This is a genomic window from Aquimarina longa SW024, assembly GCF_001401755.1.
Taxonomy (GTDB): domain Bacteria; phylum Bacteroidota; class Bacteroidia; order Flavobacteriales; family Flavobacteriaceae; genus Aquimarina; species Aquimarina longa.
Genome location: NZ_AVQK01000023.1, coordinates 57,672 through 115,342, shown reverse-complemented (window position 1 = coordinate 115,342; position 57,671 = coordinate 57,672). Strand labels below are relative to the sequence as shown.

General features: G+C 32.1%; 58 protein-coding genes, 1 tRNA gene and 1 pseudogene (2 of these 60 cut by a window edge). 36 read left to right on the top strand and 24 right to left on the bottom strand.

Annotated elements, in window-relative coordinates; translation table 11 throughout:
• The 13 genes in view from N456_RS05270 to N456_RS05210 are tightly spaced (at most 33 nt apart) and all read left to right on the top strand, a layout consistent with a single transcriptional unit that may run on beyond the window.
• Window positions 1–21, top strand: partial view of a hypothetical protein gene (locus N456_RS05270; protein WP_062054660.1) — the end only. Its footprint begins 798 nt before the window's first position; only the last 21 of its 819 coding nucleotides appear in the window; the start codon falls outside the window, past its left edge; its stop codon occupies window positions 19–21.
• Window positions 18–578 (top strand): hypothetical protein, encoded by a 561-nt coding sequence (locus N456_RS05265; protein WP_062054658.1) that lies wholly within the window; start codon window positions 18–20, stop codon window positions 576–578. Before N456_RS05270 ends, N456_RS05265 begins: the two co-directional genes overlap by 4 nt.
• A gap of 13 nt (window positions 579–591) precedes the next feature.
• Window positions 592–1,128, top strand: coding sequence for a hypothetical protein (locus N456_RS05260; protein ID WP_062054656.1), 537 nt, complete (start codon window positions 592–594; stop codon window positions 1,126–1,128).
• Window position 1,129: 1 nt separating this feature from the next.
• A complete protein-coding gene (locus N456_RS05255) occupies window positions 1,130–1,828 on the top strand; it encodes a DKNYY domain-containing protein (RefSeq protein WP_062054654.1) in 699 nt (232 codons plus the stop codon).
• 6 nt (window positions 1,829–1,834) lie between these two features.
• A complete protein-coding gene (locus N456_RS05250; protein WP_062054652.1) occupies window positions 1,835–3,013 on the top strand; it encodes a LysM domain-containing protein in 1,179 nt (392 codons plus the stop codon).
• Between the two features lie 12 nt (window positions 3,014–3,025).
• On the top strand, window positions 3,026–3,520 hold the full coding sequence (locus tag N456_RS05245) for a DUF4280 domain-containing protein (protein ID WP_062054650.1): 495 nt from the start codon (window positions 3,026–3,028) through the stop codon (window positions 3,518–3,520).
• A gap of 6 nt (window positions 3,521–3,526) precedes the next feature.
• Window positions 3,527–6,151, top strand: coding sequence for an OmpA family protein (locus tag N456_RS05240; RefSeq protein WP_062054647.1), 2,625 nt, complete (start codon window positions 3,527–3,529; stop codon window positions 6,149–6,151).
• A 5-nt stretch (window positions 6,152–6,156) separates the two neighbouring features.
• Entirely contained in the window at window positions 6,157–6,981 is an 825-nt protein-coding gene (locus tag N456_RS05235; RefSeq protein WP_062054728.1) for a hypothetical protein, read from the top strand.
• A 33-nt stretch (window positions 6,982–7,014) separates the two neighbouring features.
• The gene (locus tag N456_RS05230) at window positions 7,015–7,500 is read left to right on the top strand and encodes a hypothetical protein (protein WP_062054638.1); all 486 of its coding nucleotides are present in this window, start codon (window positions 7,015–7,017) and stop codon (window positions 7,498–7,500) included.
• Window positions 7,501–7,523: 23 nt separating this feature from the next.
• On the top strand, window positions 7,524–8,633 hold the full coding sequence (locus N456_RS05225) for a hypothetical protein (RefSeq protein ID WP_062054645.1): 1,110 nt from the start codon (window positions 7,524–7,526) through the stop codon (window positions 8,631–8,633).
• Between the two features lie 17 nt (window positions 8,634–8,650).
• Complete coding sequence (locus tag N456_RS05220; RefSeq protein WP_062054642.1) at window positions 8,651–8,866, top strand: hypothetical protein; 216 nt, start codon at window positions 8,651–8,653, stop codon at window positions 8,864–8,866.
• A 13-nt stretch (window positions 8,867–8,879) separates the two neighbouring features.
• Entirely contained in the window at window positions 8,880–9,707 is an 828-nt protein-coding gene (locus tag N456_RS05215) for a hypothetical protein (RefSeq protein ID WP_062054640.1), read from the top strand.
• Between the two features lie 33 nt (window positions 9,708–9,740).
• The gene (locus N456_RS05210; protein WP_062054638.1) at window positions 9,741–10,226 is read left to right on the top strand and encodes a hypothetical protein; all 486 of its coding nucleotides are present in this window, start codon (window positions 9,741–9,743) and stop codon (window positions 10,224–10,226) included.
• Window positions 10,227–10,256: 30 nt separating this feature from the next.
• Here the strand turns inward: N456_RS05210 and N456_RS24260 are convergent, their stop codons facing one another.
• Window positions 10,257–10,436 carry a hypothetical protein gene (locus N456_RS24260; RefSeq protein WP_158447832.1) on the bottom strand — a complete coding sequence of 60 codons (180 nt, stop codon included), beginning with the start codon at window positions 10,434–10,436 and terminating at the stop codon, window positions 10,257–10,259.
• On the opposite strand from N456_RS24260, the gene N456_RS24255 reads away from it, so the two are divergent.
• From N456_RS24255 to N456_RS05175, 7 genes are all read left to right on the top strand, one after another.
• On the top strand, window positions 10,436–10,780 hold the full coding sequence (locus N456_RS24255) for a hypothetical protein (RefSeq protein WP_158447831.1): 345 nt from the start codon (window positions 10,436–10,438) through the stop codon (window positions 10,778–10,780). The genes N456_RS24260 and N456_RS24255 overlap by 1 nt on opposite strands.
• A 16-nt stretch (window positions 10,781–10,796) precedes the next feature.
• Window positions 10,797–11,363 carry a hypothetical protein gene (locus tag N456_RS05200; RefSeq protein WP_148639197.1) on the top strand — a complete coding sequence of 189 codons (567 nt, stop codon included), beginning with the start codon at window positions 10,797–10,799 and terminating at the stop codon, window positions 11,361–11,363.
• Window positions 11,364–11,403: 40 nt separating this feature from the next.
• Complete coding sequence (locus N456_RS05195; RefSeq protein ID WP_062054632.1) at window positions 11,404–12,027, top strand: class I SAM-dependent methyltransferase; 624 nt, start codon at window positions 11,404–11,406, stop codon at window positions 12,025–12,027.
• Between the two features lie 205 nt (window positions 12,028–12,232).
• Complete coding sequence (locus N456_RS05190; RefSeq protein ID WP_062054630.1) at window positions 12,233–12,604, top strand: hypothetical protein; 372 nt, start codon at window positions 12,233–12,235, stop codon at window positions 12,602–12,604.
• Window positions 12,605–12,658: 54 nt separating this feature from the next.
• The gene (locus N456_RS05185; protein WP_062054628.1) at window positions 12,659–13,276 is read left to right on the top strand and encodes a DUF4230 domain-containing protein; all 618 of its coding nucleotides are present in this window, start codon (window positions 12,659–12,661) and stop codon (window positions 13,274–13,276) included.
• Window position 13,277: 1 nt separating this feature from the next.
• Window positions 13,278–13,634 carry an MmcQ/YjbR family DNA-binding protein gene (locus tag N456_RS05180; RefSeq protein ID WP_062054626.1) on the top strand — a complete coding sequence of 119 codons (357 nt, stop codon included), beginning with the start codon at window positions 13,278–13,280 and terminating at the stop codon, window positions 13,632–13,634.
• A 51-nt stretch (window positions 13,635–13,685) separates the two neighbouring features.
• Window positions 13,686–15,491 (top strand): MutS-related protein, encoded by a 1,806-nt coding sequence (locus tag N456_RS05175; protein WP_338021345.1) that lies wholly within the window; start codon window positions 13,686–13,688, stop codon window positions 15,489–15,491.
• Window positions 15,492–15,581: 90 nt separating this feature from the next.
• Here N456_RS05175 and N456_RS25225 read toward each other — a convergent pair whose 3' ends face one another.
• Window positions 15,582–15,806, bottom strand: coding sequence for a hypothetical protein (locus N456_RS25225; protein ID WP_062054622.1), 225 nt, complete (start codon window positions 15,804–15,806; stop codon window positions 15,582–15,584).
• A 330-nt stretch (window positions 15,807–16,136) separates the two neighbouring features.
• On the opposite strand from N456_RS25225, the gene N456_RS05165 reads away from it, so the two are divergent.
• The 4 genes from N456_RS05165 to N456_RS05150 all read left to right on the top strand — a co-directional run bounded on the left by N456_RS05165 (window position 16,137) and on the right by N456_RS05150 (window position 21,317).
• Window positions 16,137–17,192: a helix-turn-helix domain-containing protein gene (locus tag N456_RS05165; RefSeq protein WP_062054620.1), complete on the top strand. Its 1,056-nt coding sequence runs from the start codon at window positions 16,137–16,139 to the stop codon at window positions 17,190–17,192.
• Between the two features lie 263 nt (window positions 17,193–17,455).
• A complete protein-coding gene (locus N456_RS05160) occupies window positions 17,456–18,655 on the top strand; it encodes a hypothetical protein (RefSeq protein ID WP_148639196.1) in 1,200 nt (399 codons plus the stop codon).
• 69 nt (window positions 18,656–18,724) lie between these two features.
• A complete protein-coding gene (locus N456_RS05155) occupies window positions 18,725–19,888 on the top strand; it encodes an alpha/beta hydrolase fold domain-containing protein (protein ID WP_062054616.1) in 1,164 nt (387 codons plus the stop codon).
• 616 nt (window positions 19,889–20,504) lie between these two features.
• Window positions 20,505–21,317, top strand: a complete 813-nt coding sequence (locus N456_RS05150) for a DUF3050 domain-containing protein (protein ID WP_062054614.1) — start codon at window positions 20,505–20,507, stop codon at window positions 21,315–21,317.
• Window positions 21,318–21,364: 47 nt separating this feature from the next.
• Here the strand turns inward: N456_RS05150 and N456_RS05145 are convergent, their stop codons facing one another.
• The gene (locus N456_RS05145) at window positions 21,365–22,222 is read right to left on the bottom strand and encodes an AraC family transcriptional regulator (RefSeq protein WP_062054612.1); all 858 of its coding nucleotides are present in this window, start codon (window positions 22,220–22,222) and stop codon (window positions 21,365–21,367) included.
• 271 nt (window positions 22,223–22,493) lie between these two features.
• On the opposite strand from N456_RS05145, the gene N456_RS05140 reads away from it, so the two are divergent.
• The 4 genes from N456_RS05140 (at window position 22,494) to N456_RS05125 (ending at window position 27,475) form a co-directional block, all read left to right on the top strand.
• The gene (locus N456_RS05140; protein WP_062054610.1) at window positions 22,494–23,417 is read left to right on the top strand and encodes a dihydrodipicolinate synthase family protein; all 924 of its coding nucleotides are present in this window, start codon (window positions 22,494–22,496) and stop codon (window positions 23,415–23,417) included.
• A gap of 135 nt (window positions 23,418–23,552) precedes the next feature.
• Window positions 23,553–25,136: an aldehyde dehydrogenase (NADP(+)) gene (locus N456_RS05135; RefSeq protein ID WP_062054608.1), complete on the top strand. Its 1,584-nt coding sequence runs from the start codon at window positions 23,553–23,555 to the stop codon at window positions 25,134–25,136.
• Window positions 25,137–25,175: 39 nt separating this feature from the next.
• Entirely contained in the window at window positions 25,176–26,186 is a 1,011-nt protein-coding gene (locus N456_RS05130; protein ID WP_062054606.1) for a 4-hydroxyproline epimerase, read from the top strand.
• Window positions 26,187–26,227: 41 nt separating this feature from the next.
• The gene (locus N456_RS05125; protein WP_062054604.1) at window positions 26,228–27,475 is read left to right on the top strand and encodes an NAD(P)/FAD-dependent oxidoreductase; all 1,248 of its coding nucleotides are present in this window, start codon (window positions 26,228–26,230) and stop codon (window positions 27,473–27,475) included.
• 74 nt (window positions 27,476–27,549) lie between these two features.
• Here N456_RS05125 and N456_RS24250 read toward each other — a convergent pair whose 3' ends face one another.
• The 7 genes from N456_RS24250 to N456_RS05095 all read right to left on the bottom strand — a co-directional run bounded on the left by N456_RS24250 (window position 27,550) and on the right by N456_RS05095 (window position 36,916).
• Window positions 27,550–27,723: a hypothetical protein gene (locus N456_RS24250; protein ID WP_158447830.1), complete on the bottom strand. Its 174-nt coding sequence runs from the start codon at window positions 27,721–27,723 to the stop codon at window positions 27,550–27,552.
• Window positions 27,724–27,856: 133 nt separating this feature from the next.
• Complete coding sequence (locus N456_RS05120; RefSeq protein WP_158447829.1) at window positions 27,857–29,503, bottom strand: AraC family transcriptional regulator; 1,647 nt, start codon at window positions 29,501–29,503, stop codon at window positions 27,857–27,859.
• A 571-nt stretch (window positions 29,504–30,074) separates the two neighbouring features.
• The gene (locus N456_RS05115; RefSeq protein WP_062054600.1) at window positions 30,075–31,175 is read right to left on the bottom strand and encodes a DUF4407 domain-containing protein; all 1,101 of its coding nucleotides are present in this window, start codon (window positions 31,173–31,175) and stop codon (window positions 30,075–30,077) included.
• Window positions 31,176–31,325: 150 nt separating this feature from the next.
• Window positions 31,326–33,188 (bottom strand): M56 family metallopeptidase, encoded by a 1,863-nt coding sequence (locus tag N456_RS05110; protein ID WP_082422437.1) that lies wholly within the window; start codon window positions 33,186–33,188, stop codon window positions 31,326–31,328.
• Window positions 33,185–33,556, bottom strand: a complete 372-nt coding sequence (locus N456_RS05105; protein WP_062054596.1) for a BlaI/MecI/CopY family transcriptional regulator — start codon at window positions 33,554–33,556, stop codon at window positions 33,185–33,187. Before N456_RS05105 ends, N456_RS05110 begins: the two co-directional genes overlap by 4 nt.
• Window positions 33,557–33,683: 127 nt before the next feature.
• On the bottom strand, window positions 33,684–35,189 hold the full coding sequence (locus tag N456_RS05100) for a hypothetical protein (RefSeq protein ID WP_062054594.1): 1,506 nt from the start codon (window positions 35,187–35,189) through the stop codon (window positions 33,684–33,686).
• Between the two features lie 338 nt (window positions 35,190–35,527).
• The gene (locus N456_RS05095) at window positions 35,528–36,916 is read right to left on the bottom strand and encodes a dipeptidase (protein WP_062054592.1); all 1,389 of its coding nucleotides are present in this window, start codon (window positions 36,914–36,916) and stop codon (window positions 35,528–35,530) included.
• Between the two features lie 132 nt (window positions 36,917–37,048).
• Between N456_RS05095 and N456_RS05090 the strand changes: the two genes are divergently transcribed.
• Together N456_RS05090 and N456_RS24020 are read left to right on the top strand one after the other, a co-directional pair.
• Window positions 37,049–37,130, top strand: a tRNA-Leu gene (locus tag N456_RS05090).
• Between the two features lie 160 nt (window positions 37,131–37,290).
• Entirely contained in the window at window positions 37,291–37,509 is a 219-nt protein-coding gene (locus N456_RS24020) for a hypothetical protein (RefSeq protein ID WP_148639195.1), read from the top strand.
• A 31-nt stretch (window positions 37,510–37,540) separates the two neighbouring features.
• Here the strand turns inward: N456_RS24020 and N456_RS05085 are convergent, their stop codons facing one another.
• Together N456_RS05085 and N456_RS05080 are read right to left on the bottom strand one after the other, a co-directional pair.
• A complete protein-coding gene (locus N456_RS05085) occupies window positions 37,541–37,771 on the bottom strand; it encodes a helix-turn-helix domain-containing protein (protein WP_062054590.1) in 231 nt (76 codons plus the stop codon).
• Between the two features lie 179 nt (window positions 37,772–37,950).
• The gene (locus N456_RS05080) at window positions 37,951–38,199 is read right to left on the bottom strand and encodes a helix-turn-helix domain-containing protein (RefSeq protein WP_062054588.1); all 249 of its coding nucleotides are present in this window, start codon (window positions 38,197–38,199) and stop codon (window positions 37,951–37,953) included.
• A gap of 538 nt (window positions 38,200–38,737) precedes the next feature.
• Here N456_RS05080 and N456_RS23630 point away from each other — a divergent pair.
• From N456_RS23630 to N456_RS05060, 4 genes are all read left to right on the top strand, one after another.
• Complete coding sequence (locus tag N456_RS23630) at window positions 38,738–39,214, top strand: PAAR domain-containing protein (RefSeq protein WP_082422435.1); 477 nt, start codon at window positions 38,738–38,740, stop codon at window positions 39,212–39,214.
• A gap of 12 nt (window positions 39,215–39,226) precedes the next feature.
• Window positions 39,227–41,983 carry a GW dipeptide domain-containing protein gene (locus N456_RS05070; protein ID WP_062054586.1) on the top strand — a complete coding sequence of 919 codons (2,757 nt, stop codon included), beginning with the start codon at window positions 39,227–39,229 and terminating at the stop codon, window positions 41,981–41,983.
• Window positions 41,984–41,986: 3 nt separating this feature from the next.
• On the top strand, window positions 41,987–42,616 hold the full coding sequence (locus N456_RS05065; protein ID WP_062054584.1) for a hypothetical protein: 630 nt from the start codon (window positions 41,987–41,989) through the stop codon (window positions 42,614–42,616).
• Window positions 42,617–42,684: 68 nt separating this feature from the next.
• On the top strand, window positions 42,685–43,212 hold the full coding sequence (locus N456_RS05060) for a hypothetical protein (RefSeq protein ID WP_062054582.1): 528 nt from the start codon (window positions 42,685–42,687) through the stop codon (window positions 43,210–43,212).
• Between the two features lie 323 nt (window positions 43,213–43,535).
• Here the strand turns inward: N456_RS05060 and N456_RS05055 are convergent, their stop codons facing one another.
• From N456_RS05055 to N456_RS25335, 10 genes are all read right to left on the bottom strand, one after another.
• Window positions 43,536–44,738 (bottom strand): hypothetical protein, encoded by a 1,203-nt coding sequence (locus tag N456_RS05055; protein ID WP_148639194.1) that lies wholly within the window; start codon window positions 44,736–44,738, stop codon window positions 43,536–43,538.
• Between the two features lie 18 nt (window positions 44,739–44,756).
• Window positions 44,757–45,173: a hypothetical protein gene (locus tag N456_RS05050; RefSeq protein ID WP_062054578.1), complete on the bottom strand. Its 417-nt coding sequence runs from the start codon at window positions 45,171–45,173 to the stop codon at window positions 44,757–44,759.
• Window positions 45,174–46,107: 934 nt separating this feature from the next.
• Window positions 46,108–46,200: a transposase domain-containing protein gene (locus tag N456_RS25340; protein ID WP_420834722.1), complete on the bottom strand. Its 93-nt coding sequence runs from the start codon at window positions 46,198–46,200 to the stop codon at window positions 46,108–46,110.
• The gene (locus N456_RS05045; RefSeq protein WP_062054576.1) at window positions 46,175–46,426 is read right to left on the bottom strand and encodes an IS66 family transposase; all 252 of its coding nucleotides are present in this window, start codon (window positions 46,424–46,426) and stop codon (window positions 46,175–46,177) included. The genes N456_RS25340 and N456_RS05045 overlap by 26 nt, the downstream gene beginning before the upstream one ends.
• A 156-nt stretch (window positions 46,427–46,582) precedes the next feature.
• Complete coding sequence (locus tag N456_RS05040) at window positions 46,583–47,176, bottom strand: helix-turn-helix domain-containing protein (RefSeq protein ID WP_158447828.1); 594 nt, start codon at window positions 47,174–47,176, stop codon at window positions 46,583–46,585.
• Window positions 47,177–47,867: 691 nt separating this feature from the next.
• The gene (locus N456_RS05035) at window positions 47,868–49,004 is read right to left on the bottom strand and encodes a helix-turn-helix domain-containing protein (RefSeq protein ID WP_062054572.1); all 1,137 of its coding nucleotides are present in this window, start codon (window positions 49,002–49,004) and stop codon (window positions 47,868–47,870) included.
• Window positions 49,005–49,515: 511 nt separating this feature from the next.
• Window positions 49,516–49,917 (bottom strand): Fur family transcriptional regulator, encoded by a 402-nt coding sequence (locus N456_RS05030; RefSeq protein WP_062054569.1) that lies wholly within the window; start codon window positions 49,915–49,917, stop codon window positions 49,516–49,518.
• Window positions 49,918–49,924: 7 nt separating this feature from the next.
• Complete coding sequence (locus tag N456_RS05025) at window positions 49,925–51,181, bottom strand: efflux RND transporter periplasmic adaptor subunit (protein WP_205410252.1); 1,257 nt, start codon at window positions 51,179–51,181, stop codon at window positions 49,925–49,927.
• Entirely contained in the window at window positions 51,178–55,524 is a 4,347-nt protein-coding gene (locus tag N456_RS05020) for a CusA/CzcA family heavy metal efflux RND transporter (protein ID WP_062054566.1), read from the bottom strand. Before N456_RS05020 ends, N456_RS05025 begins: the two co-directional genes overlap by 4 nt.
• An 82-nt stretch (window positions 55,525–55,606) precedes the next feature.
• A complete protein-coding gene (locus tag N456_RS25335) occupies window positions 55,607–55,918 on the bottom strand; it encodes a DUF6660 family protein (protein ID WP_420834720.1) in 312 nt (103 codons plus the stop codon).
• A 613-nt stretch (window positions 55,919–56,531) separates the two neighbouring features.
• Between N456_RS25335 and N456_RS25105 the strand changes: the two are divergent.
• Window positions 56,532–56,678, top strand: a pseudogene (locus N456_RS25105) (tyrosine-type recombinase/integrase); the annotation flags it as partial.
• A 12-nt stretch (window positions 56,679–56,690) separates the two neighbouring features.
• Window positions 56,691–56,882, top strand: a complete 192-nt coding sequence (locus N456_RS24010) for a hypothetical protein (RefSeq protein ID WP_062054564.1) — start codon at window positions 56,691–56,693, stop codon at window positions 56,880–56,882.
• A 99-nt stretch (window positions 56,883–56,981) separates the two neighbouring features.
• Here N456_RS24010 and N456_RS05010 read toward each other — a convergent pair whose 3' ends face one another.
• Both N456_RS05010 and N456_RS05005 read right to left on the bottom strand, forming a co-directional pair.
• Window positions 56,982–57,446, bottom strand: a complete 465-nt coding sequence (locus N456_RS05010) for a hypothetical protein (RefSeq protein ID WP_148639193.1) — start codon at window positions 57,444–57,446, stop codon at window positions 56,982–56,984.
• 190 nt (window positions 57,447–57,636) lie between these two features.
• A protein-coding gene (locus N456_RS05005; RefSeq protein WP_148639192.1) for a hypothetical protein crosses the window boundary here: on the bottom strand, window positions 57,637–57,671 show its end. Its footprint extends 649 nt past the window's final position; the window shows 35 of its 684 coding nt (coding positions 650–684); its start codon lies beyond the right edge, outside the window — the gene reads right to left on this strand; it ends in the stop codon at window positions 57,637–57,639.

Sequence of the window (57,671 nt, the reverse complement as noted above, 5' to 3'; positions counted from 1 at the left end):
ATGAAAAAATTCCCACTATGAGAAGTACATTAATACTTAGTCTTATATTCTTTAGTTTTTTAAACTGTAAAAGTCAGAATCAAAAAAAAATAACAGAAAACCTAATAGAAAATAATAAAACCCTTCTAGACAGTATAGAACATTTTTCAATGCTACCAATACAATTCAATGAGCAATACAGAGGGAGTAAAGTAGCCGTAAAAAATAAAGATTATATGGAGAGGTGTTTGGATTTTGTAACCCTAAAACATATCCCAGATTTGGTAGAGATGTTAAAAGATACGACCACTACATCCATTACCTATGCAGGAGAAGTACCTCTAAGAAAAGGAGATATAGCCCTAAATATATTACAAGTTGTAGACAATACACTACCGATACAACAAATGATGTACACTACATTTAGAACGTCAGAAAAGGTAAGTTTTCAAGAATTTAAAAGAAAAAATATACATGGAGTAGATAATGTTTTTATATCCATGCTATTTAATAAATCAAACCATGCACATGTCAATTATCCAAACAGAGTACGGTTATATAACGCGATAAAAAAACAATATAAAATTTCTGAAAAATAGAATATAAAAACCCTTGAAACCTAAAAAAATCATACCACATCTAATCTTACTACTAGTAATAGTCGTAGAGCTTAATGGACAGCAGTCATCCACTATCGATTTTTTTAAAAATGAGGGATTTGATAAAGCAGTTATCTCTTATTATTACGTACAGGATAAAACTGCTAGTGTGCCCAATTCTTTATTATTTGACAAATTAGAAATACAACAAGAAAAAAAAACGATACATAAAAAAGTTGGAGAGTACACATTAACGAAAAACGAAATCAGTAAACTGTTTAAAAAACTTCATAAAAAAATAGATGCAACGCACGCATTAGATACCAATACTGATATAGAAATTAATTTTTATACTAATACTATAGTGGTACAGCATATTACAATTAGTATGAGTACAGGTAATCTAAAACTTAAAAAAGAAAACTGTGAGAAAAAAACAGATCAAAATGTAACAATAGACCCGTGCTTGTTTTTAGGAAAAATGACCCCAGAGTTTGAGACATATATAAAGCGATTATTAAAGAAACGAAATACTAACAGAGATTTATAATATGAGCTTATTAAAAAAAATAATATTACCCATTATACTCGTGTTAACACTATCCTTTTGTGTAGACCAAAAAAAGAGTACAATTAAGAATAAAAACTTGTTAACCATAGATGCTAATAAGAATCTTGTTTTTAAAATTCCAAACTATACGAAACTATCTAATACACAAGATGGATATTATATAAAAGAGGATTCTGTTTTTTACACACATATTAATGAATCATCATTAGATAACAGTGGTAAAAAGCTAGCAGAAGTAATAGATCAAAAAACCTTTGATGTACTTTATAATACAGAAGAAAGCAAAGCGAAGATTAAAAACGAGTATTATATCACTAATCCACTTAATAATTATTTTAGAGACAAGAATCATATATACATATATCAATACATGCATTCTTCTAAACCTAAGTTGTTTAAAGCAGGAGATATCACTGAATGTAAGATTCTAGGAGGAGCCTATATACAGGTAGGTGATACTATATATTGGAGGGGAGAAAAATTACACGATATTGATATAGCAACCTTTAGAACAACGAATGTGATAGGAGCTAAATCAGAATGGGAAACCACCATAGGAATAGATAAAAACCACCTATATAGTGGTAACACTATAATGACATATAAAAATTTTAAAAATCATTATATATGGCAAAATGAAGAAGATATTGCGAAACACTATTTTTCACCAAAATCGTAAAAACCATTGACAGGAATATATCGCACATATAAAATTAAAAGAGGAGATACCCTTCAATCCATTGCCAAAGTCAATGAATTAGATGTAGAGGAGTTACAACAGTACCATAATAAGAGAACAGAAATATACCAACATATTATAACCACCCGTATACCAGAATTTTTACAAGAGATCGTATTACCACCAGAAGGATATGGACTCCGAGACGGTAAAGAAATATGGCTCGACACCGATGAGCCAGAACCACAAACTATAAAAACTAGGTACTACGGCAAGCTTAATAGAGAAATCCCAACAGAAGATATTACCTATGGAGTACTAAAAACAATACAATCAGGAACTACAGAAACCACCATAAAATATAAAATAAGCATTCGATACTATCCAGAAAATAACAAAAAGTATAACTACCTATCCATAGACAAAATATCCCAAACCTTTATCAATGATAAAGCCCCTAATCTAGTAGCAGATGAAATGGCAGTAGCCTGTACAGAAGTACTATATCCATTAGTACTAAAAATTGATACCAATGGGCTACTATTAGATATTCAAAACCATAAAGCGATATTAAAAAGGTGGAAAACACATAAAAAAGCCCAATTAGACTATTATAAAGGTTCTGTCTCCCAAAAATACGTTGAACTCTTTGAGCAAACCCTAAGCGACAAAAACCTATTGTTTTATTATTTAAAAAACGATTGGTTTTACAGCATATACTTTAATAACATATACACCAGTTATAATGATCATTTCGAGTTAAACAATACAGTAGACTTTCCGGTGATACCCAATACTAAATCTGTAGAATATACCGTAGATAAACAAGTCCATAGATTTATAAAAAATGACCGAATAAAAATAGAAATTGATGGTAAGTGTACCGATCCCAGAAGCAAATCAGAATTAAAAAACCAGATAGACTTCCCATCTAGTATAGTAAAAAGCAGTACCCCAGTAAAAGGAATTTATAGAGCCGTATACTTCTTATCTCCGCAGGGTAATACGATACAATCCGCATATATGAGTTGTAACCTAGCATTAGACACCCCAAAAACAGCATCGATATCCATTTCAGAAATCGATGATATTGTAGAAACCAAACGTCATCCAAAACTCATTACAGGAGACGAAGAAGAAACAGAAACAAAGAAAAAATCATTTTGGAAAACATTGTTTTCATAAAAAAATAAGATTATGAGCGAAAAACACATAGTAGTACAAGGGGCGCTCTGCAAGTGCCAGCATGGGTTTGCACCAGATAAATTAAAAGTAAGCTCACATACCAATGAATATGCCAATGATAAAGACGGAAGCCAAAAACTAATCGCTACAACATTAGAGATCGGACAACCCTTCGAGGCAAAAACCTTTGGACAATGTAAGTTACAACCAATGGGAAGCAGTTATAAACCCTGCCAACCAATGATTACAGAATGGCAAGGAGCCTATGAAGATGCCATACTAAAAAACGGAGGAAATATACTCATAGAAGACAGCAAAGCCACCTGTGCTATTGCAGGATCACCCTGTGTAGAAATCACTAATCACGGGCAGATTGCAGAACCAGGACAGCAAAATATGAGCAATGCCGATGAGGATACACAAGCACAGTTAAACCCTATGGTAAATACGAATGATATGAGTACTACAGCCCCTGCTGATAGTGGTATAATAGAATCTGTTAAATAACAAACAATGGCAAAAGGCGTAAAAACAATACAAATGACCAAAGGGTTGTATTACTCCATGACAACCACTAATGTAACCATCAAACCAGATCAAGAAGTACAGTTCGAGGTATTAGAATGGCTACCCAATACTACAGAAGAAGAAAAACAAGAAAACATCTATTGGTTACGTCAGTCCAATGATAGAAAAACAATTATATATAAAGGATCAGGAGCACTATACACCTTTACACTTCCTAAAAAACTATGCGGCTCATATACCTTTTATATCGAAGCCAGTCGATCAGGGAATCGAGACTTTAAAAACCCATCAGGCATGTATCTTAATGGATACACCCCAGCTAGGATCAAATCTAGCGAGTGGAGAAGCCAACCACAAGGTAGTGATATCAGACACAGCCCCATAGCCTATGGAGATCTAGTATACCTATGGCTTAATACAGAAGGATTAAATGGAGATACCATTACCATAGAAATATATAACATGGTTTCTATGAAAGAAGACGATCTAATCGTCACCAAAAAAAATGTTAAAGTACGAGACGGAGAAGCACTATATACCATAGGAGATACCAATATGTGGATGGGTATGGTAAAACGAAGAGACCCTGTAGAAAAATTTTATATCAAAGTAAAAAATGCTAAAGGGAACTACATATTAGATCATATAGAAGATGAGGAACACGCTCGATTTTTAGAAATCAAAAATGAGTTATCTAGCAATCAGGTAAAACCCTCAGAAAACCTTACCCCTACCAAGATTTATGAGCCAGAAGTCAATGCAGAGCGATTCGAACCCTGTAAATTTGATGAAATTATCATTACCGCTCCTACCGTAAAGGATGGAAAAACAGAAACAAAACCCGTAACTGTTTTTAAAAAAGGACAAGCACTCAAAGGAAAAAAAGCAACCTCCGAAAAAATAAACCGTGTCATATACTATAAGTTTAACGACTACAGTATATCTCCCGAAGCACAAAAAACATTAAATAACATTCTCGGATTCTTATTAGAACATAAGGGGACTACAATACATATGAGCGGTTATGCCTGTGTAATAGGTAAAGAAGATTATAACAAAGAACTCTCTCAGAAACGAGGAGATGCCGTAAAAGATTTCTTTGTACAAGGAGGATTAGATGCAGATCGAATTATTAGTACAGGTCGCGGAGAGTATAACATACAGAGCCCCGATGATTACAAGAACCGTAATGAAAAAGTATATAAAAATGCTCGTAGAGTAGACATCTCTTTTACCTTTGCAGGGCATGATGCCAATGCAGTAGTATATAATACCATAGCACCAAGTAGTCCTAAACACATTACTCTAGATGTGGTAGGATTAGAAGTAGACGATTGCTATAGAGATGCAGAAAAACACACTAAAGATATTATTGTTAAATCCCCAGATGCTAAGCCGTTTAAAGGATCAGGAAAATCTATTCGTTTTCCGATACAATCCACATTATCGGCAGCTAATCCCGCACCATTACAATACATCTGGCCAAAATGGAATCTTATAGAAGGCGTAGCCAATGGGAGACTAGATGCAGCAGCAGTATATGAAGTATATGTAAATACATGTAGATACTACTCTAATAAAAAGAATCCAGTACTAAAAGTAAAAGCATATCCAGATATTAAGTGGGAATTGGCTTTTGAGTTTTTAGTTAATGTTTCTAATTATAAAGCAACAAATATGCCTTCAGGAAGTGTTTTTGCAAGACATCAGGAAAAAAGTAGAGAAGCAGGGTATAACAGATGGTTAATGAATAAGCAGGGGAAAGTTCCAATATCAATAGGAGTAGGACTAGGAGCAGAATGGGATAATGGAAATGAAAAAAGAAGCTTTACGAATGAGTTCTCAAAAAAAATGGAAGCTTTAGCAAAAATAATAGCAAGATCTATTGATGTTGTACAGAATGCTATTAATTTTGCTCAAAGTGCTGCTAAAAAAACAGCAATTCCTATTGGTTTTGATGTTAGATATCCTAAGTTCACTGTAGTAGGTTCTTGGCTTTTAGAACAAAGTAATGAAGATGTTGTTGTAGCAGGGACAGTTGGATTTGGATTTAAACCACTTATAGGAGCTGAGGTGATTATAGATATTATAGGAGCAGCAATTACAGCGGTATCTTATGGTACTACAGGAAATCCTGCCGCAGCAAGATTGATTAGTAAATTTAGAGGCGGTTTAGAAAAATTAGGAGCAACGGTTGTTTTTACAGCAACATTTTATGGAGAGTTAGAAATAATGGTAGATGCTCTAAAAATTGACAGTAAAAATGGTATTGATATGCAAGGAAAAACTACCATTTCTGGGAAAATGGGAGTTATCATAGAGTTGAGTATCAGTACAGAAATAGGGAAAACAAATAGTATGATAATTAGACCTATTTCTATATCTTTTAAAGCGAGTGCTAAGGCACATGGATATTTTGGAGGTGATTTCATAATAGACACTGACAAAAAAGGAATGTTCATTAAACCTGTTTTAAAATTTTCAGGTGTTATGTTATCAGTTGAAATAGAGGGGGAATTAGGCTGGTGGAAAAGTAGCTTTAAATTAGAAGAAAGAATAATAGAAGAGGAATCTTATACCATGCAAAAAAGATATATAACAGAAAATTAAATATGATGAGCAAATTTGAAAAACCCATTTATTCAGTCTATTCTACCATTTACAGCTCTGGAACAATTAAAGTTAATGATGTACCTGTAGTCGATTGGTATGGAGAGGATACAAATGGTACAGGAGGGTATAGTGGGGATACTATTATTAATCAGGTTTTACTTCAAAGTGGTAAGTATAAGGTAGTAGGCAAGATGTTACCTAGAAAAAATAAAAAAACAATAACAGAAGAAGAAGTAATGTCACTTGATTTTTATTTAGCTGAAGCGGATTCAGATAAATGGAAAAAATCAAGACATAAGTTTCATCCAAAAATAGAATCCCCTTGGGATGGACTAAGTGAAAATATTAATTACCCTACTTTTGAGATTAGTACAGAGATAGAAGTAGAACTACCTTTTGTATTAGATGGTTGGCAAAACTCAGAAGATCTCAGCGAGATAAAAGAAGAAGATTTATTTGCAGAAGTGTTAAGTACCTATCGGCAGATACATGCAGTAATGGCATCTCATAATGTAACAAAATTCTTAGAGTTATCTAAAGAAAAAATGGCATTGCAAGAGCAAGCCTTTTATTTCTCTGAGGAGCGCAAAAAAAGTTTTATGAATGGAGCAACAGAACTATTTAATCAAAAATTAGAAATAGTACCACTTGATGCTTCATCGTTACAGTTAGAAATAATGGGATACGGTAAGTTAGTTCGCTTAATTCGTATAGATGGTAGTGCGGCACTACAGTATAAAAGCCCTGATTCTAAAACACAAGGAAATGTAGAGTTTGATACTAAACTCCATATGCGTAGTAAAGAAAAAGGATTTAGTATTATATAAAAAAATAAGTTAGAAGTATAAACATCGACAGATATGCATCGTAGAAAATTTATAGAAACAACAATTATAGCATCTACAGGAGTTTTACTGACCACTATAGGACTAAGTTGTTCATCAGATCCTATCATAGTAGAAGAATTGATAGGTAAATCAGAAGCGATGCTAGATACATACCCTAAAGAGGGAGACAATTATTTTGCATATTACAAGCTACCACAATCAGATTTTAGACATACTACTTTTTTAGGAGAAGACCTATTTGTATTCTGCAAGCAAGGTAAAATTGTAGGATATACTATAAAATCCAAAGGGATTGATAATGTAACAAAGTATAATACCACCTTACAGGATCTATATGGAACAAATACTAAAGTCTATGAAAATGATTTTGGAGAAGAATATACATGGAAAACAAGTGATCGACAGATTACGCTAAACCATACTAAGGACTACCCTAATATTCCGCAAAACACCTTTTTTAGCGAAGCAATATTAGATCATAAGTTACTTGTTTTTTAAATATTATTTTTAAAATCTAATATATGGTAATTTATAAACAAATTAGTACAATAGGAGTACTACTACTAGTAATAGGATTATGCATATCATGTAAGGAACACAGTTTTTCTAAAGGAGCTAAAGCCCAGATAACAACAAAAGAACAATTTTGGAAAAACAGAACAGGTATACAAAATAAAGAAATACAAGAAAAAACATTTCCTATTCCTATAGATACTGCTATCACAGAAGAACGTACTAATCGTATTTATATTAATAGTGGACAATGTCAATATGAGGTTTTTGTTGATGATGTGTTGTTGTTAAAACTTATGGGACCTATAACAGCAAGAAGGGGAGGGATGACAGGAGATCATGATATCAATCAATTGTTATTGACTAGTGGAACTCACGAAATAAAAGTACGAATGTATCCTAGATATGGGGTAGAGGTTTTTCCAAAAGGAGAGGGACAGATGAAATTAACTTTTTCACATTTTAGAGATAGAAACCTAAAAACGGTAACGTATAACAACCAAATGAATGGGCACAATGGAATTGTAATCAATCAAAGTGATAAGCAATGGATAACCAAATATAGTGAAGAGCATCAAGAAGAATATGATGGTGATTATGAACCAAAAACTCCAAACAAACTCGAAGGCTTACCGATATACGAGTGGCGTAGTACTTTTGATGCCGAGGTTCCATTTTCATATACAGGGTGGCGCTCATCTATTGATCTCAGAGCAGCTTATAAGGATAAGGAAAAAGAGATACAAAAGGAAGTGTTAGAAACGTATAGGGCAATGCACAAAATTATCAAAAACAGGGATGTTAATGGATATTTAGCATTGGTGAGAGAGCGAGAAGAGCTCATAACCTCTTGTTTACTGTATAAAACTAACGAAAAAACACTACGTCAAAAAGAATTTGTAGACCTTATACAAAATAATGCGTATGAAGTACAACCGTTAGTATCAGAAACGTTTAAAATAGAGTTTCAGGGGTATGGTAAATTGGTAATGCTATTACATAAGGTAGATGGAGAAGGAGTAATTAGACTACAGAATAAAAAAGATCCTAAGGATATGATATACTTAGATTTTCGTTTACAACGTAAAACAAAAGGAGATCCCTTAACAGTAATATAATATCAATTAATTATATAATGAGACAAATAAGCAAACCTTATTATGAGTTATATCCTAGTATAAATTGTTCGGGAATAATTCTGGTTGATGATATTCCTGTTTTAAAATTTTCAGGTGTCATGATTATTGGAGAAATTAAAGGTGAAGTTGGATGGTGGAGTAGTAATTTTAAGATAGAAAAAAAGGTTATTGATGGAGAGACACTTCCTTTAAAGAAACAATACATCACTTAAAAAATTAATCAAAATGAAAAAGAATTATTTAGATAATCCATATTATCAATTAAGACATAATTCTTATTGCACAACAGAAATTTATGTAAATGATGTGCTGATAAGTACTTTTAAAGGAGAAGAAACAAGAGGAAGAGATAGATCAACAGGATTTATTCCAATCAATCAAGTTGTACTTCAGAGTGGGACGTATAAAATAGTAGGTAAGATGAAACCTAGAAAAGGTGAAGAATCATTAACAGAAGACAATGCATATTTAGGTATAGAATTTTATGTCTGTAATAGTAAAGATTGGGATAATACATTAACACAATTTCATCCAAAAATAGAATCCCCTTGGGATGGATTAAGTGAAAATATTAATTACCCTACTTTTGAGATTAGTACAGAGATAGAAGTAGAACTACCTTTTGTATTAGATGGTTGGCAAAACTCAGAAGATCTCAGCGAGATAAAAGAAGAAGATTTATTTGCAGAAGTGTTAAGTACCTATCGGCAGATACATGCAGTAATGGCATCTCATAATGTAACAAAATTCTTAGAGTTATCTAAAGAAAAAATGGCATTGCAAGAGCAAGCCTTTTATTTCTCTGAGGAGCGCAAAAAAAGTTTTATGAATGGAGCAACAGAACTATTTAATCAAAAATTAGAAATAGTACCACTTGATGCTTCATCGTTACAGTTAGAAATAATGGGATACGGTAAGTTAGTTCGCTTAATTCGTATAGATGGTAGTGCGGCACTACAGTATAAAAGCCCTGATTCTAAAACACAAGGAAATGTAGAGTTTGATACTAAACTCCATATGCGTAGTAAAGAAAAAGGATTTAGTATTATATAAAAAAATAAGTTAGAAGTATAAACATCGACAGATATGCATCGTAGAAAATTTATAGAAACAACAATTATAGCATCTACAGGAGTTTTACTGACCACTATAGGACTAAGTTGTTCATCAGATCCTATCATAGTAGAAGAATTGATAGGTAAATCAGAAGCGATGCTAGATACATACCCTAAAGAGGGAGACAATTATTTTGCATATTACAAGCTACCACAATCAGATTTTAGACATACTACTTTTTTAGGAGAAGACCTATTTGTATTCTGCAAGCAAGGTAAAATTGTAGGATATACTATAAAATCCAAAGGGATTGATAATGTAACAAAGTATAATACCACCTTACAGGATCTATATGGAACAAATACTAAAGTCTATGAAAATGATTTTGGAGAAGAATATACATGGAAAACAAGTGATCGACAGATTACGCTAAACCATACTAAGGACTACCCTAATATTCCGCAAAACACCTTTTTTAGCGAAGCAATATTAGATCATAAGTTACTTGTTTTTTAAGCATTATTTTTAAAATCTGATATATGGTAACTATGAACCAAAAACTTCAAACAAACTCGAAGGCTTACCGATATACGAATGGCGTAGTACTTTTGATGCCGAGGTTCCATTTTCATATACAGGGTGGCGCTCATCTATTGATCTCAGAGCAGCGTATAAGGATAAGAAAAAAAGAGATACAAAAGGAAGTGTTAGAAACGTATAAGGCAATGTACAAAATTATCAAAAACAGGGATATTAATGGATATTTAGCATTGGTGAGAGAGCGAGAAGAGCTCATAACCTCTTGTTTACTGTATAAAACTAACGAAAAAACACTACGTCAAAAAGAATTTGTAGGCCTTATACAAAATAATGCGTATGAAGTACAACCGTTAGTACCAGAAACGTTTAAAATAGAGTTTCAGGGGTATGGTAAATTGGTAATGTTATTACATAAGGTAGATGGAGAAGGAGTAATTAGGCTACAGAATAAAAAAGATCCTAAGGATACGATATACTTAGATTTTCGTTTACAACGTAAAACAAAAGGAGATCCCTTAACAGTGATATAAAATAAACCAAATCAATATGGCAGTAACACAACATCTTCAATATCTATCGATACTCATTATGTTCAGCACATTTTTAGGGTTTTCTCAAAATAGAATTGATATTTCTAACATCATTAATAAAGTAGATCCTGGAAAATCCTTAATAGAGATGCCCTTATTTAATGCTAAGAAAGAAACTATATATGGAGTAGATATGATCGTTTATGAATGCTTGCAAGATACATACTCAGGTAGAGAACATGTACAAAAGAACGAAATATATCTGTTTGATATCCCCGTAAAAACCATCGTGTTTTTTGTTTTAGAAGACAACCTAGATGAGATACAGTATTTAGAAATGAAAGTACTTCCATCCAGAGCCAATGAAAAAAAACTATTAGAAAAATTTCAGGAAATTCTAGGAGAAAAGTACGAGCTAGGTGATAGTTCCGTAAGTTATTCTAAAGAATATCAGTTTACAATAGAAAAAGGAACATGCGGTTTTCAATACCATCCTATTAAGACAGGAAGAGAAGAGTTAATAGTTGCTTATATGAGTGATAAACTGGTAAAATTATCAACATCAGAAAAAGAGAAGAATTAGAAACAAAATAGATAACCAAAACAATAAATATAGCAAACCTATGAAAGATACTTGGCTGACTAAATGGAATGACAGATATAGTGAAAGTGAATTTGCATATGGCGAATTACCTAATGAGTATTTAAAAGAGCAATTACAAAACCTAAAAACAGGAACGATACTATTTGCGGCAGAAGGCGAAGGGCGTAATGCAGTATTTGCAGCCAGTAAAGGTTGGGATGTCTCTGCATTTGATATTAGTATCGAAGGAAAAAATAAAGCAGTAGCGCTAGCAGATAAAAAAAACGTAACTATTGATTACAAGATAGGTGAATTAGAGAATTTAGGTTATAAGAATGAACAATTTGATGCAATAGCCTTAATCTATGCACATTTCCCTCCAGAGATCAAATCAATGTATCACCAAACACTTAATAACTATCTGCGTAAAGGAGGGATTATTATTTTTGAAGCATTTAGCAAAACACACATCGAGTACACGACTAAAAACCCAAAAGTAGGAGGACCTAAAGATATATCATCATTATTCTCTGTTGAGGAACTAAAATCAGATTTTAAGAATTATGAGATTATAGAACTAGTAGAAAAAGAAATCGAATTAAGCGAAGGACTATACCATAATGGAAAAGGCGCAGTAGTACGATTTGTTGGACGAAAAAAATAACCAGAATGCTATGATCAAATAGAGTAGAAGTATGACTGCTATAATCATATAGAAATCACTTCAGTCTATTTGATCATAAAAATCGTACTGAAATTAGGTGGTTTCGATTAAGGGAGAGAAGAGAATTTAACAAAACTATAACACTGTGTAGTTACAACCTCTAAGGTACTATCACATCTATATAATATACCAAAAATTGTAAAACATGAAAATATTATTATCTAGTTTATTTAAAGTTTTTAGCATCCTATTGTTATCAACCCTAATTTTTTTATCGTGTTCTAATGATGATGATCATAATCAAACAACCCCTAAGATTGGTTTAGCAAAGCTTAGAATAACTACAAAACAATGTAAAGAACCTTGGATAGGTGTACAAGGAAGCAATCTCGAAAACCAAGTCGCTAATTATCTAAAAAACCTAGATATAGAACTTAAGGGTTTTCAGAATGATACCCCTAGTAACATCTCTTCTTGCGAAGCCTGCGAGATCTGTGCAGGTCCTACAATCACAATCACTGTAGATAAAAAACATATCAACCGTTTACTAGATGAAGGCTTCTCAGTAGTTGATTGATTAATATCTTAGCTACAACTCCTATAAACAATATTCTTCCTTATATTTACACCCATGGAATTATTGTTTATAGGACTTTTAGGAGGTGCTATCTCAGCATACTTTATTTTTGCAAAGTTTAGCGCTGCAAAAAACAAATCCTCTGTACAAACCCAATCTACCGTACTAAAAGAAAAAATAAAGAGTGTATGTAAACTCGTCACTGTAGAAGGTGATTTTGCAGAAATCTATCATTATGAGAGTGTAAAAGAAAAATTTTTTAAACTACTCTCCGGAACCAAAAAAGCATTAATTATTATAGAAGCTAAAGCCCACATAGGCTTTGATTTATCTCAGGTAACACTAGAAAGTGATACCAAAAATAAACGGATTATTCTTACTCATTTTCCGCAACCAAAACTCCTAACCATAGAAACCGACTTTAAATACTACGATAAAAAAGACGGTTGGTTAAATCCTTTTACCTCTACAGACCTTACTGACCTTAATAAAGAAGCGAAACAATTTATCAAAGATAAAATCCCACAAAGCGGGCTAATGGAATCTGCAAAAAAAGAAGCCCTAACAGCAATTGCTCTTATGGAAACCCTTGCAGAATCTATTGGATGGACATTAGATTACACTGCATTAAAGTTTGATGACAATAATCAGGATATAAAACAGTTAGAATAAAATGAATATCGAAGCATTCAGAGAATATTGTTTATCCAAAAAAGGAGTTACAGAAGAATTTCCTTTTGATAAAACTACCCTTGTTTTTAAAGTAATGGGAAAAATGTTTGCACTCACTGGATTAGAACGAATCCCATTTAGTGTTAACCTAAAATGTGATCCTGATCGTGCTATCGAACTCCGTGAGTATCATCCAGAAATTACTCCCGGATATCATATGAGTAAAAAACACTGGAATACTGTTAACTTTTCTGGAAATTTAGCTACTAATATGATACTCGAACTAATTGATCATTCTTATAATCTAGTAGTAAGTGGCTTAACTAAAAAAGTAAAACAAGAATTAGAAAACCTTTAATCATAAAAAATAGAGAAAAGACAAAACATACGTTATAAAAAAAAAGCGTTTGTGATACACTTAGGACTCTATTTTCATCCATATAAAATGAATAACCCTATAGAATTTTATCAAGAGCAAATTTCTTTACATACAACAGCTTTAAAGCAAAAAAAGAAACAATTAGCAATATCTAGTACAATCCGTTTATTGGTTTTTCTATTAATAGTAGCAGGAGTATATTTTGGCTATCCCAATACTCAGATTATTATGGGTAGTATACTCCTTGGAATCATCCTCTTTATTTATCTAGTCACACGCCATAGCAATCTTACCTATGTAAAAAATAAATTAGAAAAACTAGTACAAATCAATCAACTAGAACTAGATGTTCCTACAGGTGATATAAGCAATCTTTCTTCTGGAAAAGAATATATAGATCCTACACATTTCTATAGCCATGATATCGACCTATTTGGTGAAAAATCTTTTTTTCAATACACTAATCGTACCGCTACACTAGCAGGAAAAAATAAATTAGCATCACTACTCAATGCCAATACTATTGATCATATCGAAGAGAAACAACAGGCTATACAAAACGTCGCCAATCTTCCAAAATGGAGACAAGAATTTAGCGCCATAGCATCCCTAGTTAACGTTACAGTTCCTATTACTACGATCCAAAACTGGTTTCAGAACTACACCTCTTTTGTACCTAAAATCATGCGGATACTTCCAGCTATAGTAACAGGAATTTCAATACTCGCATTAGGATTATTATTTCTTGATATTATTTCGTTCCCTATAGTGCTCATTTGGTTCTTTATAGGTCTTGGAATTACAGGAACGCAGCTTAAAAAAATAAATACATTATACAATCATGCCAATCAGGTAAAAGATACCTTTGAGCAATATTATAAACTCGTAGATAAAATTGAAACTATTGATCTTAATGCAACACTATTAAAAGAAAAACAACAATTAGTTAGTACCGAAAAAGAAAAAGCATCCCGTACACTAAAACAATTTGCCCGTATTCTTAATGATTTTGATCAACGTAATAATATGCTCTTTGGTGTTTTGTCAAATGGGCTTATGCTCTGGGATATTCGCCAATCCTATCGTATAGAGCAATGGATTGCCAATAATCATGATAAAGTAGCACAATGGTTTGAAGTAATTGCATTTTTTGACGCCTATAACTCTCTTGGTAATTTTGCTTTTAACAACCCCCAATATATATACCCAACAATAACATCAGACACCAGTGTGATACAAGCGCAAGAGTTAGGACACCCTATGCTTAATGCTACTAAAAGAGTAGATAATGATATTGCTATTGATAAAGAACAGTTTTTAATCATCACGGGAGCCAATATGGCGGGTAAAAGTACCTTCTTACGTACCGTAGCACTACAGATTGTAATGGCTAATATTGGACTTCCTATCTGTGCAAAATCATGTACCTATCGCCCTATTAAATTGATTAGTAGTATGAGAACATCAGATTCATTAAGTGATGATGCCTCTTATTTCTTTTCTGAATTAACACAACTCAAAAAAATTGTAACAGCACTAGAAAAAGAAGAATACTTTATCATATTAGACGAAATCCTAAAAGGCACAAATAGTAAAGACAAAGCCGCAGGATCTCGTAAGTTCGTAGAAAAATTAGTCAAAGCTAAAGCTACAGGTATTATCGCCACTCATGATCTAAGTCTATGCGAAATTGCTACAGAATTACCACAAGTAAAAAATCGTTTCTTTGACGCTCAGATTATCAATGATGAACTCTATTTTGATTATAAATTTAAAGATGGAGTATGCCAGAATATGAATGCATCTTTCTTATTAAAAAAGATGGGAATTGTATAAATCAACAACCTTTACCCCTTATCCAAGGGTATGAGGTATCCATCAGAAAAGGAACTTTGATTTCTAGACAAACCATAGAGAATTAACTTTTTAAAAAAGAAGAAAAAAACTTGTACTCAATACTTCTAGACAATAAGATGCAGTGATATCAGTAAAATCCTTATTGTATAGTACCCGTTCAGTAAACAACATCTTATGTAACTCTTGTTTAGGTTCTAATTTTTGGGTATGAAAAAAGAAAAAATCAATAAGAAACAAGGTAACCAGTTGATCAGGCTTAACAAAATCAGGAATAGTAATCCTTTGTTTTGCCAAAGTTAATATCCGTTTAGATAGGGTTTGGTAACAATTCGATGATATTTTTCATCACTACTTTAAACCCAACCTCTAATGATTGATCAAACTCGTCTAACAATCAGTGTTTTTATATGTGTTGTAGAGAAACGCTCTTGTCTTAGATGATTTACTACGCTACCAAGAGTACCAATAAGAATAGCAGGAGTATGTTTTTCTATTTTATCTTTAGAAGTGGTACGACCTCTGGATACAGCATTTACCCTTTTTTGAGTCAGAATACATAAATAAAGATTAATTATAATTGATTAATCTAAATGTTGTAATTTACTACTTCAACCACATACCGATTTGAAAACATTAAAAATATCAAAAGAGATTGAACTTTTATTAGGTAGTTTTGGAGCTATTCAAAGTGCATTTTTGACCATCTATCTGTTTTTTGGTAAAAAACACCATACTACAAACACACTTCTTTCTGTTTTCTTTTTTCTTATTACGATAAGAGTTATTAAATCTCTATTATGGGTATATTTAGATACACTTCCTGATTGGTTTATAAATATTGGTTTTATAGCCCATTATGCTACCGCTCCAACATTACTTTTATATTTCTTATATATTATTAAACCAAAAAAATGGCATGTACTAAATTACCTCCACTTTGCTCCTTCTTTGGTACTACTCCCTTTTCTTTTTAGAATAAATGGAAGTAATTTTTGGCATCTAGGAGGATACTCTTTTTTATTATACCATCAATTAACCTATACCACTTTAACTTTTGGGATGCTATTACTTTTTTTGAGGAAGATGGATAAACATACATTTACTATTAAAAAAGAAAAAAAGTACTGGTTGTTGATCTTATTTATTGGCGGTGCAAGTATACAATTAGCTTATTTTTCAAACTATATATTAGGGTTATCTCCATATCTATTAGGACCTATTATTTATGCTGTTTATATATATATAATTGCATTCTATGCATTTTTAAACCAAAGTATTTTTGAAGAGAAAGAAACTAACTCTAAATACCAAAATATAAATATTACGAATCAAGAGTTTACCCATTATCAAAATAAGATTATTCAAATTATGATATCAGAAAAACCTTACCTTAATGCTAGCTTTACTTTGGATAAATTGTCAAAACAAATCGCATTACCCACATATTTAACATCTCACATCATTAATAAAGGATTTAATACTAATTTTTCTGATTTTATTAATTCGTACCGCATTAACGAAGTCACTTCTAAGCTCACATCTTCTTCCTATAGTCATATTAAAATCTCACAAATAGCATATGATTGTGGTTTTAATACCTTATCATCTTTTAATACCTCGTTTAAAAAAATTAAAGGAACAACACCTTCGCAGTTTAGAAAAATGAATAATCTAAGCTGATGGATTTATAAATTTATCAAGCTTATTTATAAATCACACATATCATTTCATTTTAATTTATCAATATTGGATGATCCTAATAATTCGAAAACATATACATTATAAAGCTATATAAACGGATACAAGTTAAATAAGGATAGGCAATTTTGACAATTTAAAATCGAATCATGAAAGTTTGGTATCCTCCAATCAAAAAATTAGTGCTAAGATCGAAAGAGAGATTAAATGACATAAAAAGGCGATGTTCCTTTTTTTTACTACCTATGATAGGGATTATTTTAGTATCTGGTTGCCATAGGGATGAAGTTGTTCTTTTAAAAATAAAAGTTGAAGAAACTAAAGGGTTAGAAAGACCTTTAGAGTATATCGCTATTAACTTACCTAGATTAAAACTCAGCCAAAAAAACGATCAGTTATATGCATACTCTAGCACTGATAAAGTAAAAATTCCTGTCCAAATAGTAGCATCTAATCTTAATAAGAGTAATCAGATTCATGGTATATTGCCGATTGCTATTGGAGGACATGAAACAAAGGAATATTTTATTAAAGCAGAAACAGATAAGGATATAAAGACAGCTACTGATTTCATCATTAGAGGCAGTCATTTAGATTTAATTGTTGAGAATAAACACTATAGAGCTTCCCTAAAAGAATATATGGGAGATAAACAGCAGAAGTTTGGTTCTGGTCATTTAGGGAACCTTACCTTAAAAGAATTTGGCGATGTCGTATTGGCACGGAAAAATCCCAATCTAAAAATCCACTGGGCACCAAATTTTAGTAAGAAAAATTTAGATTACAAAACAATGGCTCACCTCAATTCACCAGATTCTGTTTTTATTTCAACAAAAGGACCATTTTACTTTAGTGTATTTAGGAGTGGTCGTATTGAGGGGTATGAAAATATTTTACTGAAAGGGAAGTATAGATTTTATGCTGGTCTCCCATATTTTATCTTTGAAAGTGAAATACTCTTCACAAAAAACGATTCTATAAACCTCTTGAGAAATGATGAGATGACTATGGATAGTCTATTTACTCATTTAGCCTTTCCCAGAGCTAGGAGAACCACTATTCATTTGCCTCTTTATGAAGAAAGCACGATGACCTATTTGGATGAAAATCCAATTCCAGATGACTCGCCATGGTTATTTTTTTATAATAAATATAAATCCTTTGCCTTTGGCTCAATAAGATTACATTACGATAATAAGAATATTTATGGAGATGATTCTCCCACCGATAATAAGCACACAAAAATTACTGCAAGTGCTAATAATGGGAGGTATTGGAATAGACGACTTATTCATAGTACAAACACCTTCGTGCCAAAGGGAAGTAAATACACCGAAAAGAATGCTTATATCCTATTTAAAATTGATGAAGAAGACCCAGCAAAAACAATAAAATACTTTCATGAACGTCTAAAAAATCCTGTTATGGTGAGGTATATACAGTAAGGAAAGCAGGATTCTATTACCTAGATAATAAGGTTTATAATTCCACGCTCTACTTTAGAAGAAATCGTCATGGCTACGAACTCTGATTTTAATTTTCCATCTTTTCAAGGGTTAAAAATCTATAATAAAATGAATACAAAAACGTATACTCTATTACTACTATCAATTATCCTTACGACTTATATAAGCAAAGCTCAAATACAGCAGATTGATGATGAAGGAACAATTCATGTCCCCTCATTTATGTTACCAGAATCACAATTCTTAAGTGATGAATCCAAGGCTATTTTAAAAGAACACCGTGCGTATAAAGTAAAAGCATTGAAAGCAATGCAACATGCTTGCCCTCCCCCAAAAAAAGGAGTCAGTCTTAAAGAAAGAAAACAATACAGAGAATGTCTGGCCGCTCATTTTTATACCACACCAGTATACAAAAAAACAATTGCAAGGTATCCTATAGATATTAAAATCGACACCATAAATAGAGTTTACACTGAAGTATTTACCCCTAAAGAAGGCATTGCGAAAGAAAACCAAAACAAGGTTTTGATCAATTTACATTCTGGAGCTTTTCAATTTGACTCCCAGACAGCAAGCCGGATAGAATCCATTCCTATTGCCGCCCTAAGTGGGATAAAAGTGATTAGTATTGACTATAGAATGGGACCAGAATATCAATTCCCCGCAGCCAGTGAAGATGTTGCTACCGTATACAAATCTTTATTAGAAGAATATAAACCACAAAATATTGGTATTTATGGAACAGCAGGTGGTGGACAATTGGTTTCACAGGCATTGGCATGGTTTCAGAAAGAAAACCTTCCAAATCCTGGAGCCATAGGAATGATTGGCATGGCTGCTGCTGAACCAAGACCAAAAACAGATTCGATGCACATTATTTCTGCCGTAGATGGACATGAAGGAATTGCTCCTTTCACTGTTTTTGAACCTTATTATGGAGCCGACCCAGATTTTGATGACCCGCTTTTAGTTCCTTTAAATTCTAAGGAAATACTTTCCAAATTCCCACCATCTTTGCTCATCGTTTCCACTCGTGATTTCCATATGAGTTCTGTCGTTTACACACATACTCAATTGATAAAACTTGGTGTAGAAGCTGATCTGCATGTATGGGAAGGCGTAGGTCATGTATTCACAGCAAATGTTGAATTATCTGAATCTAGAGAAGCCTTTAATGTAATCGTTAATTTCTTCAAAAAACATTTACACTAATAATACATTTAAGAATTAAGAGACTGTTGGTATGGCAGTTCTCAATAGTTCTATAATAAGATTATTTAGATACGTATTTGTAAGCAAAATACCTGCGGATATTGTTAACACACTATATTAAACACTACCTGTTTATATCGTTGTCCGCCATGTTACGAAGACCGTCCGCCTTGTTTATATCGTTGTCCGCCATGTTACGAAGACCGTCCGCCTTGTTTATATTGTTGTCCGCTATGTTACGAAGACCATCCGCCTTGTTTATATTGTTGTCCGCCATGTTACGAAGACCGTCCACCTTGTTTATATCGTTGTCCGCTATGTTACGAAGACCATCCGCCTTGTTTATATTGTTGTCCGCTATGTTACGAAGACCGTCCTTCTTAATAGAACTATTAGCGTTAAAAACAAAGATTATGTGGGATCAAAAATAAAGCTTCTATATATTTGAAAAATTAAAAAGAATACCATTTTAATCCCTCATTGGGGGGTTAATTCCCCGAGGATTGCCTCGACATCAAAATATTTTTTTCGGAAGCATACCTCGTGAGAGACTGCTCCGAGGTTATTGATTTTTGAAACCATATACTACTGATATAGCATACCCTAAAAATAGCAAATGAATACATTACAATATATAGAAAACGAATTATCAGATCTAAGAACGCAATTACGAAACCATGAATTATATGAATGCCTTACAGAGATCGAAGACATACAGATGTTTATGGAATATCATGTTTTTGCCGTTTGGGATTTTATGTCATTATTAAAAGCAATACAAGTACAATTAACTAACGTATCAGTTCCTTGGACACCTCGAAAAAACCCAACATTATCTCGGTTTATAAATGAAATAGTACATGGAGAAGAAAGTGATATTAATGAATTAGGAGAGCCAAAAAGTCATTTTGAAATGTATCTCGATGCTATGAATCAGATACACGCCAATACCTCAGAGATTGATTCACTAATTTCTCTAATCGAATCCAGAAATGATGTAAATTATACATTAAATCAGTTAACTATTGATCAACGAGTTATAAACTTTGTTCAGTTTTCATTCGAAATAATACAAACCAAAAAACCACATCTAATTGCAGCAGCATTTACATTCGGTAGAGAAGACGTTATACCAGATATGTTTATCAAAATTCTAAAAAAATCTGATGCCGAAAACAAAACATACAATAAATTAACGTATTATCTAAACAGGCATATTGAGCTAGATGGAGATGAGCATGGACCACTATCGCTACAAATGATTGAAGAACTATGTCAGAACGATTCAGAAAAATGGGAAGAAACATTACATGTTGCCAAACAATCCCTAGAGAAAAGAATTGAATTGTGGAATGGCATAACAGATCGTATTAAAGAAAGAAAATTAACCTTTAAATCGATAACCTCAGAGCAAGTTCATATAGTATAATCCCAGAAAAAAAATGTAGTCCTGATTTGCATCCCTATAGAATATATCTAAACAGTAGCTATATATAGGTCTTTTCTATACTGCGATGGCGTTACCCCTTTTAGAGATTTAAACTTACGATTAAAATTAGATACATTTTTAAATCCACTAGCATAAGATGCTTCTGATATAGAAGCATCTGGTTTTTTTGATAAAATTCTACAAGAGTTTTCTATCCTAATCTCGGTCAGAAACTGAAAAAAAGTCTTATTAGTATGTTGTTTAAAATAACGGCAAAACGCATTAGGAGTCATACTAGCAATATTAGAAGCTTCTTGTAAAGTTATATCCGTATGAAAGTTATTCATTACAAACTGAAAAACATCAGCAATTCGCTTTCCATCACTATCGGTATATTTTTTTTTAACGATAGAAGAAGATAATGTTCTAACCTCTGCAACATAGAACAATCTTAGGATTTGTAAAAAAATAATGAATCGTTCTAATCGGTTTTTTGTCTTTTGAATCTTTAGAAATTCCTTTTTTAATGCTTCTTTTTCTAAAATAACTTTAACACCATAAGATATAGCATCAAAAAAATTAGATAAATGACTAAACTCTCTAAGTTTAAAAAAATCATCTCCAAATGATTTTTTAGTGAAGAATATTGAAATCATATGAGAATCCTCAACCGATGAAGCACTTTGTAAGACATGAGGTAATTGACTCCCAAAAACTAAAATATCATCAGCCTTATAATTTGTAATCGTATCCCCAACAATCAAACTACCCTCTCCTGATAGAATAAGAGACATCTGAATCTCCTCGTGCTGATGAAAAATATTATAAAATGAAGCCCCCTTATCTTCTTGTATAATAAGTGTATCGGTATCAATTTTGGGTATTGTAAAAGGCAATATTTTCATTCAACGGCATCAAAATTTAAATAATTACTTTTTTTAACACTAGTAACAAGTAACCAAAAAAGCAAATCTCTTACAGACTATTTACCTCTTTTGTGAAAACTATATGTATTCTTTGATTACAAAACCTTACGATAAAAGATTTTTGAAACTAAATCAATAATACTCATTTATATGCCTATAAACCAAATATAAGGTAATATAGTATTACATCTAGATAATTTATAACTATTGACATTGTTGGTTTCATAATACTTTTGAATAAAAATAAAAGATGATACTAGATTGGAAAGGCGTAATGCCTGCGGTAACGACAAAGTTTACAAAAGACGATACATTAGATTTAGCAATGTTTACAATAAACATCAATACACAGCTTGAAGCAGGAGTACATGGTATCATACTTGGCGGTACTCTAGGAGAAGCCAGTACTTTATCTAATGATGAAAAAAGGATTTTAGTCAAAACCACAGTGGACATTGTTAAAGACAAAGTCCCTGTTATTATGAATATTGCCGAACAAACGACCAAAGGAGCCATAGAAGCAGCCAAAAAAGCAAAAGAAGATGGAGCCAGTGGTCTGATGATGCTCCCTCCTATGCGGTATACAGCAGGAGATCGAGAAACCGTAGTGTATTTTAAAGAAGTTGCTCAGAGTACAGATCTTCCTATAATGGTTTATAATAACCCTGTCGATTATAAGATTGAAGTTACCTTAGATATGTTCGAGGAACTACTAAAACTAGAGAACATACAAGCAGTAAAAGAATCTACCAGAGATATTTCTAACATTACCCGAATTAAAAATCGATTTGGAGATCGATTAAAAATCCTTAGTGGCGTTGATACACTAGCTCTAGAGAGCTTACTAATGGGAGCAGATGGTTGGGTTGCAGGATTGGTAGATGCCTTCCCCGAAGAAACTGTAGCAATTTATGAGCTTCAAAAAGCAGGAAAAATTAAAGAAGCCATACAGATATATCGTTGGTTTTTACCATTGCTAGAATTAGATATAAACGCTAAATTAGTACAGAATATAAAACTGGCAGAGGTAGCTACAGGTATTGGTACAGAAAATGTACGTGCTCCCAGATTACCACTGGTCGGAGATGAGCGTAAAAAGGTATTAGAAATTATAGAAAATGGAATTAAGACCAGACCTAAATTACCGGATTATAAATTATTGAGTCAATCTTAGAAGACTATAGTGATTTCATAAAAACGATATACATTACCTTACTAAAGGATATTTTTTTAAAACAAACACAATATATAGTATGGATTTATATAATCAATGAGATGATCCATTATCACACTAAATCATTTATAAACTATGATAACAGGTAAAAATTATATAGGAAATCAGCTTTCTAGTACAGGGAATGTAACTTACAAAACGATTAACCCTAAGCTCAATATAGAAAATGAACCTACTTTTTTTGAAGCCTCGCAAGAAGAAGTAGAAAAAGCGGTATACTTAGCATCAGAAGCTTTTGAGGGATTCAAAAAAATGTCAGGCTCTAAAAAGGCCAAATTCTTAAATGCTATAGCAGATGAGATTTTAGCTATGGATGACCTATTAATAGAAACCTATATATCAGAAACAGGGTTACCAGAAGGAAGAGCAAAAGGAGAGCGAGGAAGAACAATAGGGCAACTAAGAGCATTTGCCGATCTAGTCATCGAAGGCTCTTGGGTAGATGCAACTATAGATACTTCTGATTTGGATAGAAGCCCTATCCCAAAACAAGATATTCGAAAAATGCTAGTACCATTGGGGCCTGTAGTCGTATTTGGAGCTAGTAACTTCCCGTTAGCATATGCTACCGCTGGAGGTGATACCGCAGCAGCATTTGCAGCAGGATGCCCAGTGATTGTAAAGTCGCACCCTATGCATGCAGGAACAGGAGAATTAGTAGCTTCTGCAATTAATAAAGCTGCTATAAAAACAGGAATGCCAGAAGGAGTATTCTCTAACCTTAATAGTTCCGGTATTGAAATAGGGGTTCAATTAGTAAAGCACCCTAAGGTAAAAGCAGTCGGTTTTACCGGTAGTATTAAAGGAGGTAGAGCATTACTTGATCTAGCATCACAACGACCAGAACCAATCCCCGTATTTGCAGAAATGGGAAGTATTAATCCAGTCATTTTATTACCAGAAGCAATGACTGCCAGAAGCGCAGATATAGCAAAGACCTATGCAAAATCAATCACATTAGGGGCAGGACAGTTTTGTACAAATCCGGGATTGATTTTAGGAGTTAAAGGAAAAAATCTGGATCATTTTATAAAAGTACTTTCTGATGAGATTATAAAAATCAAACCTTCTTGCATGTTACACCCTAATATCATTAGTAATTACGAAAGAAACAAAACAAATGTGTTACAACAAAAAGGAATATCAGTTACAGCTAATTTAGAGAATGATATCGCTATAAACCATGCTAGGCAAACCGTAACTACAGTAGCAGGAAAAACGTTTTTAGAAAATAAAATATTACATCAAGAAGTATTTGGACCATTTTCTATAGTTGTACAATGCAAAGATATTGAGGAGTTAGAAACCATAATCAATACGCTCGATGGTCAACTAACAGGTACTATTATTGCAGAAAAAGAAGAAATATCAAGGTATAATACCGTTATTGATGCATTACAAAATCGAGTAGGAAGAATCATTTTTAATGGTGTTCCTACAGGAGTAGAAGTATGTCCTGCAATGCTACATGGTGGTCCATATCCAGCCTCTACAGATAGCCGATTTACAGCAGTAGGGGTTCAATCTATTAAACGATGGGTGCGACCATTTAGCTACCAAAGCTGGCCTAACGAGTTATTACCTGACACACTTAAAAATGAAAACCCACTAGGGATTTCTAGAATCATTGATGGAAACCGTACCAGTTCCAAAATTTGATGGTTTTACAATCAATACGCATATCCAAAAGGCAAAAAAATGGCTAAAACAATCTTTAAGTGTATCGATGCACATACTTGCGGAAATCCTGTGCGAGTAGTAACTACCGGAAGACCTAATCTTATCGGAGAAACGATGAGTGAAAAACGTCAACACTTTCTTGAAGCATATGACTGGATTAGAAAAGGATTAATGTTTGAACCCCGCGGACATGATATGATGAGTGGGAGTTTCTTATTCGAACCACACCACCCTGATAATGACTTAGCTATTTTATTTATAGAAACCTCTGGATGTCTACCCATGTGCGGTCATGGTACTATCGGAGCCATTACAATTGCTATTGAAGAAGGATTAATAGTACCTAAAACTTCAGGAAAAATTAGAATGGAGGCTCCTGCAGGACTTGTAGAGATAACATACCAACAAACTGATAAAAAGGTAGATTGGGTAAAATTTATAAATGTAAAATCATATCTAGCAGCAGAAGAACTAACCATAGAATGCCCAGAACTAGGAACACTGACTTTTGATGTGGCTTATGGAGGAAATTTTTATGCAATCATAGATCCTCAAAAAAACTTTAGTGGGGTTCATAATTTTACAGCAAGCAAACTGATTCAATACTCTCAGGTTATAAGAAAACGTATCAATACAAAGTATCCGAATACATTTATCCATCCAGAAAATGACACCATAAGAGATGTTAGTCATATCCTCTGGACAGGGAATCCTATCCATCCAGAGTCTTCAGGTAGAAATGCTGTTTTTTATGGAGATAAAGCTATTGATCGTTCTCCCTGTGGAACAGGAACTTCTGCCCGAATAGCACAGCTACATGCTAAAGGCAAATTAAAAAAAGGAGAAGAATTTATCCATGAAAGTTTTATAGGCAGTACATTCATCGGTAGAATAGTAGAAGAAACAGAACTAAAGGGCATCAAAGCAATCATACCCAGTATACAAGGTTGGGCAAAAATTTATGGATATAATACCATTAGTATTGATAAGGAAGACGATCCTTATGCGCATGGTTTTCAGGTTATTTGAGAAATGTTTTAGATCAATCTAAATAAGTAAAACATATAATTATGAATAAAGAAGTTATTATCATTGGTGGCGGAATCATTGGATTATGTTCTGCCTATTATTTACATAAAGAAGGGCATCAGGTTACTATTCTGGATCAGTCTTCTATGGATTCTGGAGCCTCGTATGTCAATGCAGGGTATCTTTCTCCCAGTCATATTATTCCTCTTGCGGCGCCGGGTATGATGAAAAAGGGACTAAAATGGATGTTTAACCCTTCTAGCCCACTATTTATAAAACCACGTCTTAACTCAGATTTTCTGCAATGGGGGTGGGCTTTTAATACATCTTGCTCTACAAAAAATGTAACTAATGGTATTGCTGCGATTAAAGATATTGCCATATTGGGTAGAGATCTATATGCTGAAATAAAATCAGAAGAGAAATTTTCTTTTCAATTAGAAAAGAAAGGGCTTTTAATGGTCTGCCAAACCGAAAAGATGTTAGAAGAAGAAACTCATATTGCTAAAATCGCCGCTAAAGAAGGATTACCTACACGAGAACTCTCACTCGATGAATTAAAAAAAATAGAGCCTAATGTGCAATTAAATGCTAAAGGAGCTGTACATTATCAATGCGATTGGCATACTACTCCACAGACATTTATGGATGAAATGAAAACATTTCTTAAAGCATCCGGAGTACAAATTCTTAAAAATGAAAAAGTAGTTGATATCATTATTAAAAACAATGAAATTACTTTAATAGCTACTAAAAACAAATCATATACAGCAGATGAATTTGTATTAGCTGCAGGATCTTGGTCTCATTTACTAAGTAAAAAACTAGGTATTCAAATACTACTAGAAGCAGGAAAAGGATATCGTATCAATTCTAAAAGAGAATTAGGGATTACGATACCCGCTATATTAGCCGAAGCTAAAGTCGCTATAACGCCAATGCAAGGGTTTACCAGATTTGCGGGTACTATGGAAATAACAGGAATCAATCATACCATTAATAAAGTACGAGTTGAAGCGATTGCAAACGCAACACAACGATACTACCCTGAAATTAAACTTTCTAGTGAAGAAAAAGAGGCTGTTGCCTGTGGACTCAGACCTGTTTCTCCGGATGGTATTCCATATATTGGTAAATCCACTAGATGTAAGAATTTAACCATAGCTACAGGACATGCTATGATGGGGTGGAGCATGGGACCATCCACAGGAAAACTGGTTTCAGAAATTATTTCTGATCAAAAACCTTCTTTGAATCTAGAGCCTTACCATCCAGATCGTAGATTTTAATCATACATGCTTCTACTAGTCAAAGTAGGTTTTTTGTTTTCTACGATAGAACCTATAAAAGATTATATTATCTATTAGCATGAATACTTCACCCCGTTTATAATACGAGAGATCAAACTACCTTCTGTACCGTGAACTTTAATGAGTTCTTTCATACGCCCTCCTTTTATGTTAGCTATATTAGAGTCGGAAAGTTTGGTTACATTAATTTTTTTTAATTCGAGCTTTACCTTTTTAGTTGTTTTCATGATGAGTTAATTTGAATTTTGTTGTAATGTAAATGTAACTAACAAACATTAATTGTTTATATAAATTCCTTTATGTTTTGGGTAAAATTTATAAATCTTTAGTGGTTTTTATCAAGCACTTCAATCACATAATTCACTTATTGTCAGATTTTTTTATGTATTCAGTAGGGTTACAACCATTTTTTTTATAAAATGCTTTTACAAAAGACTGTATATTATTAAAACCTACTTCTTTTGCCATCGACGTTATAGAATAGTGTCTAAATTTTTTATTTTTTTTTATTTGTTCTACACAATATTCTATACGTAAATCATTAATGTAATTGGCGAAATTTTTTTGTTTATTTATATTAATAATCTTGGATAAGTATGTCGAATTTGTTTTTAGCTTTTTGGCAACTTTCGACATGGTTAAATCATTTTTTAAATAAATTCTATTCTTCTCAAAATCTTCAAGTTTTTTTAGAATATCGTCTCTTAATTCTGGTGCCAGTTCAATATCTTTTGTTTTCTGTGTTTTCTTTTTAGTTAGATGTTCTGTATTTAGTAACTTTTCTTGATATGCTCTTTCATAATTTTTCTTTCTTTTTTTATAATAATAAAAATATCCTAAGCTTATCAATGTAATTGTTACTCCTCCAAAGAACCATAATTGATATATCTTTATTTTACTACGATTCTTGATGCTATGTATTAATTGTTCTTTTTCTTTGATCAGTTGTACATTGTCATACTTTTTTATAATATCTATCTGTAATTTTTTATGTTTTATAGAGAGACTACTATCTAGCTTTATCAATTTTTCCATAACCCTTAGCTGATTTTCTCTATCCTCTTTCTTTTTATAATGATCTATGAGCAAAGTAAACGCTTCTCTGGTTTCTAATATATAATTAGGAATATGTACTGCGGAGTCTATTTTTTTTAAATAACCAATAGCTTTTTCTTCCTTATTTAGTTGTAGTAATGTTTTTCCTAAATATAAATAGGTAATGAGTACGTTAGTATATGGGCTTTTTTGGGATAATGATAGGGATTTTTTTAAACTATCCTGCGCTACGGTATAGTCTTTTCTAAAATAACTATTCACTCCATAGGATGAAAGTAATTCAGAATAAGAATGCGGAATACCCCTTGATAGCGAAGATGCAATACCTTTTTTTAGATAAAAATGTGCGGTATCATATTTTTTAAATAAATTATAACTATCGGACAGTTTACAAAGAGTCGCTATATAATGGGATCTGAATTTATCAATAGTATCCTCAGTGGATAAGAGCTTTAAGTTTTTTTTATAAATCTCTAAAGATTCCTCATCTTTTCCTAAGGTGCTTTTCAGGATCGCAATATTATGGGTTATAGCAATGATATGGCTCATATTCTGATTGATCTCTGCATGTTTTTTTGAAATCAAATACGAGGTTAAAGCTTCATTATATTTTTCTAATCTTTGTAAAAGATAACCTTTTAACAAATAACCTCTCGCGGGATAGAATTCATTTTTTATTCCTTTAGTGATATTTATCATAGAATCCGTGTATGCCAACGCAACTTTTGGATTATTTACATTCATTTCAAAGAATATCTGATATCCATTTGCTATTTCAATACGATTCTTATTTTTCTTTGCTCTAATAAGGTATGTATTAGATAATTTGTTTATAAAAACCGAATCTTTATAATGTTTAATAAAAAGCGTTCGCAGTTCATCAAATGATTTATAATCTAAAGAATCAGAAACTGAATATTCTTTTTCACTACCCCCTTTTTTAGTTGGCATACTAACTCCTTTTTTAGGTAGGGAAACCAGGATTATAAAAATTAAAATAATAGGATAAATATTCTTCATTCTTATGTTTAAAATAGGGGTTATAAAAATCAATAGCAATATAAGGGATAACCTTATAAATAAAAGGTGGTTTTAGTAGCAAATCATAAAACCGTTTTTTTAGAAACAAACATATTTATAAAGAATATACTGAAATAAACAATGGTTAAAATTTATAAATATACTTATCAGAATTTATAAATACTAAGCTACTTCTCTTCTTAAAGAACAATTTTGGTTATTGTTCTGTCTTATATTTATGATTAGGATCACTAGTAAAAAAAAATCTATTAACATTTACCCAATTAAAGGTTCTATATAAAAAACGCTAGGTTATTAACGATACAGTAAAGAGTTATAGATTAAGAATAGCGTTAAAGACATATCTATCACTTAGGACATTAATGAACAGTCTTTTTTATCACATTATTAGACAATAATAGACCTTACAGAAGATTTTTATAATCTTGTAAGGTCTATTTTTTTTAGGCAGTAAAAAGTATTGAATAAATTTTAGGGTCTGTTATAAGCCCTCTATTTGTCGTTTATAAAAAGCATCTTGTTGTTTTTTCATCATTTCTCGGGCAATTTTCTTCTTATAAGCATATAGTTCTTCTTCTTTGGTAAGATCTCCATATACCTTATCATTAATGGCGTGATCTGTTTCTAATAATGCTTTTCGTTGATCCTCTTTTTGGGCTACCCAAGTTTTTATTTCATTCTCTACATCTTCTGACTTATAATCATATTCCCCTTTGGGTGAAAGTAATTTTGCAAAAATGGGAGAAGTTTCTATCGCTAGAAATAGTAAAAAGATAAAAAACGAAGGCAGCCAAGGTAATTTATTCAGAGCATTTACCCTAGCCATTAATCCATCAAAGTTATCGATAATCGGTTGTGAAGTGTTTACCTGAGTAGTATACTCAGTAGCTAATTCAGCTTTTTTTAGTTCTAATGCAGTGATTTTTTCTGCATTTGTTTTCTTTAATTCAGCGAACTCTGCCAAAGTAGCATCATGTTTTTCTCGCTTTTCTTTATATACAGGTCCTTTTCCAATAACTTCTGTTCCTTTTCTACCTTCAGCCTCGGCAATATAGGTTTCATAAAGCGTATTGACCTCTGTCTCTTTAAGAGTTATTTCTTTTTTAAGTGCACCTATTTCAGCATCGATTGTAGCAATCGCTGGATTATATTGCGTCGCTATTTGCTCTTTATTAGCTAATGTAAAATCATTCTTTTGTTCTAGTAATACTCTATCGATTTCTTTTTCAAAAATCTTTAATTCTAAAGGTTTAGCAATGACAATAGCGATGATTATAGCTAAAATAATTCTAGGAGAAGCTTGCATCAGTTCATCCATAAAATTATCTTTTTTCTTAATAGTTGATACAATAAATCTATCTAGATTAAAAATGAGTAATCCCCATAGTAATCCAAAGAAAATGGCAGCAATGTACGTATCAAATACAGTATATAAGGCATAACTAGCAGCGACAAAAGCCATCACAGCAGTAAAAAAAACAGTAGCTCCGATACCAGCATACTTATTTTGCTCTCCAGCAGAACTATCAGACAATATATCTGCATCAGCTCCTGAACATAAAATAAAAAAACGTTTTAACATAACATCTAAGGGTTTTTTGATTGATACTCCATATAACGCTGATTTACAAATAAATGTTGTGTAAAAATTTAGATCTCATAGGTTTTAAAACCTATGAGATCTAATTACAATTCATTCAGAAAACATATAATAGTATCTCGTGTTTTTGTTCTAATTTTCTCTACTATTTTTTTTTTGTTCTTTTTTAGCTTCTAGTATAGCTTTACGAACCTCTTTTCTAGCGCTCATTGCTTCTTTTCTGGCGATATCGTGTATTTTTCGAGCTTTCTCTATAGCTTTTCTTCGAGCTTTTTCTGCTTTCTTTCTTGCTTTACTTGCCGTATACTTTGCATGCTTTTGTACTCGTTTTGCATGTTCCTTAGCTTTTCTAATATGGATTTCTCTATGTTTTTCAATTTCAGCTCTTGATCTTTCGATTTCTCTCATCGCTTCTTCACGTATTTCATGAGATCTTTCCTGTACTCTATGTACTTCTTCTAATATAGCCTCTCTAACTTCTCTAACTTCTCTAGCTTCTTCCATAGCAATCATTCTAGCTTCTTCGGCTTCTTCCATGGCAATCATTCTAGCTTCTTTGGCTTTTTCCATAGCCATAGCTTTTATCTCTTCTACTTCTTCTGCCATTGTCATTGCTATTTCTTGCTCTGTTTCTATCGTTGCCAACGCTACTTCATTTTCTATATCTTCCATATCGATATCTACCGAATGCGAAAATGGTGCTAGAGGTGCAGTTGGCATTGGTGGAGATGGAATAACATTTTTTTTATCTTTTTTTACTTTTAGCGCTAGTGGAGTAGAAGTATGACTAGTCTCCTCTTTTTTCATTTTTAGAGTTTCCGGAAGTGGGGGAGGAGGAGGTATTAAATCATGACCACTAGGATTTGCTTTATATAATCTTGTTTTTCTGTATGCTTCATTAAGTTGCTGAACAAATGCATCTTCTGAATTCATAATCTGAATATCAAACTGAAATCTGCTAAGTTCATCATCATCCCATTGTTTTGTCATATCGTCTATAGTACTTACAAAATCAGAGAATTTTGTAGCAGTACCATTTACTGTAATCTGTTTATTTTTGATACGGATTTTAATCTGTTTATCAGAATCTGTTTGCGTTACGGGCTCTGTGTACTGAGGATTCTTCTGCTGTGCTATAATTTTGTTATTAAACAGTAACATGCAGCCTAGAAGGATAGGTAAGAGCAGCAGTAATCGAGCTGCTGCTCTGGTTCTAGAAAATTGTTGTGACATCATAAGGATTCGTTTTTTGGTTAATGAATAATTAATAGGACTCGTTAATACAGTTTGATGAGTACTGCTTGGATAATTAACAAGTATGTTCATATAATGAGGTATTGAAAATTGTTGTTTCAATACTTTTTGATCTGCAAGAAATTCATGGTTTAATCGAATTGATTTTTTAATTAAAAACCATAGTGGATTGAACCAAAAAAGTATTTGTAAAACCTCAACAAGTAAAATATCTAATGTATGTTTTTGTTGTACATGAGTTTTCTCATGTAATAATACTTCTTGTGGGATAACCTTTTTCTGAAATTCTTTTTTGGGAACAAATATGTATTTTAAAAAAGTGTGTGGTATGATTGTGTTACTAAGAAGGACATTAATATGCGAAGGTTCTTTTAAATTTTCATTTCTTCTTACCTTTTTAATCAAATTAGATATGTTTTTTATAAATCTAATAGCAAAAACAAGAACACCTATCCCGTAAACAGTCCATAGCAATATAAGAATATAGTTTATAGAAGCTTCTTCTGGTTGTATCCGGTCTGTTTGTGTTACATAAGTTATAGGGTGTTGGAACTCATCAGAACTAATTGTAGCATCAGTTGTATATGTTATCGTAATTAGAGGAATCGTATATGCAAAAACTAAACTAAAAAGGAGGTAAAATCTTTTAAAATGATGCATTTGTTCTCGTTCTAAAAATAGCGTATAAAAACCCCATAATAGCAACAGACAAAGAGATGATTTTAGGATGTATACAATCATTTTTTCTGTTTTTGGATTTGTTCATCAACTATTTTTTTTAGATCCTCTAATTCTGAGGTAGATAAGTTCGTTTCTGAAGTAAAAAATGATGCAAATTGTGAGGCAGAATCATTAAAAAAATTCTTAATTAACCCATTTACATGCTTAGAAAAATAATCAGTTTTTTTAACCAACGGATAATACTCTCTTGATTTACCATACAGGGTATACGTTACAAAACCTTTATCGGTCATTCTCTTAAGTAATGTAGCTACTGTTGTAGTTGCAGGTTTTGGTTCTGGGAAAGCATCTAATATATCCTTCATAAAAGCTTTCTCTAGTTTCCAAAGATATTGCATTACTTGTTCTTCGGTTTTTGATAACTGCATTGTTCTACATTATTAGAGTTTATTCTACAAATGTAGAGTATTATTTTATATTTCCAAAAAAAATCAAAAAAAATAGACTTGATAAGTAGGATGTCTTAATCAAGTCTATTTAAAAAAAAGGAAAAGATTATTGAGAAATAACAGCCTTGTTTCCTTTTCCTTCTTGTTTTATTATTGCTGATAATGCAGTTCCATTTTGTATAATTGTCAACGTATTAGTAGTTCCATTTTGTGTTGTATTGATAGTGTTAAAATCACCTTTTTGGATTGCACTAGTATTATTTAAGAATCCATCTTGGATAGAGGTTATTGTATTTTCATTTCCTTGTTGTAGTTGCGATAATAAGTGTTTTTCACCATACTGCACACCTTCTATATTATTACGTATCCCTTCTTGAGTTTGTGTAATCTTATTAATAAAAAATCCACTTTGTATTGCTATGGTTTCATTAAAGTCTCCTGTTTGATTTTGTGTCACACTAGATCTATATCCTTCATTAGTTATAGTTGCTTTATTATCGTTTCCTTTTTGAACTTGAATACCATTAATATTCAGCCCCAGACTAGTTACAGAAGCATTATTCCTTAAACCTTCTTGTTTTTGGTTAATGGTACCTCTACCCTCTAGACTTGCATAAGTCTGATTATCTTCTCCTTTTTGATATTGAGTAATATTAGAAAACATTACTCCTCCTGTTGGTTTTCCTTTTTGAATAGCAGTTGCACTATTTTTTATTCCATCCTGATTTTGGGTGATTATAGCCGGAGTCGTATTATTCTGTTCGGCATATACTTGATTAAAGTCTCCTGTTTGATTTTGTGTAATAGCATACCCATTTTTTTGGATTGCTTTTGCTATATTTTGATTACCGATCTGAGATTGATCTATTTTTAATTCTTCAAAACCAAATCTAAAAAGTGATTGACTAGCTTCCATAATGTTATCAGCCCCCTTTTGATATTGTACAATACTATTTTTAGTAAAATGCCCTTCTGATTGAGTTGCTTCTGCTCTATTATTTTCTCCATTTTGCTTCTGGTCAATTATATTATTGCTTCCAAAAAATGATTCTTGAGAAGCTTCTGCATGATTAAACTCACCTTCTTGATTTTGTACAATACTTTGTTGACCATCATTACTAGATTGATTTGCTTCTACGGTATTAAACTCTCCATTCTGTGATTGAACAATAGTATTCTTACTATTTTCGAAAAATAATTCATCTGTTCCTTGAGTAGCAATTACACGGTTATTACTTCCTATCTGTGTTTGTGTAATTTCACTTTCTAAAATATTAGAATATTGATATGCTTCTGCAGTATTAAATGATCCTAACTGATTTTGATTCACTTTATTAAGATTTCCTTGTTGTATAACATATACACTATTGTCATTTCCAGTTTGGGTTTGATCAATCATACCATTTTCTGCCAATGTACCTTCTGTACCTTGCTTTACTTCTGATTTATTAAGATCTCCATCTTGGGTGATCATTAAAGAATTCTTACTTCCTTTTTGTAAAGTTTCTATCTCATTGTTTTTACCTGTCTGGTTGGTTTCTGTAACATTAGTTTGAGCAAAAGTGAATGTTATGCTTAATAAAGCTGAAAGACCTATTGTCATTTTTTTCATTATTACATTTTTTAGGATTGAAATTGATTTTAAGAATATATTGTTAGTGTAAAAGAACATATGTGTGCAAATTGTAAAACAAGAAAAGTATAGAGGAATTATCTTTCTATGAATTTACAATGAAAAAAATGAAAAGGAATAATGTATTCTATATTTTCGATAAAAAGAGCTAGTTATTATTGTTTTAATAAGCTATTTCTGTCAAAACCAGAAAAACATCTAAATAATAGTAAAAAAGAATAGCGTTATTCTGATTAAAAATCAAGATAACGCCATTGCAGTATTTATAGATTGATACTATTAAAAAATATAATCAGTCTCGAAGTAAATTTTGAATCTTATGCATTTAATTCTGTAAAATATTTATAGAAAAGAGGAATCGTTTCAATTCCTTTTAAGTAATTCCATACCCCAAAATGCTCATTAGGTGAATGGATTGCATCACTATCTAACCCAAACCCCATTAGGATTGTTTTACTTTTTAATTCTTTTTCGAATAAAGAAACAATCGGAATACTTCCTCCACTACGTTGTGGTATTGGAGTTTTACCAAAGGTATCTTGGTAAGCTTTGCTTGCAGCTTTATACCCTATGTTATCGATTGGGGTAACATATCCTTGTCCTCCATGATGTGGAGTTACTTTTACAGTTACTGCTTCTGGTGCTATACTCTCAAAATGTTTTGTGAATAATTCTGTAATATCTTCCCAATCTTGATTAGGGACTAAGCGCATAGAAATTTTGGCATAGGCTTTACTAGCGATAACAGTTTTTGCCCCTTCTCCGGTATATCCTCCCCAGATTCCATTTACATCTAATGTAGGACGGATAGAATTACGCTCATTAGTAGTATATCCTTCTTCTCCATACACTGCATTGATATCTAATGATTTTTTATAAGCATCCAGAGAGAATGGTGCTTTTGCCATTTCTGAGCGTTCTTCTGTAGAAAGATTTTCTACAGCATCATAAAAACCAGGAATAGTAATATGATTATTTTCATCATGTAATGATGCAATCATCTTTGTTAAAACATTAATAGGGTTAGCAACAGCTCCTCCATATAAACCACTATGTAAATCTCTATTAGGACCTGTTACTTCCACTTCTACATAGCTTAATCCTCTAAGACCAGTAGTAATAGAAGGAACATCTTTAGCAATCATTCCTGTATCACTAATTAAGATGACATCATTAGCCAGTTTTTCTTGATGTTGTTCTACAAACCAACTTAAACTTTTGCTACCTACTTCTTCTTCTCCTTCGATCATAAATTTTACATTACAAGGTAGTTGGCCCGTTTTGGTCATTAACTCTAATGCTTTGACATGCATATACATTTGCCCTTTATCATCACATGATCCTCTAGCAAAAATAGCCCCTTCAGGATGAGTTTCTGTTTTTTTGATTACGGGCTCAAAAGGAGGACTATCCCATAGATTTATTGGATCTGGTGGTTGTACATCATAATGTCCATATACTAATACAGTCGGAAGGCTTTTATCTATAATTTTTTCTCCATATACAATTGGGTATCCAGGAGTCTCACATATTTCTACAGCATCACAGCCTGCTTCTTTAAGGCTTTTACTAATTTCGGCAGCTGTTTTTATTACATCATCCTTATAAGCGGCATCGGCACTAACCGATGGGATTTTAAGTAGTTCTATAAGTTCGTTTATAAAACGATCTTTATGTTCTTCAACATATGATTTTATATTTTGCATAGTATTCACTTATTTTTCGTCTAAAATACTAAAACTTTATATTTTTTAAGAAGGTTCTTTTTTATTTAAAAGTATTGTGTATATTTGCACTCACTTTTACAAAAAGTCCTAAGTATTGTAAAAGGTAATAATGCGGGCGTGGTGGAATTGGTAGACACGCTAGACTTAGGATCTAGTGCCGCGAGGTGTGAGAGTTCGAGTCTCTCCGCCCGCACAGCTTAAGAAAACCCAGATCTTATGATCTGGGTTTTTTTTATAAAAAAATTAAAAATTCTGTATTATAGGTACTTATTGTTATCGTATTTGCGATGGTATTGAGTGCTTTTAAGTCTGGTTTGCTCTACAGCGCAGAAATACACACGTACAATGCCGAAATGTCAGCGTACCGTACAGAAATATGCACATACAATGCCGAAATGTCAGCGTACCGTACAGAAATACGCACGTACAGTGCCGAAATGTCAGCGTACCGTACAGAAATACACACGTACAGTGCCGAAATGTCAGCGTACCGTACAGAAATACCCACTTACATTGCAGAAAGCAGTATTTTAGCTCTCAAAACAGGTGCCACTGTAGCTCGTATATATTAGTATAAAAAACCCAAAGGCAAGCAAAAACAGATTATGGAATATCTTTTAATAATTCAGAAACAGTAATTCCATGAATTTCAGAAATCATATAGAGGGTGTCAATTCTATAGTTTACGCCTTCTTCCCAACGCCAAACACTTTTATTTTCAAGATTATGCTCAATAGCAAAATTCGTATAACTAGTATAACCCGCATTAATTCTCAATTCTTTAATACGCTTACCAATTGTTTTATGCCTTTGTTTCTCCTCGTTAGATGCCATAGAAACAAAAATCTTGTTAAAAAATAAAAATATATGCGTCTAAAAAGCCGACAATTTGTTGCCTTTATCTTCTAAAATTGATTAAACACATCAATAAGATGTAATACAATAGTGATTATGGAGTACTTATTTTATCGTAAAGGATTTACGTAGTACACATGGAACTTGGCAAAAGCAGATTATGGAATATCTTTGAAGTGTTTTTCTTTTAGTTCACAAAAGAAATCTTCAATTGTCATTTTATGAATATTTAAAACTCGTAAGAGGGTATCTATAGTAAAGTTATGTCCTGCTTCCAATCGCCAATACGTTTTACGAGGTAATTCGTGATCATTGGCAAAAGTCTCGTAACTGGAATATTCTGCCCGAAGCCTTAAGGCTCTAATTTGTCGCCCTATTCTTTTTTTGATAACTGTATTGTCTTTCATTCTTCATTACAAAATTCATTATTTAAATGGTCAAGAATTACGCAATAAATGATTCTTTATTGAGTAATATATTGCCCAATAAAAAAAATAATCATATCTTTCGAGAAACAAAAACACATCAATAAGATGTAATACAATAGTGATTATGGAGTACTTATGTTATCGTAAAGGCATTTATGCAGTACACATAGAACTTGGTAAGAACAGGGAATAGGATGAAGTAGAACGCTACGACCTAGAGAAATGGGCTTTTGTTTCTGATTGGCGTATGATAAAGCGGATTAATAATGATATGGATTTTTAGAACGTAAGCTCAGTATGTTTTTGGAAATTTATAGAAAAATGTAAGCACAATAAATTTAGTTTTAACTAGCATTTTTTGTTCCCATGAATAATACCCCATTGCCTATGCCTAAATCACCAAATCCCTACTTATGTGTTTATGGCAAAAATGAAGAATGAAAAAATATAAAAATTAATGTACTGTAATTCATAATCTTATTAAATTGCAGTGCCAAAACTTTTAAAACCAAAAAGAATGTCAAAACTTGTTGCAACCGCAGGTGATCAACACACCTGCCCCATGTATAGTGGCACTACACCACATGTAGGCGGTACAATTATTTCAGGCTCTCCCAATGTTTTTGTAAATGATAGACCCGTAGCACGTATGGGCGATAAATGTATTTGTTCCGATGGTTCAATATCAATTATCATTCAGGGAGAAACAGGGATTTTGGTAGATGGTAAACCCATAGCCTATGTAGGCTGCATGACATCACATGGCGGGGTTATTTCTACAGGGCAACCCAATGTTATTATAGAAACGGCTATGCCTGTAAAAACCTCTCAATTGGTAACGATGCCTATAGAACTTATGCCACCAACACCCGCAAGAACTATGCTCGATAGGATTAATGCGCTTGCTAATTCTAAAAAAGCGAGAGAATCAAAATCAAAACAACAAGAATTAAAAAAGCACGGCTATCTGGTTGATGTTAGTTTTAGTATGTAAATCTGCTGTTTTATGAAAATTGACTATCCTGTATTGCCTTCTTATGGCGACAATCCTACCGAAGAAGAAAAAGAACGCACTATAGCAAGCTATTACGGACATCAAAACCGACATGGTTTTTATCCTGTAGGGAGTAGTAATACGTGGCATGGTGGTATCCATATAGAAGATTTTGGAACAAATGTTAGCGCTATTGCAGACGGTAGAATTATAGCCTATCGCATACCCGAAGAGTATCTACATGAAAAAGATAATAAAGATATTAAATACTCTAACGGTTTTATATTGATGCAACACCAATATACAACCCCAAAAGGGGTAGCACTACGATTTTACAGCCTATATATGCATCTGCAACCCAAAGCAGAAATGCTAAAAAACAAGGGGAAAAGCATACCAGATCTCTATGCAAAATATACCACAAAAGTAAAAACAGCTACTAAAGAAATAGGGTTAAAAGTTAGAGAGTATTGTAAAGATCATAAAACAAAGGATGATGCCAAAGAAAAGGTATTTGTGCCTAAAGGTAGTTTGATAAAAAAAGAAAATATTACCCCACCCAAAGGACATTGGATGGAAAATAATACAAGTTATGTATTTTGTAGTTATCAAGGAGAAATATTAATTGCGCTAAAAAGTTGGACTACCGATCATGGCAAAGACTATTACCAAATAAGCCATACTAAGGCAAAAGATAAAAATACGTTTAATGCCAATGCTCCCAAAGGCACGATGGTGTTTGATGATATCAATGGTACATATATAGGTATGGAATGTGCAGGGACAGCAATTGAAATCGAAAAGACCAAAGAAAAAGAATGGTATAAAATTAAGGACAAAACACAATATGTTATGGTTACCGATTGTGAACCTCTTACCAAACAGATCAAAGATGATGTAGTCTTTAATGATGTGCAGAATGTAGATATGTTTATTGAAGCGGGGCAAGTAATAGGAGTGCCTAGTCATTATGAAGCCAATACCTCAAAAGGCTATACCACTGCACATATAGAAGTCTTTACAGATGATAGCGGCATACACGAGTTTATCAATAATACACAGGATAATGACCGAACCTCTTATGAAGTTGCCAAGGAGCAATTATTACAGGTGGGCAAACCTTGCAATTTTTTAAAAGCCGATACCAAAGTAAAAATCTATCAGACTAAAGACGACTATACCCAAATCGGGTTTGAATCTATAAAAAATATCCAGTTACCTGTTGAAGGTAATATATACACCCCCAACAAAAACGGAAGTAACGGAGAGAAAGGGTATGCTATAGCGCCAAAAGGATATTACATCTATGATTTTGAAACGGTGAATGAGTATTTTTCTAATGCGCTACAAGAAGGTGTAAGCAATATTACACGTATGGCAAATGGAGGTTCGGGTACAGACCCTAATAGAAAAGTAGAGTATATCCACCCAAAAGCAGGCAAAAAATATTGGATAAAAACCAGTGAGGTAACAGGCGAAGCAGGCAATTGGGTGACATTATCACAAGATATAAGCGTTGTGTATGAACAGCAACCCACAGCAGACACTGCTGATAGTAAAGCTAAAAAAACCGCAAAGATTAGAAAAAAAGCCACTACAAAAGATAGTGCCAATACAGAATGGTGGCTCATAAAAACCAAAGACAATGAGCAAGGGTGGGTTAAAAAAAGTGACCTAACCAAAAAGAACCCCTATCATTGGGCAGATTATGGTTGGGAAATACTAGAAGATACAGGCAACCAGTATTTTTATATGTTTGGCGAATATGTAGAAAAAAGCGAACCCCATGATTTTATCAAAAAGATATGGGAGTTAGCCGATAGCGATGGCGATAAAGAACTCTCTAATTATGAGCTGCAACAAGCTGTAAGTACCAAAGATACCATAGACATACTAAGCAAGCTTATTTGCAAACATCAAAGCGAATGGAACACTTGGGCTAATATCAGTGATTTTGAACAAGAATTGATAGACGTGCATAAAAAAGGAATTAATGAAGCGAAAGGCACAGATGACGAGGGGAATGACCTAAAACAAAAACTAGAACAGCAACGAGATGCTAAGATTGAGATGTTTAAAGATAAAATAAAGCATCTTTGTTTTTGGCAAGACATAAAAAATGGCGAAATTGTACCGATGCAAGAGCGCAAGCAAGCCTATATAGACAGTAAATACAACCCAGCACGCAGGATATTCCCTAAAGGAACAAGTGCAACGGAAATACTGCTAGGTAAAGAGTTTGATGAGCTAGAGAAAGAACGAGATAAACGGCAGTTTCCTACAGATTCTAATGTCTATCATTTGCATGCTATTGGATTTATCGAGCAGATGAAAATGATTGTCAAAAAATATGGTATTCGTTCGGGATATAGCATAGGGGAAGCAGTTAAAAAATTACAAGAAAATGTTAAACCTAAACCTATTGGGCAATGTGGAAGGTATGTGAGATACGCTTTAGAAGCTGGTTATGGTTTAGAACGAGATGGTTTACTTGGTAAAACCCCTGGTGCAGCAAAAGATTACGATACCTATTTAACGAAGAAAAAATTTTATTTATTGGAAAATATTAGTGATTTGGAAGATTACAAACCTATAAAAGGTGATATTGCTGTGTTCGTTGCATTTCAAGGAGCAAAGAAATTCCATCAATATGGTCATATTCAAATGTACGATGGAGAAAAATGGATATCAGACTTCACACAAAGAGGATTTTGGGCAGGAGGTGACTACAGGAAATTTAAACCTAGTTTTAAAATATATAGATGGTAAGTTATGAAAATTAAAATTTTAATAATTGTTACATTCATTTTATTAGTTTGTTGTAAGGTTGATAGCCAAAAAAAGAAAGCAATAATTGAAAACAAACAAGAAGATATATCATATTCAATCACGAAAAATGATAGTTTACTTATAGAAAAACTCGTTAGAAAAGTTTACGAATGGAATGAGAAAAATACGACATATTATTTCAATATTGGTGTTGAAGATCAAAAAGGAGAAAAATATATTGGTATTGATTGGAGTATTTATGAAAAAAATAAAAAATTATTAAAAAATAGTGGTTTGTTTTCTGATATTTTTATTGATTCTTACAGAAAAACACTCGAGCAAATTGATAAAAAAGTAAAAAATAAAGAATACGAATATGATTGGTTAATAGGAGAATACCCACCTTTTGGAACTGATGCAAATGAATGGTGTCATTGTCAAGATATTCCTAATGATTATTATTGGAATAATATTGAAATAAAAGATATTGAAGTAACAGGGAACAATACAGTTAGTTTAACTTGGAATTGGGGTAAAGGTAGTAATGGTTTTAACTATCCAATAAAAGTCAAAAAGGAAGACAATACTTGGAAAATGACTTATTTAGATGGATTCGATAATAAGTATTATTAAAAAATAGATATCCCGATAGCATAGATTGTAAATCTATGCCCTGTGATTATAAACTTCATATTAAAAAGATGGAATATTCCACAGATATAGAAAAAATACTAACCCCGTTTATTAATCCTAATTTTTATATAAAACTAGATGTTACAGCCTATAAAAAGCATATCACCTCTTATGAGTGTATGTTGTTAAGTTTTATAAGTTTAAGTAGAGAATGTATAAAGCACGAATTATACAACCCTTCTATTGTGGTTTTTGATTATCAAGAAAAGATTATTTGTAATAGATATTTTAATATAGATTATGTGAAAAATAATTCTGATGATAGTACTAATTTTAGGTTAGAATTAATTGAAGATATAAGAAATGACCGTATCTACTTTATGCTACAAGAAAAATCGAAACCAGACAATGTGGTATTTCATTGGTTAACATATTCGATACCTATTACTACTTTTAGCCATGTAGATTATAGTAATATTATTAATTACATTGTTGATAAGCAGCAGCTAAAAAAAGAGCAAGAGGTTTTAAATTTTGAACTATTGCTACACCGTATTAGTTTTGAAACAGGCACTTGGCAAATTACAAAGACCTAAAATCTAGATGTTTAAAGATAAAATAAAGCATCTTTGTTTTTGGCAAGACATAAAAAATGGCGAAATTGTATCGATGCAAGAGCAAATAATTTTTTATACATTTTTATTTAGATTATTTTCTTATATAAAAATATTTGTTTTTCGATATAAAAAAAATAATGCCAGGTGAAGGTTTCCTGGCATTATAAAAGAATTAAATCGAATGATAATCAACACTTTGTTATTGAATTTTGTCGTCATCTTCTCTATCCTTAGTTTATAGTTCCATTTATAAAGTTTGTCATAGCGTTGCTTTTATCCAAATTTTAAGTGCCGATTTTTTTTTAAGCGTCGGGCAAAGTATTTATAATTCGTTTGGTGAACGAATCTTCAAAAGTTAATGCTTCAAGAAACATTTGAGGAATAAGTTTATTTCCTCGATTTTCACCTGAATAATTAGAAATGAAAGCATTCCAATCACTATTTTTGTTAAGTGACTTTAATCCAATTTCGTACCATTTAATAATATTAGATTGCCAAGCACTTAGCATAGATGGTGAACAAGAAGAGGGTATATTCCAGTTATCTCCTCTTCCTAAATGAACAGAAGTCGCTGAATTTTTCTGAGATGCCATAAATGTTGCACAAGGAAAACAAGAAGATATTTTTGTAGTATTTGAGCTACAGGCTATTTCAAAAAGAAATGAATTCTTGTCGATAGAACTTGCATATTTACTCATAGCTACAATCATTCCATGGAAGCTTTTAAACATCTTTCCTGTACTAAAATTACTTGTAACTTTAGGATTGATATCTTTGACAGAGATTTTTACACCTCCTATTGATATTCCTCCAGAAATTGAAGATTGATATTCAGTTAATAAATCGATTACTTTATTTGAATACTCTTTTGCACTATTATATGCATTTTTTACATTTTCATCATCAGCTCCTCTATATCTAGGAGTATATAATTCTAAATCTGATGCTCCTACTAGCTCTATTTTACTTGCATCTGAATATCCTCCAATATATGCACCATACAAGGGACCTAAATTCATTTTCTTTAATCTAAGATCTAATTGTTTTGCAAGCTTAGTCTCAGTGCTTCCTGTTAACATTGCTATCTCAGTATTGCTAATCCTATTATTTTTTGCAACTATTAGTGGAAATGTTGTTTTTGGTATAGACTGATTTATATCAACGGTCACATATTTCTTTAATTTTTTTTGAACCTTTTGATGCACCGCAAAATCTTTGGGCGACTCATATTGAAATATCGCATTTTTCCCTGTAGATGATAAAACATCTTTTGCATAGCCTACGACTATAATTGTGGAGAGTGCATCTGCTGCTTCTTTTGTCATCACTTTATGGAGTTTGTCTTTAGTGAGGCCTGCTTTTTCTGATTCTGCATCTTTTTTAATGGTAGTGTTTTCTTTGGAATAATTTGTTTCACTTTCAATACTTTCTTTATCACAACTCATTAAAAACATGAAGATAAGAAGAAGTGTTGTTGATCTGTAAAATTTAAAAACTGTTCTCATAATATTAATTTAAATTAGTTAAATGTTTTGCGTTTTAAGCTTGTCAAAATTTGTTTTACCAGAACAAATTTTGACAAGTAAATAAGTATTGGTATCTGTTAAAGCTGGGATTGCAACCGTTATTTCATTTCTGAATTTCCTTGGAATTGCGATAGATGTAGGAGTTCCTTTTTCCAAACTCTTTTCGGTAATTATATTCCCTAGCCACATAGCAGCTTGTCCGGTACTTAAATCTAAAAAAGAAGTTAAGTCAGTACCTGTATAATCAAAAGTTTTGGTTACGCAACTTAAATTCGCACTTGATGCTTTATGTAAATTTATAGGCTTTGATATTTCCATATCTTCAGCAATAGCATCATCTTCAATATTTTCTTTTTGACACGATAACATAACCAAAGCAGATAGTCCTGTTAGGACATAATTAGTAATTTCCATAAATTTTTAAGAGTTAAATGAACCTGTTATAGAATGTAATTAATTTTAACAGGCATACATAATCCTTTGTAATCACAGGACAAAATTAGGTTTACTCCAGCAGCTATTTATAGCGGAAATGTTACATTTTTGGAGTTTCTAAAAAAGAAGTAAGTTTTTGTCAGAAAAATTAAACAAGCCATGATTGGTTGTCAAAAAAACAGAACATCAAGAAACAAAAAAACACTTTTTGGAATAAAAAATACAATTAAGATTGTGGTTTTATAAAAAAATACAGGTATAATATAAGATGAAGAATTCTTTTTTGATCTCATTTTTTAAATCGATCAGAAATTTTCTTTTTACTGAAATTTCATTGAACCTTTTATATAAAGTAGGAATGATAAATTATAACTGGATTATATTTTCAAATCGATTTGGCATAGATTAAGAATTTCCCTATTAAAACTTAAATACTCTTTATTTACAGTTATTGATTTAACTGTCGTATCGGAAATAATAATTTTTGTTAAACTTTAACACACACACTGTTTAACCTCATTATGGCTTTGTCTTAATTTTTATTAGAAGGGCTTTATGATTATGCTATAAAAGTAAATATAGAAAATGGTATATGATAGATTTTTAGGTGTTTAATGTGAGATGTGTTTTGTAAATAAAAAATACCCTTCATTGCTAGTCATGCAGTTATTTTTTTCTACTGAAGATTATTTGTTTGAAAACAATGTTAAATAGAATATGTGATCAGGATCAAATTATACTTTAGATCAATGTGTTATATAGTCAATTACTTTATTTTCGTTAGTAAAAATTCATAAAACACACTAGTTGATCTATATAAAATTTGTTTTGTAGTTATACTCTATAATACTTAGGGTATTTAAACTTTTTGTTGTTTGTTAAGTATGCATCCGAGCAACTACGTTATAATTTTTTATTGATATCTAGGCGGTAGTTCTTCTAGTTTTTGTATACTATGATCTGGTATTTTTTCTAATGTATTAGTTAGCCATTCTCTTGGGTTGATGTTTTTTCTTGTCTCTGGTATAAGTTATGGTTTGTTGTGGGACTTCTTGTGGAATAGTAACAGAGTCTTCAGAGAAAAGAGAAAGTTGATCCACTACCTTCAGAGCAATAAAACTCTCGGATTCAAAACCATTAATTAGCTTGTAGAGCTGTGCTAGTTGTTCTTTTAAACTAGAAATCTCTTTCTTTATATTAGTGTTCTCAATACGTAGAATTGTTTGAAACAAAGGTAGGTCAGCAGAAAGAAACAGAAAAGATGTACTTCCTCAGAGTGATACGAATGGAATGTGATTTTTTGATATTATATTTTTCAAAATTCAGACTGATATATAAAAAAAATAGACCGTTTGTAATAATTTAAACGGTCTAAATAACTTTAATATCTAAGAATATAGTTCCTTAAATTTTTTTGGAGGGATTTTGTATTTGGTTTTGAATTCTGAATAAAAATAAGATAAGCTTTTGAATCCAGAGAGATAAGCAACTTCTTTTATATTGTATTCCTGATTTTGTAACATTTTGGATGCATATTGTAAGCGGTACTGTTTAATGAATCCTATGGCAGTATAACCTGTGTGTTTCTTAATTTTTCTTAAAAAGGTGTGTCTGGTCAGGTTGAGTTCTTTAGAGATTATTTCTACATTTATATCTTCGGAAATATTGGTTTCTATGATTTGTACTACATTGTTTATAAAGCCAGATTGATAACCTTCGACGAAAATAGAAGAAATACTATTCATACTTTTAATAGGCGTAAACTCCTTTAGTTCAACAATTTGATTACATGTTTTAAGTTTTTTCTCTTGGTTTTCTATATCTTTATTTAAGAATAAGTTAAGTAGCAATATTGTGTTTAATGCGTTTATAGTTTTTACAATTTTAGGAAATTTTTTAATTAAGATTAGCTTCAGATATAATTCATTTTTTAATTTGATAGTTACTATTCTAATTAGGGTTTTAAGATTTCTTAAATACATATTAATTGAGGTTTTTGATATTCGCATTAATCGTTTTAAATATTTTTATTATTGTCCGATAAAAAATCACCTTTTGTATCGAATCATAACTAAATAGGGGGTGTTTTTTCATTTCTAAAAAAGACTCTCTTACTTTTGTGCTGTATACAATACGGATTCTAAATTCTAAACGTGTTGAAAGATGGAGACTCTATAATTTAAAGGTTTTTAGTAAACTTAAAATTGTTCTTATGTCTTGTCTCTAAAAGTGAAGCGGTCTTGCATCTTTAATCGGACAATAATATATTTTCATAGTACCATAAGATTGACTTTTTTATGTTTTCAAAAACAACATTTATCTTTTAATCTAATAGTACAAAAAATATTTTCTTATTCAGATATAGGTCTCCATTTTTTTCCATTGTAATTACAATTTTGATTAAAAGTATAAGAAGCATTTTTGTCAAAACATTTTTGTACATAGATTTATTGCCTAATAATTTTTTTAATAAAATTTCAAGAAGTTATTCTTCTGATTTTAATAAAAAAAATAATGGAAAAAATATATCCGTTAAGTGTGTATTATTTTGAATTCCTTACACTAATTGTAACCCCTCAGGTAAAGACACAATTTAAAAACCGTCTCTATGAAGTGGTTCAGTGATTAGTTAATCTGAAGAAGAAGAATTCTGCATTTTTTATCGGTATTTATTTAGGATATAGAGGGATTTTCTTGTTTATGTTTCTTTCTATAAGCATTTGGGGTAGTGTCAGTTATTTTTTTGAAGGCATTATAGAATGTTGACTTTGAGGGAAAACCGCATTCTAGTCCAATAGCTAAAAGGCTGTAGTTATCAAACTCAGAATCTAAAATTATGTCTTTAACGGCCTCAACACGATATTTATTAATGTAAGTTGAAAAATTATCTCCAGTAATTGTGTTTATAAGTTGAGAAACATAGCCAGGGCTTATGCCTAACTTTTCTGCCACTTTATCTCTGGTTAATGTATTGTCTTTATAAATTTGATGATCTATACAGAGGTTTTCTAACTTTTTAAAGTAGCTATTTTCCTTGGTAAAGGATTCTACTAGTGAATTAACCTCTGTAAGAACTAGATTTTTATGATCTGGATTTCGTTTATTTAATAACGCTTTAATTTCTTCTTGATCTCTCGCCAATCTATATTTATAAATCCCTACGTAGGCAGTCCAATGAATTAGTAGTACAGCAAATAGAGGAAGAATCACCGCGATAGGAGTAAATTCATATTCGAAAATCATACCAGAAAGCAGAGTCAAAACCCAAGAAATAAATAACGTAAAAGTTAAAACCCATAGATGGGTAATCCATCTTTTTTCTTGAGTAGTATTAGAAAACTTAATGAAAGTATAGGTGTATATTAAAATACCAGGGATAAACAATACGAGTATTAGGAATTCTATAAGTTCTAAAATTACTATTGAAACTTCAATGAAAAGAGGAACCTCGTATAAATTATCAATTTCAGTAAAAATACTATTAATTAAAGAACAGAAATAGGGTATAAGTAACCATAGAATTTTTTTTGAATGTTTAATAGGGTGATTAACTTTATGAACAACGAACAGAAAAATAAAGACTGGAAAAATAATACTCGAATCTATTAAATCAATAAAACGAAGAAGCGGAATAGTTTTGTATAGTTCAGTATACTCATCAAAAACATAATTTAGTAGCGAAAAGGAAAGGGAAAGAATAGCGTATGTTAAGTATTTATTTGCATCGCTTTTGAATAAGGGAGAATTAAGAACAATAAGACCAAAAACGACTCCTTGAAATATCGTAATAATAAAAAAAGTTAAAATCAATTTTAATTCTATTTACAGGTTTGTTTGATTCAATGTTTTATAACGCGACATATATAAATCGTAACAAAGCAAGTAAGTTTTAACCAATTCATCTATCTGCGCATTTTTATTTCTTATTAAACTTATGCACCACTGCAAAAAGGAAATGATGTTTCGATTCTATACTAAATTGCTCTGATTTCATATATGATGCAATGTGCCTTGAAAGGTAAATATAGTTCAATTAATCGAACGTCCCAAAGTGGGGGCTCTTATGAGGGAGTAACGATCCTAAGTAAAGTAAGAGGTAAGGTCGTTTAGCATAACCGTTACACTAAAGTAAATCAAAATTGTATGGTTAAGGCTGACGAACAGAAACCAAACAAGAAGCTATTAGATCGGATAAGTTAGCCATGTATGATGATGTCCAAAACCAAAAAAAAAGAGGATGGGCGAAGTAGTAGAGTAGATTTGGGAGGCATCAACCAAAGGTTTTAAAGATAGATTGAATGTCGGTGAACAATATATATGTTTACACATTACACTTATCACAAATTCCTTTTGCTAGCATATTAATATCTTCAGGAATAAATCCGTTTGGAAGATTAATTTGTGGTATTTGATGCTCTGTCAAACAAAGAGTTTCTTTGCATTTAGTGCAATGAAAATGCAAGTGTAAATCAGAATGTTTTTCGTGCTGACATAATGCGTATTTTGGGATTCCTGTTCCATCATTAATTTGATGTACCAATCCATTTTGTTCAAATGTTTTTATGGTTCGATACAATGTTGTTCTATCAGATTTTTCGAAATGTTTTTCTGCAGTTGTTAAACTCACTGCGGCATCTCTGGATGCTATAAATTGATAAACTAGAATGCGCATAGCCGTTGGTCGTATATTGACTTTTTGTAATTGTTTTTCTGCGTTCTTCATATTTTTTTTAGTGAGAATGTTCGGTTTCGTTCTTTTTCATTTCAGCCATTAAGTAATAAGCTCCTCCTTGAGCAACCATTATATTTTCTTCTATTTTTTCTATAAAATCAAAAGAGATAAACCCATTGCTCGTAGATTTTATAACTACTTCTTTAGGTGTAAATCCCCAAGTATCGTTCTTTTCTTTTTCTGCTGTAAATACATAAGAAGTTTTTCTATCTTGGAATATGGCATCCTCTGGCAAGGCTTGTTGTAGCACACCTTCGGTAATAATTCGGGCATTAACATACATTCCGGGAATCAAATTTTTATTTTTATTTTCGATTTCTGCATGTACATGCAAAGCTTTAGGTCCTTCTTCAAACGATTTTCCAACAGCATAGATTTTGGCTGTCATTTCTTGATCGCCTAATGTTTCTACATTAAACTTTACCAGTTGTCCGTTTTTTACGTTGCTAATATCTTTTTCAAACACCATTAAATCAGCATGGATATGCTCAGTATTTACTACTTCAAAAAGTGACGTTTGTGGTTGTACATATTGTCCTGATTTGATTTGTACTTTTTCAATGAAGCCATCAATAGGACTGATCACCGGAGCTACTTTTGAAATATTTCCAGATCTTATGTTAGTATACGATAACCCTAGTAATTGTAGTTGATTTTCATATCCTATTGCTAATCCTTTAGCACTTGAAAATACAGATTTTGCCAACTGATAATCTCTACCAGACCCTACTTTTGCATCATATAATTTTTTTTGTCTATTATAATCTTGCTCTAAAAAAGTGAGTTGATTATATGTTTGCAAATAATCCGTCTGAAGTTTAATAATATCTGGATGGCTAATATATACTAGAACTTGCCCTTTCTTTACGAGGTCTCCTTCGACTACTTTAATACTACTAATATTAGCCCCCAAAGTGGTGTTTACAACTGCTTCGTTTTGCGGAGGTACTCCTAATTTTCCATTGACTTCTATAAAACCGCTCATAGTACGTTTAGAAAGCGGTTCTATTTTAATATTAAGAATGTCAATTTGTTTTTGAGTAAGGGTTAATTCTTCCTTGTGCGCTTCTTTATTTTTAGAAACTACATTTTCTGCAACAACATTTTTTTCTATGTTATTACCGTCTACTTTATTTTGATTCTTACAACTCGTTAGACTATTAAGAGTCAGAAATACAATTGCTATATAAATAGTAATCTTATTATTCATTTCTTTAGATATTAAATTAGTGAATTCAGTGCGATTGACTTTCATTGTTTTTTAGTTAAGAAATAGGATAACTGTATCTTGTTTTCTAAATAGATTTGAAGCGTCTTCCAGGTATTAATTTCTAATTGTATAGCAGTCTTCATGTTTTGTAGAAACGCTACATAATCCAGAGCACCTTCTTTATATGATAAAATAGCGCCATTACGTTGTTCAATAGCCAGAGGCAATGCCTCGTTTTTGTAGAACAACCACTTATTTCTTGATTGTTTAAACTCAGAAATTTTTGAGTTAAACCTACTTTTTAACTGTAGTACTTTAGCTTTATTATTGGCTGTAATCATTTCGGTATTAATTTTTGAAACTTTACTTTGTGCTTTTATTGTATTAAAGATGAGTGGAACTTGTATGCCTACTTGATAACTATTAAAACCAGATTGATTTCCTATTTTTTGCAAACCATATTGTGCCGAAATTTTGGGTAGAAATTGTGAGTTAGTAACTTTTTGTTCCGCTTTAGCAACCTCTAATTGCTTCTCCCAATAATTAAATAATGGATGATTTTTTATAACCTCTTCAGAAATTAATATATCACTATCAAATGCATCAAGAGTTGTTACCTTAACTCCATATATAGTCTCGTTCATTGAGAGCCATTGATTTAATTTTTGTAAAGCTATTTGGTAGGTAGCATAAGCTTGTTCTTTTTGAAGTAAAATCAGTTTACCTTGATTAATAGTAGCGTTGTATTCTAATTTTGAAATGGCTTCAGTAGCATATCTCCAATCAATAGCTTTATTCAATCCAGTAAATACAGAGTCAATTTCTGAGCATGATTGATATAGTTGTTTGGCAGTGTAAACTCTCGCCCAAGCTATTAGAACATTTCGTTTTAGTTCTAATTCATTTAATTCTACATTGAGTTCTGCTAATTTAATATTTTCTTTTGCTAGTTTATTTTTTGATGTAATTCCGAAAATATCAATATTGTTTTGCCCTATTCCTAGTATGGTGTATGTTGGAGTATTAGTGTTACCTATTTCTTCGCCAGCTGTAAAAAGCTGAGTGCTCCCAAGATCCCAAGCAGTATTTTTTAGTACGTTCTCTTTTTTTACCAAAAGTCTTGCAGCTTTTAATGAAGGGTAACTCTTTAGTGCGATTGCAACAGCTTCATCCATAGAAATAGGTTGTTGTTGGGCTTTTGATATGGTAAAAAAGCTTAGTAATAGTAGTGTTGCCATTCTTGTTTTAACTTTTTTATGTATCGAAATTTTGATTGATTTTTTATCCTTATTTTCTATCCATTTATATAAAATTGGAATGACAAATAAGGTTAGTAGTGTTGCTGTCAATAGACCTCCAATTACTACGGTTGCTAATGGGCGTTGTACTTCTGCTCCAGAGGTAGTTGATAGTGCCATTGGAAGAAACCCGAGTATGTCTGTTAAAGCGGTTAATATTATTGGACGGATTCTTCTTCGTGTACCCATTCTAATACGTTCATTAATATCTGTAACCCCTTCAGATTTTAGTTCATTAAACCCACTAATGAGGACTAATCCATTAAGAACAGCAACTCCAAATAAGACAATAAAACCCACACCTGCAGAAATACTAAATGGCATGTCTCGTAGCATTAGTGAAAATATTCCTCCAATGGTTGCTAACGGGATTGCTATATAAATCATAACTGTTTGCTTTATTGATTTTAAGGCAAAAAAGATGAGTATAAAAATGAGTCCTAATACTATTGGTACAACCGTTTTTAGCTTACTGGTAGCACGTTCTAAATTCTCAAAAGCGCCACCATATCTTATATAATAGCCTACGGGTAGTTTGATTTCTGCTTCAATTTTTTGTTTGATTTCTTCTACCAAAGATTTAATATCGCGACCTCTTACATTGATACCTACATAAGTTCTTCTATTGGTATTATCTCTACTAATTTGCATTGGCCCTGGTTCATAACTGATACTCGCAACCTCTTTTAGAGGGATCTGAGTGCCACTTGGTAAAGTGATAAAGAGATTTTTAACATTATGTATATCTCTGCGGAATTCTTCTTTTAATCGTACTACTAAGTCAAACCGTTTTTCGCCTTCAAAAATGGTTCCTGCAATACCTCCTGAAAAAGCATTCTGTATTAGGGTATTAAGCTCACTTATTTGTAAACCATATTGTGCAATTTTATCTCGATTATACCGAATAGTAATTTGCGGTTGCCCAGAAGTAGCCTCTACTTTCATGTCGGCAACACCAGCTACTGTTGCAATTATTTTACCCATTTCTTTAGCTGTTTGGGCTAGGATATCTAAATCATCTCCATATAGTTTTACAGCGATATCTTCACGAACACCAGTGATCAACTCATTAAAACGCATTTCAATAGGTTGGGTAAATTCATAATTGACTCCAGGAATTTGTTCTACTTTTTCCTTAATTTTATCAATAAGTTCTTCTTTTGATGATGGGGTTGCCCATTCAGAAATAGGTTTTAAAATTACAAATACATCTGCGATATCCATTGGCATTGGATCTGTTGGAACATCTGCAACACCAATACGACTTATGATGTCTATAACTTCTGGAAAATTATCTTTTACTATTTTTTCAATTTTAGTTGTAGTGGCTATAGTTTCGGATAAAGAACTCCCTGGTTTTAGAATAGCATGAAACGCTAAATCACCTTCATCTAATTGAGGAATAAATTCACCTCCCATTCTGGTAAATGCAAAAACGGCTAATGATAGCAAAATAACAGCAGAAACTACAACTGATTTACCTCGTTTTATAGCTTTAACAAGACCGTTTTCGTATATATTTTCTAACCAATGAACTATTTTATCTCCCCAATATTTTTTCTTGATTTTTGGGATTCTTAAGAATACTGAAGTAATCATTGGTACATAAGTTAAACATAATACCATAGCACCAATCATAGCAAAAATGAATGTTAACGCCATTGGAATAAACATTTTTCCTTCAATACCCTCTAATGTTAAAATAGGAAGAAATACAATGAGAATAATAAATTGACCAAAAAAGGCTGTATTCATCATTTTCGAAGATGCCATATAGGTTATCTCGTCCCTAGTTTTATCCGTTATAGTTTCTTCCTTTTTTATTCGTTGATATAGGAAGAAAACGGTGCTTTCTACAATTATCACAGCACCGTCTACTATAATCCCAAAGTCAATTGCACCTAAACTCATTAGGTTAGCCCATACATCAAAAATATTCATTAAAATAAAAGCAAATAGTAATGATAACGGAATTGTTGATGCTACTACGATGCCTCCTCTCCAATTTCCTAAGAAAAAGATTAAAATAAAAATGACAATTAAAGCGCCTTCAATTAAATTGTTTTTTACGGTTGAGGTTGTATTAGAAATAAGTTTACTTCTGTTTATAAAGGGCTTAATCGTTATGCCTTCTGGTAAAGATTTTTGGATTTCAACGATACGTTCTGTTACTGATTCAATAACAGCATCTGTACTGGCACCTTTTAGCATTAAGATCATACCACCAACAGCCTCGCCTTCGCCATTTTTAGTTAATGCACCATAGCGTGTAGCAGTTCCAAATTTTACGGTACCAATATCATTAATTGTAATAGGGATATCGCCTTTGTTGGTAACTACTATATTTTTAATATCATTTAAGGTTTTGGCTAGCCCTTCTCCTCTGATGAAATTGGCTTGGTGATTTTTTTCTATATAAGCACCACCTGTATTCTGATTGTTATTTTTTAGAGCTTTATAAACATCATTGATGGTTAAATTAATCGCCTTTAATTCGTTAGGGTTTATGGTAACTTCATACTGTTTGATGCTTCCACCGAATGCATTAACTTCAATAACTCCAGGAACCATTGCCATTTGTCGTCGGATAATCCAATCTTGAATGGTTCTAAGTTCTGTAGCATCATATTTGTCTTTGAATTCTGGAACTACCTCTAAGGTGTATTGATAGATTTCTCCCAAGCCTGTTGAAATTGGTCCCATAAAAGGTTCTCCAAAACCTTCGGGGATGTTGGCTTTTATCTCGTTTAGTTTCTCAGAAACTAATTGTCTTGGTAAATAGGTGTCCAAATCGTCACTAAATACAATGGTAACTACTGAAAGGCCAAATCTAGATATCGAGCGAATTTCAGTTACTTCGGGTAAATTAGCAACAGCTACCTCTACAGGGTAGGTAATAAATTGTTCAATATCTTCTGTTCCCCAATTGGGAGCTTGGGTAATAATCTGTACCTGATTATTAGTAATATCCGGAACAGCATCTATAGGTACTTGTTTAACACTATAGATACCACCTGCAATTAATACAAGTGTAAACAATGCAATAACAAACTTGTTATTGATTGAAAACTCAATAAGTTTATTAATCATGTAATTTTAAGTTTAATTCAATAGAAAGAGGTGTCTTTGGTATAAGACTGAAAAGGATATAGCTATCCTATAAAAAATTGAATTAAATTCGAGGGGGTTGAAATAAAGAAAAATCGAAATCTTGTAAAGCTATATTTTTATAAGAATATACTTTACTATACTGGTAGTTGGATATTAAATAATCATAAGAGTCAAATTCTGTCTCAGTAATGCTTATTTGACAACATTGACAAGAACAAAAGGGCGAACACAAATCTGATTCTTCAGAATCTGAGTGTTCATCTGCATTTAATAGTTGAACGATACCGTCGTTATATTCTATTACATTATCATTACATGTAATAAACGATAATCCAAGGATATAAATAGATAATATGATGGTCAAAAATTTCACAATACAAAGTTAAGAAGAATACTTGTGCAATCCCATTGCATAAATTATGAGAATGAATTTTCTATTGCAATATGTGTGTGTATTTTTGGATTCGATAGTTACTTGTATACCATGATAACTTTATACGTATCTAGATATCTTTTCGTTACGTCATTTATTTTATGATAGATGGTTTCTAGGGGGTAGCATTTTTTTTGTGCAATCACCCATTGTTATTTATAAAATTAGGAATCTATCTAGTAATATCGAGGATTACAATTGTATAGACTTTTCTTTGTGGAGCTGTAGGAGGTATGCCATTATGATCAGTAAATGGGTTTCCCCCTTCTTGTAAGTGTGCTATATCTATCGATATAGGGGCTGCCTATAGATCGTATATCCTACGGAACGGGCACTATAGGGTTAGAATACTACTTATAGATGGTTACAAACGACCAAAAAGTCATTGTTGTACTGCCTATAGGGTGTTCGAGACGGTCAAGGGGGTGTTCTGACACCCCCTATGAGGGGGTGTAGACAGCCTGTATCTCGTTCATAACGCCCTAAAGAGCGTAGAGGTAGTGGTTTCCTTGTTTTATCCTAAAACAAAAACTTATGCAATCTTAAAGATGGTGGAGAGAGTTTATTCTTAGACTATTATCTTCCAAAAGCCAAGCAAACCAGAAAAAAGGAATCCTTAAAACTATATCTTTATCCTAAGCCTAAAACAAAGTTAGAAAAAGAACACAATAAAAAGAATCTTATTCTGGCAGAAAGTATCCGTTCCAAACAATTGTTAAAGTTACAACATGATCGGCATAACTTTTCTCATTTAATCAAAGATAGAGAAACCACTCCTAAGAAAAAATTATTGAATCATAACCCTTGTGAAGATATTGAATATATTGATCAGCAGGAAACTGAAAGGGAGTTTTTGATACTGGAAGAATTAAAGGCATCACCAAAACCTTTTCCTATACTCTAACCAAATGGAAAATCAATAAATGTTCCCTCAACATCGTTTGAGGCTGTTGGATAATATTCTAGCGGTATTTTATCAAAAAAAGGTAGTTCTAGTTTCATGTTATTTAGCTATTTTTTTGCGCTCTATAAATTCTTCTGTGGTTTCCCAAACATGATTCATGTTATTACCGTAATAATATTCAAACTCGATTTTATCACCATTTTTTAACTTAGTGTTTCCCAGTAGATAATACGTGTCGCTAACATGCATGCTATAAAACTTTTTTGCGCCATAAAAAGTAATTGTATCGCCAGGATAGTATTTTTTGACGGATTTTATATTTTCTTCGTCATAATTGGTATCTTCTTGTGTTAATGAATGGTCAGAAAATCGTCCACTATTTTTTTGCCAGTGAATAGTACAGATATTTTTAATGACGATAGGGCGATTAAGGTATTGTGCATATGGATCTTCTTTTGAAACATCTGTTCGTGAACTGTAAGCTAGCATAGAAATAAAACCTATAAAAATGAGAAGAACAAAGATTATTACTGAAATAAGAATGTATTTTATGTTAATATTCATTTGTTTTTTAGTTTAATTGTTGAGTTTTCTCATTTAAAATTAAGTAGATACTTATTACCATATCAATTAGAGGTGCTGATTGATACAAGAATTTCTTCTTGAGAAAGGGTTGCTAAAAAGTCTTTCCAAACTGCATTTTCAAGTTCAATATATCTTTTATAATTAATTTCTTTTTTTTTCATAATTCAATCTATTGTACGAACTGGCATCCTAGCTTTCCAGTTA

Coding starts and splice junctions, on each gene's coding strand:
- N456_RS05265 (WP_062054658.1), top strand. CDS start 18: ATGAGAAGTACATTAATACTTAGTCTTATATTCTTTAGTTTTTTAAAC.
- N456_RS05255 (WP_062054654.1), top strand. CDS start 1,130: ATGAGCTTATTAAAAAAAATAATATTACCCATTATACTCGTGTTAACA.
- N456_RS05245 (WP_062054650.1), top strand. CDS start 3,026: ATGAGCGAAAAACACATAGTAGTACAAGGGGCGCTCTGCAAGTGCCAG.
- N456_RS05240 (WP_062054647.1), top strand. CDS start 3,527: ATGGCAAAAGGCGTAAAAACAATACAAATGACCAAAGGGTTGTATTAC.
- N456_RS05235 (WP_062054728.1), top strand. CDS start 6,157: ATGAGCAAATTTGAAAAACCCATTTATTCAGTCTATTCTACCATTTAC.
- N456_RS05230 (WP_062054638.1), top strand. CDS start 7,015: ATGCATCGTAGAAAATTTATAGAAACAACAATTATAGCATCTACAGGA.
- N456_RS05225 (WP_062054645.1), top strand. CDS start 7,524: ATGGTAATTTATAAACAAATTAGTACAATAGGAGTACTACTACTAGTA.
- N456_RS05220 (WP_062054642.1), top strand. CDS start 8,651: ATGAGACAAATAAGCAAACCTTATTATGAGTTATATCCTAGTATAAAT.
- N456_RS05215 (WP_062054640.1), top strand. CDS start 8,880: ATGAAAAAGAATTATTTAGATAATCCATATTATCAATTAAGACATAAT.
- N456_RS05210 (WP_062054638.1), top strand. CDS start 9,741: ATGCATCGTAGAAAATTTATAGAAACAACAATTATAGCATCTACAGGA.
- N456_RS24255 (WP_158447831.1), top strand. CDS start 10,436: ATGTACAAAATTATCAAAAACAGGGATATTAATGGATATTTAGCATTG.
- N456_RS05200 (WP_148639197.1), top strand. CDS start 10,797: ATGGCAGTAACACAACATCTTCAATATCTATCGATACTCATTATGTTC.
- N456_RS05195 (WP_062054632.1), top strand. CDS start 11,404: ATGAAAGATACTTGGCTGACTAAATGGAATGACAGATATAGTGAAAGT.
- N456_RS05190 (WP_062054630.1), top strand. CDS start 12,233: ATGAAAATATTATTATCTAGTTTATTTAAAGTTTTTAGCATCCTATTG.
- N456_RS05185 (WP_062054628.1), top strand. CDS start 12,659: ATGGAATTATTGTTTATAGGACTTTTAGGAGGTGCTATCTCAGCATAC.
- N456_RS05180 (WP_062054626.1), top strand. CDS start 13,278: ATGAATATCGAAGCATTCAGAGAATATTGTTTATCCAAAAAAGGAGTT.
- N456_RS05160 (WP_148639196.1), top strand. CDS start 17,456: ATGATAGGGATTATTTTAGTATCTGGTTGCCATAGGGATGAAGTTGTT.
- N456_RS05155 (WP_062054616.1), top strand. CDS start 18,725: ATGGCTACGAACTCTGATTTTAATTTTCCATCTTTTCAAGGGTTAAAA.
- N456_RS05150 (WP_062054614.1), top strand. CDS start 20,505: ATGAATACATTACAATATATAGAAAACGAATTATCAGATCTAAGAACG.
- N456_RS05145 (WP_062054612.1), bottom strand. CDS start 22,222: ATGAAAATATTGCCTTTTACAATACCCAAAATTGATACCGATACACTT.
- N456_RS05140 (WP_062054610.1), top strand. CDS start 22,494: ATGATACTAGATTGGAAAGGCGTAATGCCTGCGGTAACGACAAAGTTT.
- N456_RS05135 (WP_062054608.1), top strand. CDS start 23,553: ATGATAACAGGTAAAAATTATATAGGAAATCAGCTTTCTAGTACAGGG.
- N456_RS05130 (WP_062054606.1), top strand. CDS start 25,176: ATGGCTAAAACAATCTTTAAGTGTATCGATGCACATACTTGCGGAAAT.
- N456_RS05125 (WP_062054604.1), top strand. CDS start 26,228: ATGAATAAAGAAGTTATTATCATTGGTGGCGGAATCATTGGATTATGT.
- N456_RS24250 (WP_158447830.1), bottom strand. CDS start 27,723: ATGAAAACAACTAAAAAGGTAAAGCTCGAATTAAAAAAAATTAATGTA.
- N456_RS05120 (WP_158447829.1), bottom strand. CDS start 29,503: ATGCCAACTAAAAAAGGGGGTAGTGAAAAAGAATATTCAGTTTCTGAT.
- N456_RS05115 (WP_062054600.1), bottom strand. CDS start 31,175: ATGTTAAAACGTTTTTTTATTTTATGTTCAGGAGCTGATGCAGATATA.
- N456_RS05110 (WP_082422437.1), bottom strand. CDS start 33,188: ATGATTGTATACATCCTAAAATCATCTCTTTGTCTGTTGCTATTATGG.
- N456_RS05105 (WP_062054596.1), bottom strand. CDS start 33,556: ATGCAGTTATCAAAAACCGAAGAACAAGTAATGCAATATCTTTGGAAA.
- N456_RS05100 (WP_062054594.1), bottom strand. CDS start 35,189: ATGAAAAAAATGACAATAGGTCTTTCAGCTTTATTAAGCATAACATTC.
- N456_RS05095 (WP_062054592.1), bottom strand. CDS start 36,916: ATGCAAAATATAAAATCATATGTTGAAGAACATAAAGATCGTTTTATA.
- N456_RS24020 (WP_148639195.1), top strand. CDS start 37,291: ATGTCAGCGTACCGTACAGAAATATGCACATACAATGCCGAAATGTCA.
- N456_RS05085 (WP_062054590.1), bottom strand. CDS start 37,771: ATGGCATCTAACGAGGAGAAACAAAGGCATAAAACAATTGGTAAGCGT.
- N456_RS05080 (WP_062054588.1), bottom strand. CDS start 38,199: ATGAAAGACAATACAGTTATCAAAAAAAGAATAGGGCGACAAATTAGA.
- N456_RS23630 (WP_082422435.1), top strand. CDS start 38,738: ATGTCAAAACTTGTTGCAACCGCAGGTGATCAACACACCTGCCCCATG.
- N456_RS05070 (WP_062054586.1), top strand. CDS start 39,227: ATGAAAATTGACTATCCTGTATTGCCTTCTTATGGCGACAATCCTACC.
- N456_RS05065 (WP_062054584.1), top strand. CDS start 41,987: ATGAAAATTAAAATTTTAATAATTGTTACATTCATTTTATTAGTTTGT.
- N456_RS05060 (WP_062054582.1), top strand. CDS start 42,685: ATGGAATATTCCACAGATATAGAAAAAATACTAACCCCGTTTATTAAT.
- N456_RS05055 (WP_148639194.1), bottom strand. CDS start 44,738: ATGAGAACAGTTTTTAAATTTTACAGATCAACAACACTTCTTCTTATC.
- N456_RS05050 (WP_062054578.1), bottom strand. CDS start 45,173: ATGGAAATTACTAATTATGTCCTAACAGGACTATCTGCTTTGGTTATG.
- N456_RS05040 (WP_158447828.1), bottom strand. CDS start 47,176: ATGTATTTAAGAAATCTTAAAACCCTAATTAGAATAGTAACTATCAAA.
- N456_RS05030 (WP_062054569.1), bottom strand. CDS start 49,917: ATGAAGAACGCAGAAAAACAATTACAAAAAGTCAATATACGACCAACG.
- N456_RS05025 (WP_205410252.1), bottom strand. CDS start 51,181: ATGAAAGTCAATCGCACTGAATTCACTAATTTAATATCTAAAGAAATG.
- N456_RS05020 (WP_062054566.1), bottom strand. CDS start 55,524: ATGATTAATAAACTTATTGAGTTTTCAATCAATAACAAGTTTGTTATT.
- N456_RS05010 (WP_148639193.1), bottom strand. CDS start 57,446: ATGAATATTAACATAAAATACATTCTTATTTCAGTAATAATCTTTGTT.